General features: G+C 58.8%; 54 protein-coding genes, 1 tRNA gene, 3 pseudogenes and 1 riboswitch (1 of these 59 cut by a window edge). Of the genes and pseudogenes, 31 read left to right on the top strand and 27 right to left on the bottom strand.

What is annotated here, in order from left to right; genetic code table 11:
- From ACVW0B_RS01370 to ribB, 10 genes are all read left to right on the top strand, one after another.
- Positions 1-62, top strand: partial view of an MFS transporter gene (locus ACVW0B_RS01370; protein WP_457490761.1) — the final stretch only. Its footprint begins 1,480 nt before the window's first position; only the last 62 of its 1,542 coding nucleotides appear in the window; its start codon lies beyond the left edge, outside the window; it ends in the stop codon at positions 60-62.
- Between the two features lie 139 nt (positions 63-201).
- Positions 202-1,371 carry a glycosyltransferase family 4 protein gene (locus ACVW0B_RS01365; protein WP_457490760.1) on the top strand — a complete coding sequence of 390 codons (1,170 nt, stop codon included), beginning with the start codon at positions 202-204 and terminating at the stop codon, positions 1,369-1,371.
- Between the two features lie 80 nt (positions 1,372-1,451).
- Positions 1,452-3,149 (top strand): PP2C family protein-serine/threonine phosphatase, encoded by a 1,698-nt coding sequence (locus ACVW0B_RS01360; RefSeq protein ID WP_414342440.1) that lies wholly within the window; start codon positions 1,452-1,454, stop codon positions 3,147-3,149.
- Between the two features lie 471 nt (positions 3,150-3,620).
- Positions 3,621-3,839, top strand: a complete 219-nt coding sequence (locus tag ACVW0B_RS01355; protein ID WP_414329334.1) for a hypothetical protein — start codon at positions 3,621-3,623, stop codon at positions 3,837-3,839.
- A gap of 153 nt (positions 3,840-3,992) precedes the next feature.
- On the top strand, positions 3,993-5,426 hold the full coding sequence (gene argH / locus ACVW0B_RS01350) for an argininosuccinate lyase (RefSeq protein WP_457473707.1): 1,434 nt from the start codon (positions 3,993-3,995) through the stop codon (positions 5,424-5,426).
- Between the two features lie 119 nt (positions 5,427-5,545).
- On the top strand, positions 5,546-5,842 hold the full coding sequence (locus ACVW0B_RS01345; protein ID WP_414329336.1) for a DUF6464 family protein: 297 nt from the start codon (positions 5,546-5,548) through the stop codon (positions 5,840-5,842).
- Positions 5,843-6,003: 161 nt separating this feature from the next.
- On the top strand, positions 6,004-6,492 hold the full coding sequence (locus tag ACVW0B_RS01340; RefSeq protein WP_414522375.1) for a M67 family metallopeptidase: 489 nt from the start codon (positions 6,004-6,006) through the stop codon (positions 6,490-6,492).
- A gap of 246 nt (positions 6,493-6,738) precedes the next feature.
- Entirely contained in the window at positions 6,739-7,020 is a 282-nt protein-coding gene (locus tag ACVW0B_RS01335; RefSeq protein ID WP_011433658.1) for a MoaD/ThiS family protein, read from the top strand.
- A gap of 2 nt (positions 7,021-7,022) precedes the next feature.
- Positions 7,023-8,192: a molybdopterin-synthase adenylyltransferase MoeB gene (gene moeB, locus ACVW0B_RS01330; RefSeq protein WP_011433659.1), complete on the top strand. Its 1,170-nt coding sequence runs from the start codon at positions 7,023-7,025 to the stop codon at positions 8,190-8,192.
- A gap of 440 nt (positions 8,193-8,632) precedes the next feature.
- Positions 8,633-9,886: a 3,4-dihydroxy-2-butanone-4-phosphate synthase gene (ribB, locus tag ACVW0B_RS01325; protein WP_457490759.1), complete on the top strand. Its 1,254-nt coding sequence runs from the start codon at positions 8,633-8,635 to the stop codon at positions 9,884-9,886.
- Here the strand turns inward: ribB and ACVW0B_RS01320 are convergent.
- From ACVW0B_RS01320 to ACVW0B_RS01310, 3 genes are all read right to left on the bottom strand, one after another.
- The gene (locus tag ACVW0B_RS01320) at positions 9,875-10,357 is read right to left on the bottom strand and encodes a hypothetical protein (protein ID WP_457490758.1); all 483 of its coding nucleotides are present in this window, start codon (positions 10,355-10,357) and stop codon (positions 9,875-9,877) included. The genes ribB and ACVW0B_RS01320 overlap by 12 nt on opposite strands.
- 114 nt (positions 10,358-10,471) lie before the next feature.
- Positions 10,472-11,515: a GntR family transcriptional regulator gene (locus ACVW0B_RS01315; RefSeq protein ID WP_457490796.1), complete on the bottom strand. Its 1,044-nt coding sequence runs from the start codon at positions 11,513-11,515 to the stop codon at positions 10,472-10,474.
- Positions 11,516-11,670: 155 nt separating this feature from the next.
- Positions 11,671-12,789: an ABC transporter ATP-binding protein gene (locus ACVW0B_RS01310; RefSeq protein ID WP_011433663.1), complete on the bottom strand. Its 1,119-nt coding sequence runs from the start codon at positions 12,787-12,789 to the stop codon at positions 11,671-11,673.
- A 298-nt stretch (positions 12,790-13,087) separates the two neighbouring features.
- On the opposite strand from ACVW0B_RS01310, the gene ACVW0B_RS01305 reads away from it, so the two are divergent.
- Positions 13,088-13,666: a DoxX family protein gene (locus ACVW0B_RS01305; RefSeq protein WP_049749590.1), complete on the top strand. Its 579-nt coding sequence runs from the start codon at positions 13,088-13,090 to the stop codon at positions 13,664-13,666.
- An 80-nt stretch (positions 13,667-13,746) separates the two neighbouring features.
- On the opposite strand, the gene ppk1 is transcribed toward ACVW0B_RS01305, so the two are convergent.
- Genes ppk1 through ACVW0B_RS01290 form a run of 3 tightly spaced genes read right to left on the bottom strand, consistent with a single transcriptional unit; the run spans position 13,747 to position 17,808 of the window.
- Positions 13,747-15,921: a polyphosphate kinase 1 gene (gene ppk1 / locus ACVW0B_RS01300; RefSeq protein ID WP_457490795.1), complete on the bottom strand. Its 2,175-nt coding sequence runs from the start codon at positions 15,919-15,921 to the stop codon at positions 13,747-13,749.
- A gap of 58 nt (positions 15,922-15,979) precedes the next feature.
- Positions 15,980-16,939 (bottom strand): branched-chain amino acid ABC transporter permease, encoded by a 960-nt coding sequence (locus ACVW0B_RS01295; protein WP_457490757.1) that lies wholly within the window; start codon positions 16,937-16,939, stop codon positions 15,980-15,982.
- Positions 16,939-17,808 carry a branched-chain amino acid ABC transporter permease gene (locus ACVW0B_RS01290; protein ID WP_457490756.1) on the bottom strand — a complete coding sequence of 290 codons (870 nt, stop codon included), beginning with the start codon at positions 17,806-17,808 and terminating at the stop codon, positions 16,939-16,941. Before ACVW0B_RS01290 ends, ACVW0B_RS01295 begins: the two co-directional genes overlap by 1 nt.
- A gap of 155 nt (positions 17,809-17,963) precedes the next feature.
- Between ACVW0B_RS01290 and lptC the strand changes: the two genes are divergently transcribed.
- Both lptC and ACVW0B_RS01280 read left to right on the top strand, forming a co-directional pair.
- Positions 17,964-18,938, top strand: a complete 975-nt coding sequence (gene lptC, locus ACVW0B_RS01285) for an LPS export ABC transporter periplasmic protein LptC (RefSeq protein ID WP_457490755.1) — start codon at positions 17,964-17,966, stop codon at positions 18,936-18,938.
- Between the two features lie 81 nt (positions 18,939-19,019).
- Complete coding sequence (locus ACVW0B_RS01280) at positions 19,020-20,783, top strand: sulfatase (RefSeq protein ID WP_457490754.1); 1,764 nt, start codon at positions 19,020-19,022, stop codon at positions 20,781-20,783.
- A 12-nt stretch (positions 20,784-20,795) separates the two neighbouring features.
- Here the strand turns inward: ACVW0B_RS01280 and ACVW0B_RS01275 are convergent, their stop codons facing one another.
- Together ACVW0B_RS01275 and ACVW0B_RS01270 are read right to left on the bottom strand one after the other, a co-directional pair.
- The gene (locus ACVW0B_RS01275) at positions 20,796-21,290 is read right to left on the bottom strand and encodes a DUF3531 family protein (protein ID WP_414331319.1); all 495 of its coding nucleotides are present in this window, start codon (positions 21,288-21,290) and stop codon (positions 20,796-20,798) included.
- 51 nt (positions 21,291-21,341) lie between these two features.
- Positions 21,342-21,525: pseudogene (locus ACVW0B_RS01270) on the bottom strand (hypothetical protein); the annotation flags it as partial.
- A 334-nt stretch (positions 21,526-21,859) separates the two neighbouring features.
- Between ACVW0B_RS01270 and fabG the strand changes: the two are divergent.
- Complete coding sequence (gene fabG / locus ACVW0B_RS01265; RefSeq protein WP_414374638.1) at positions 21,860-22,621, top strand: 3-oxoacyl-[acyl-carrier-protein] reductase; 762 nt, start codon at positions 21,860-21,862, stop codon at positions 22,619-22,621.
- A 5-nt stretch (positions 22,622-22,626) separates the two neighbouring features.
- On the opposite strand, the gene ACVW0B_RS01260 is transcribed toward fabG, so the two are convergent.
- The 6 genes from ACVW0B_RS01260 to ssuE form a co-directional block, all read right to left on the bottom strand.
- Positions 22,627-24,270: a gamma-glutamyltransferase family protein gene (locus ACVW0B_RS01260; protein ID WP_457490753.1), complete on the bottom strand. Its 1,644-nt coding sequence runs from the start codon at positions 24,268-24,270 to the stop codon at positions 22,627-22,629.
- A 37-nt stretch (positions 24,271-24,307) separates the two neighbouring features.
- Positions 24,308-25,042, bottom strand: coding sequence for an HAD family hydrolase (locus tag ACVW0B_RS01255; RefSeq protein WP_238376756.1), 735 nt, complete (start codon positions 25,040-25,042; stop codon positions 24,308-24,310).
- Positions 25,043-25,109: 67 nt separating this feature from the next.
- Positions 25,110-25,763, bottom strand: a complete 654-nt coding sequence (locus ACVW0B_RS01250; RefSeq protein WP_414343667.1) for a YqiA/YcfP family alpha/beta fold hydrolase — start codon at positions 25,761-25,763, stop codon at positions 25,110-25,112.
- 12 nt (positions 25,764-25,775) lie between these two features.
- Positions 25,776-26,015 (bottom strand): preprotein translocase subunit SecG, encoded by a 240-nt coding sequence (gene secG / locus ACVW0B_RS01245; protein WP_011433676.1) that lies wholly within the window; start codon positions 26,013-26,015, stop codon positions 25,776-25,778.
- A gap of 292 nt (positions 26,016-26,307) precedes the next feature.
- Positions 26,308-26,481: a DUF4278 domain-containing protein gene (locus ACVW0B_RS01240; protein ID WP_457490752.1), complete on the bottom strand. Its 174-nt coding sequence runs from the start codon at positions 26,479-26,481 to the stop codon at positions 26,308-26,310.
- Between the two features lie 79 nt (positions 26,482-26,560).
- A riboswitch (Glutamine riboswitch) is annotated at positions 26,561-26,642 on the bottom strand.
- Positions 26,643-26,874: 232 nt separating this feature from the next.
- A complete protein-coding gene (gene ssuE / locus ACVW0B_RS01235; RefSeq protein ID WP_414331394.1) occupies positions 26,875-27,402 on the bottom strand; it encodes an NADPH-dependent FMN reductase in 528 nt (175 codons plus the stop codon).
- A gap of 233 nt (positions 27,403-27,635) precedes the next feature.
- Between ssuE and ACVW0B_RS01230 the strand changes: the two genes are divergently transcribed.
- A tRNA-Gly gene (locus tag ACVW0B_RS01230) sits at positions 27,636-27,707 on the top strand.
- Positions 27,708-27,796: 89 nt separating this feature from the next.
- Positions 27,797-28,240 (top strand): DUF29 domain-containing protein, encoded by a 444-nt coding sequence (locus tag ACVW0B_RS01225; RefSeq protein ID WP_414331397.1) that lies wholly within the window; start codon positions 27,797-27,799, stop codon positions 28,238-28,240.
- 5 nt (positions 28,241-28,245) lie between these two features.
- On the opposite strand, the gene nusB is transcribed toward ACVW0B_RS01225, so the two are convergent.
- The 3 genes from nusB to ACVW0B_RS01210 all read right to left on the bottom strand — a co-directional run bounded on the left by nusB (position 28,246) and on the right by ACVW0B_RS01210 (position 32,272).
- Positions 28,246-29,121: a transcription antitermination factor NusB gene (gene nusB / locus ACVW0B_RS01220; protein WP_414331399.1), complete on the bottom strand. Its 876-nt coding sequence runs from the start codon at positions 29,119-29,121 to the stop codon at positions 28,246-28,248.
- 119 nt (positions 29,122-29,240) lie between these two features.
- Positions 29,241-31,400: an ATP-dependent helicase gene (locus ACVW0B_RS01215; protein ID WP_457490751.1), complete on the bottom strand. Its 2,160-nt coding sequence runs from the start codon at positions 31,398-31,400 to the stop codon at positions 29,241-29,243.
- An 11-nt stretch (positions 31,401-31,411) separates the two neighbouring features.
- Positions 31,412-32,272 (bottom strand): Cof-type HAD-IIB family hydrolase, encoded by an 861-nt coding sequence (locus ACVW0B_RS01210; protein WP_457490750.1) that lies wholly within the window; start codon positions 32,270-32,272, stop codon positions 31,412-31,414.
- A gap of 218 nt (positions 32,273-32,490) precedes the next feature.
- On the opposite strand from ACVW0B_RS01210, the gene ACVW0B_RS01205 reads away from it, so the two are divergent.
- The 4 genes from ACVW0B_RS01205 to ACVW0B_RS01190 all read left to right on the top strand — a co-directional run bounded on the left by ACVW0B_RS01205 (position 32,491) and on the right by ACVW0B_RS01190 (position 35,940).
- On the top strand, positions 32,491-33,423 hold the full coding sequence (locus tag ACVW0B_RS01205; RefSeq protein ID WP_457490749.1) for a DUF1517 domain-containing protein: 933 nt from the start codon (positions 32,491-32,493) through the stop codon (positions 33,421-33,423).
- Between the two features lie 82 nt (positions 33,424-33,505).
- Complete coding sequence (locus ACVW0B_RS01200) at positions 33,506-34,261, top strand: hypothetical protein (protein ID WP_457490748.1); 756 nt, start codon at positions 33,506-33,508, stop codon at positions 34,259-34,261.
- 76 nt (positions 34,262-34,337) lie between these two features.
- The gene (locus ACVW0B_RS01195; RefSeq protein WP_457490747.1) at positions 34,338-35,108 is read left to right on the top strand and encodes a peptidylprolyl isomerase; all 771 of its coding nucleotides are present in this window, start codon (positions 34,338-34,340) and stop codon (positions 35,106-35,108) included.
- 106 nt (positions 35,109-35,214) lie between these two features.
- The gene (locus ACVW0B_RS01190; RefSeq protein WP_414418200.1) at positions 35,215-35,940 is read left to right on the top strand and encodes a HEAT repeat domain-containing protein; all 726 of its coding nucleotides are present in this window, start codon (positions 35,215-35,217) and stop codon (positions 35,938-35,940) included.
- 422 nt (positions 35,941-36,362) lie between these two features.
- Here the strand turns inward: ACVW0B_RS01190 and bchM are convergent, their stop codons facing one another.
- Positions 36,363-37,028 (bottom strand): magnesium protoporphyrin IX methyltransferase, encoded by a 666-nt coding sequence (gene bchM, locus ACVW0B_RS01185; RefSeq protein WP_414343655.1) that lies wholly within the window; start codon positions 37,026-37,028, stop codon positions 36,363-36,365.
- Between the two features lie 155 nt (positions 37,029-37,183).
- Here bchM and ACVW0B_RS01180 point away from each other — a divergent pair, with 155 nt between their 5' ends.
- Positions 37,184-37,681 (top strand): hypothetical protein, encoded by a 498-nt coding sequence (locus ACVW0B_RS01180; protein WP_457490746.1) that lies wholly within the window; start codon positions 37,184-37,186, stop codon positions 37,679-37,681.
- Positions 37,682-37,723: 42 nt separating this feature from the next.
- Here the strand turns inward: ACVW0B_RS01180 and ACVW0B_RS01175 are convergent, their stop codons facing one another.
- The 4 genes from ACVW0B_RS01175 to wecB form a co-directional block, all read right to left on the bottom strand.
- Positions 37,724-38,701 carry a D-alanine--D-alanine ligase family protein gene (locus ACVW0B_RS01175; RefSeq protein ID WP_414407460.1) on the bottom strand — a complete coding sequence of 326 codons (978 nt, stop codon included), beginning with the start codon at positions 38,699-38,701 and terminating at the stop codon, positions 37,724-37,726.
- A 69-nt stretch (positions 38,702-38,770) separates the two neighbouring features.
- On the bottom strand, positions 38,771-39,892 hold the full coding sequence (ftsZ, locus tag ACVW0B_RS01170; protein WP_414350014.1) for a cell division protein FtsZ: 1,122 nt from the start codon (positions 39,890-39,892) through the stop codon (positions 38,771-38,773).
- Between the two features lie 794 nt (positions 39,893-40,686).
- Positions 40,687-41,262: an ureidoglycolate lyase gene (locus ACVW0B_RS01165; protein WP_041437468.1), complete on the bottom strand. Its 576-nt coding sequence runs from the start codon at positions 41,260-41,262 to the stop codon at positions 40,687-40,689.
- Between the two features lie 178 nt (positions 41,263-41,440).
- The gene (gene wecB / locus ACVW0B_RS01160; RefSeq protein WP_414343264.1) at positions 41,441-42,577 is read right to left on the bottom strand and encodes a non-hydrolyzing UDP-N-acetylglucosamine 2-epimerase; all 1,137 of its coding nucleotides are present in this window, start codon (positions 42,575-42,577) and stop codon (positions 41,441-41,443) included.
- A 923-nt stretch (positions 42,578-43,500) separates the two neighbouring features.
- On the opposite strand from wecB, the gene mgtE reads away from it, so the two are divergent.
- The 3 genes from mgtE to ACVW0B_RS01145 all read left to right on the top strand — a co-directional run bounded on the left by mgtE (position 43,501) and on the right by ACVW0B_RS01145 (position 46,005).
- Positions 43,501-44,880, top strand: coding sequence for a magnesium transporter (gene mgtE, locus ACVW0B_RS01155; protein WP_457440688.1), 1,380 nt, complete (start codon positions 43,501-43,503; stop codon positions 44,878-44,880).
- Positions 44,881-45,072: 192 nt separating this feature from the next.
- Positions 45,073-45,276, top strand: a complete 204-nt coding sequence (locus ACVW0B_RS01150; protein WP_238376758.1) for a DUF7219 family protein — start codon at positions 45,073-45,075, stop codon at positions 45,274-45,276.
- A gap of 27 nt (positions 45,277-45,303) precedes the next feature.
- The gene (locus ACVW0B_RS01145; RefSeq protein WP_457490745.1) at positions 45,304-46,005 is read left to right on the top strand and encodes an MgtC/SapB family protein; all 702 of its coding nucleotides are present in this window, start codon (positions 45,304-45,306) and stop codon (positions 46,003-46,005) included.
- A gap of 18 nt (positions 46,006-46,023) precedes the next feature.
- On the opposite strand, the gene ACVW0B_RS01140 is transcribed toward ACVW0B_RS01145, so the two are convergent.
- Positions 46,024-47,217, bottom strand: a complete 1,194-nt coding sequence (locus ACVW0B_RS01140; protein ID WP_457490744.1) for an RNA-guided endonuclease InsQ/TnpB family protein — start codon at positions 47,215-47,217, stop codon at positions 46,024-46,026.
- Positions 47,218-47,293: 76 nt separating this feature from the next.
- On the bottom strand, positions 47,294-47,929 hold the full coding sequence (locus ACVW0B_RS01135) for a TMEM165/GDT1 family protein (protein WP_414375085.1): 636 nt from the start codon (positions 47,927-47,929) through the stop codon (positions 47,294-47,296).
- 411 nt (positions 47,930-48,340) lie between these two features.
- Here ACVW0B_RS01135 and ACVW0B_RS01130 point away from each other — a divergent pair, with 411 nt between their 5' ends.
- From ACVW0B_RS01130 to ACVW0B_RS01120, 3 genes are all read left to right on the top strand, one after another.
- Positions 48,341-48,463, top strand: coding sequence for a hypothetical protein (locus ACVW0B_RS01130; protein WP_011429573.1), 123 nt, complete (start codon positions 48,341-48,343; stop codon positions 48,461-48,463).
- Between the two features lie 23 nt (positions 48,464-48,486).
- Positions 48,487-48,888, top strand: a complete 402-nt coding sequence (locus tag ACVW0B_RS01125; RefSeq protein ID WP_011433700.1) for a YraN family protein — start codon at positions 48,487-48,489, stop codon at positions 48,886-48,888.
- Between the two features lie 299 nt (positions 48,889-49,187).
- Positions 49,188-49,415 carry a hypothetical protein gene (locus ACVW0B_RS01120; RefSeq protein ID WP_414352028.1) on the top strand — a complete coding sequence of 76 codons (228 nt, stop codon included), beginning with the start codon at positions 49,188-49,190 and terminating at the stop codon, positions 49,413-49,415.
- On the opposite strand, the gene ACVW0B_RS01115 is transcribed toward ACVW0B_RS01120, so the two are convergent.
- The 3 genes from ACVW0B_RS01115 to ACVW0B_RS01105 form a co-directional block, all read right to left on the bottom strand.
- Positions 49,412-49,954, bottom strand: coding sequence for an NYN domain-containing protein (locus ACVW0B_RS01115; protein ID WP_011429576.1), 543 nt, complete (start codon positions 49,952-49,954; stop codon positions 49,412-49,414). The two genes, ACVW0B_RS01120 and ACVW0B_RS01115, sit on opposite strands and share 4 nt — an antisense overlap.
- 134 nt (positions 49,955-50,088) lie before the next feature.
- Positions 50,089-50,799 carry a class I SAM-dependent methyltransferase gene (locus ACVW0B_RS01110; protein ID WP_414383573.1) on the bottom strand — a complete coding sequence of 237 codons (711 nt, stop codon included), beginning with the start codon at positions 50,797-50,799 and terminating at the stop codon, positions 50,089-50,091.
- A gap of 49 nt (positions 50,800-50,848) precedes the next feature.
- The gene (locus tag ACVW0B_RS01105; RefSeq protein WP_457388961.1) at positions 50,849-51,796 is read right to left on the bottom strand and encodes a sugar phosphate nucleotidyltransferase; all 948 of its coding nucleotides are present in this window, start codon (positions 51,794-51,796) and stop codon (positions 50,849-50,851) included.
- A gap of 428 nt (positions 51,797-52,224) precedes the next feature.
- On the opposite strand from ACVW0B_RS01105, the gene ACVW0B_RS01100 reads away from it, so the two are divergent.
- The 4 genes and pseudogenes from ACVW0B_RS01100 to ACVW0B_RS01085 all read left to right on the top strand — a co-directional run.
- Positions 52,225-53,088 (top strand): ABC transporter substrate-binding protein, encoded by an 864-nt coding sequence (locus ACVW0B_RS01100; protein ID WP_457490743.1) that lies wholly within the window; start codon positions 52,225-52,227, stop codon positions 53,086-53,088.
- Positions 53,085-53,906 carry an amino acid ABC transporter permease gene (locus tag ACVW0B_RS01095; RefSeq protein WP_414375079.1) on the top strand — a complete coding sequence of 274 codons (822 nt, stop codon included), beginning with the start codon at positions 53,085-53,087 and terminating at the stop codon, positions 53,904-53,906. The genes ACVW0B_RS01100 and ACVW0B_RS01095 overlap by 4 nt, the downstream gene beginning before the upstream one ends.
- Before the next feature lie 94 nt (positions 53,907-54,000).
- Positions 54,001-54,166, top strand: a pseudogene (locus ACVW0B_RS01090) (RNA-guided endonuclease InsQ/TnpB family protein); the annotation flags it as partial.
- 277 nt (positions 54,167-54,443) lie between these two features.
- A pseudogene (locus ACVW0B_RS01085) lies at positions 54,444-54,589 on the top strand (RNA-guided endonuclease TnpB family protein); the annotation flags it as partial.

The following is a 54,589-nucleotide window of genomic DNA, read 5'->3' as shown; positions in this document are numbered from 1 at the left end:
CTGTTCTGGCGGGGCTGGCGGGGCTGTACACCTGGAGCTTATTGGGCAGAGAGGTCTCGTAAATCCTGCCGCAGCGCGAGGTTGGATATCCTCTTCCGAGGGGACGGGCCAAGGCAGGAGCTAACTCTGCTACTCTTGTAGAGGTTTAAGAATCGAGACTCCCTTTGCAGCTCAGCGTTTCAGCTCCGCGGGGATCCGCCCATGCATATCGCCTGGATAGGCAAAAAAACACCTTTCTGTGGCAACGTCACCTACAGCCGCGAGGTGACCAACGGCCTTTTGGAGCGGGGCCATCAAGTCAGCTTTTTTCACTTCACCAACGACGGCCAACCGCCCGCCCTGGATCCTGGAGGTGAAGGCTGGAGGGCGGAGCCGGATCGCCGTGACGTTTCCCTCCCCTGTCTGTACAAATCGCAGATTTACACGATCCCGGCCCCCAACGCCAAGCGGTTGCTCACCCAGGCCCTCAAGGAATTGCAGCCGGATCTGGTGCATGCCTCCTTGACCATTTCTCCCATCGACTTTGTGCTGCCGGAGATCTGTGCTGAGCTCAACCAGCCGCTGGTGGCCACCTTCCACCCGGCCTTCGACCGGCGGCGGCGCAACATCGCCTCTCGCACCCAATACTTGGCCTACCAGCTCTACGCCCCGTGTTTGGCCAACTATCACCGCACCATTGTCTTCTCGGAAACGCAACGGGAGATCTTGGTCAAACTGGGGGTGAGCCCCCAGCAGGTGGTGGTCATTCCCAATGGTGTGGATGTGGACAAGTATGCGCCTGGGCCCTCCACCCTCAAACAGCGGTTGGGACTGGAGCGGATCTTCGTCTATCAGGGGCGGGTTTCGCCGGAGAAAAACCTGGAGGCCCTGCTCAAGGCTTGGAAACACTCCCAAATGGGGGAGAAGTGTGGTCTGCTGATCGTGGGGGATGGGCCGCTGCTCAACACCCTCAAGCCCTTCTACACCCTTCAACATGGGATCCACTGGCTGGGCTATATTGCCGACGAGCAGCAACGCATCGAGATCTTGCGAGGAGCCGATGTGTTTATTTTGCCCTCTTTAATCGAGGGGCTCTCTTTGTCCCTGTTGGAGGCGATGGCCTGTGGGCTGGCAGCAGTGGCCACCGATGTGGGTGCCGATGGCGAGGTTTTGGCCGATGGAGCCGGGATCCTGCTGGATCCGACACGGGTGACAGCAGAGCTGCAAACGCTGCTGCCTTTGCTGCGGGATCAACGGGAGTTTACCCAACTGCTGGGGATGAAGGCCCGCCAGCGGGTGCTGGAGCGCTATACCCTCAGCCACAACCTCAGCCAGGTGGAACAGCTCTACCGAGAGCTGTGCCAGGGATCCCGTCAGCCTCGCTGGGTGTGAGGGATGAGTGTGATGAAGCTTGTGATATTTTTGCTAAGCTGTTTCGTTACGTTTCCAAGGGATTAACGCCAGTCTTCCCGATGGATGATCACAGCCCCCAAAAGGCCGTTTTAGGGCAGCCCCCTGCCGGGCTGTCAGATTCTTTGTGGTCAGAGTCCTTGCTGGCCCAGGATTCGGGCAAAAATCCCCTCCCCCCCAATGCTCCGTCGCTGTCGCCCACGGACAATTCGGGGGACTTGCGCTCAGCTCAGACCGGCCAGGATGAGGATCCCACCTCTTCAGGTGCCGTTGCGTCCGATGATAGAGAGCTGCCGGAGGTCAAGCCGGCCATTGTGCCTGCCCCTGCAATGCCGGATCGGGTGGCAGAACTGGAGAGAGAACACCATCGGATGCAGTATCTGCTGGCGTGGCTGGCTTTTGCTCTGCGCTCTTTTAACAACTTGAACCAGATCCTGGAGCTGACGGCTTTTGTGGCCAGCCAACTGACCGATGCCGAAGGCGGAGCCCTGGTTTTGTTCAATCCCAACGGCACCATCCAGTTGGATCAACTGCATTGCTCTGATCTCAATCACCGCGAGCAGATTCGGGCTGAGATGGAGCAAATTACCCAGACCCTCTCGGCTCAAGAGCCCATTCTCAAAACGGAGGGATCCCTGTCTGTTAAGATCCCTGCCCTTGAACACCTCTTGGACGAACGGTTCCGCCAGAGCTTGGGGCCGGATGTACGCCTTTTCGGCACGCCGCTGCTGATTCGCAACTCTGTCCAGGGTCGCTTGTACGTCTTCAGCCGTCAGCCTGGCTACCACTGGGATGAACGTCGCCAACAACTGTTGCGCTTGGTCGCCGATCAGGCAGGGGTGGCCATCGAAAATGACCGCTTGACGGCAGCCTTGCGCCGCAAGATGGCCCTGGAAAAAGAAATGGAGATTGGCTCTTACATCCAGACCCAACTGCTACCTCGGGAGTGCCCTCAAGTCAAAGGCATTCGCCTGGCAGCCCGTTGCCGGGTGGCCAGCAAAGTGGGGGGTGACTACTACGACTTCATCAAGATTCCCGGCGAACGCCTGGAAACATCCGACTCACCTGAAGAAACGGCAGGCTTTCGCTTGGCCATCGTCATTGGGGATGTGATGGGCAAAGGGGTGCCCGCCGGCCTGTTGATGACCATGACCCGCGCCATGGTGCGGGCGGAGGCCCTCAACCGCCATTCGCCGGCCCGTGTTCTGCAACATCTGAACCGGGCCATGTACAGTGACCTGGAAAACTCCAATCGCTTCATCAGCCTGTTTTATTCGGAGTACGATCCCCGCTCCCATCGCCTCTGCTTCAGCAACGCGGCCCACAACCCCACCCTGTGGTGGCAGGCCCGCACCCGAGAAATTCAACCCCTGGACACAGAGGGGGCGCTGATCGGCTTGGAAGAAAACAGCCACTACTCGGAAAGCTGCGTGCAACTGCAACCCGGGGATGTGGTGGTGTACTACACCGATGGCTACACGGAGACAGCCAACACCCGCGGCGAGCGCTTGGAAACCTCTGGGCTGATGGACGCCATCCAGTACGCTGCCCGTCGCTACGACTCCCCCGAAGACATTTTGGAGAGCTTGTTTGAGCAGATGGATGCCTTCCGAGGCCGTCGGGGATCCCATCCTCTTCCCCTATGGCTGCCCGAGGATCCAGAGCTCCTGTTGCAGGACGAGATTTCCCTGCGGCCTGAGCCCGTGGACGACACAACGCTGGTGGTGTTGAAGGTGTTGCCCGACTCCGAGCCAGCCTAGTTAAAAAAGTTCAAACTCAGGGTTAATGACAGCAGGCCGCAACGCTCACAATAGCTCAAGCAAGCTACTCAACGCTACTGGGCTGGGCAGCAACGGTGGGTTGGTTGACGTGGTTTTGCCGGACTACTAGGCTAGTTGGTTAGTTCTGGCATGCGTTCTGCATGGGCTAAAGCCTGCTCCAGCTTTAGTCTGTGTGGCTCTCTCAGAGAGCAAGGAGCGGCTACCTGCAGCTTGCGGGGAAGTCACGCCTGTGGAGATCCCTCTGGCGGGGCAGTGGGGGTGATCTCTGCTGCCAGCCATAGTTCGTTAAGGCAGGAAGAAAGCAGAAGCGCGGCAGACGCTGAGCACTCCGCGCCGCCGGTGCGAGTGGAAGTGTTTGTTGGCGTTTCGTAGGTCTTTCAGAGCGGTACGCTCTAGCTGGTGGAGCTACCAGGTTGGCTGCACTGTGTTATCTACACCTGAGGTACAACCATGAACTTCTCTCCTTCTGGGTCTGAAACCGCCTCGGTTTACTTGCCGGCCCCCGCGGCTTTCCAGACGGAAATGATTGTCGGGCAGGTGTTCCGACAGGATGTGCTGGGCGATATCCGCAAGGGTTGGAATGGCTTTGTGGAATCGGGCCAAATTTGGGCGCTTTTGATAGGGATCGTGGCGGGCTACATGCTCAAGAGCATCACCAGCTCCCACTAGAGCCTTGTCGCCATTGCTCTAGCTGGATCCATTGGGCCTGGGCCGGCGGGGTTTTGGCCGTCGGCGGTCGGTTTCTGTGTTTTTTCTCCACAACTGCAGTGGGGTCTTCCTACGGTGGTCAATCCTTCTCCCCATTCTTCCGGTTCCCAGCCGATGTCTGAGCCGACGGTAACTTCCACCCCTCGCCCCTGGAGCCAACGCTTCGAGGGATCCCTGCATCCTGCCATCGCCCGCTTCAACGCCAGTATCGGCTTCGACATCCGCCTGCTGCCCTACGATGTGGCCGGATCCCTGGCTCATGTGCAGATGTTGGCCGCTTGTGGCATCCTGACCCAGCAAGAGGCCGACCAGATCCGGTGGGGATTGGAGCAGATCCAACAGGAGGCGGCTGCCGGCACCTTCCGGCCCGATCCAGAGGCAGAGGATGTCCACTATGCCGTCGAGCGTCGTTTGGTGGCTTTGGTGGGGGAAGTGGGAAAAAAACTGCATACCGGGCGCTCCCGCAACGACCAAGTGGCCACCGATCTGCGCCTCTATCTGCGGGATCAGATCGATCACCTTCGTCAAGCCCTCTGGGAGCTGCGCGGAGTTTTGTTGGACTTGGCCGAGCGGCATCTGGAGACAATCCTGCCCGGCTACACCCATCTGCAACGGGCTCAGCCGATTAGCTTAGCCCACCACCTCTTGGCCTATGAAGAAATGTTCTGGCGAGACTGGCAACGGCTGGGGCGGGTGCGGGAAGAGGTGAATGTCTGCCCCCTCGGATCCGGAGCTTTGGCCGGCACTTCTCTGCCCATCGATCGGCAGCTCACCGCCCATCTGCTGGGATTTGAGCGGATCAGCGCCAACAGCTTGGATGCCGTCAGCGACCGGGACTACCTGGTGGAGTTCCACGCTGCCGCCAGCTTGATTTTGGTGCATCTCAGCCGCCTCTCGGAAGAGATGATCCTCTGGGCTTCCCAGGAGTTCGGCTTTGTCACCCTCACCGATGCCTGTGCCACCGGCTCCAGCCTCATGCCCCAGAAGAAAAATCCCGATGTGCCGGAGTTGGTGCGCGGCAAGGCGGGGCGGGTGTTTGGCCATCTCCAGGCTTTGTTGGTCACCTTGAAGGGGCTGCCGCTGGCCTACAACAAAGATCTCCAAGAAGACAAAGAGGGACTATTCGACACGGTCGATACCCTGAAAGCCTGCCTAGAGGCGATGACCCTTCTGCTGCGGGAAGGGATCCAATTTCAACCTGAGCGCATGGCGGCTGCTGTGCAGGAAGATTTCTCCAACGCCACCGATGTGGCCGACTACTTGGTGCGCAAAGGGATCCCCTTTCGCACAGCCCATGATTTGGTGGGGCAGATTGTGCGCATTTGTTTGGCAGAGGGGATCCTGCTGCGGGATCTGCCCTTGGAGCGCTGGAAAACCTTCCACCCGGCCTTTGAGGCGGACATTTTGACGGCCATCGATCCCCGCCAGGTGGTGGCCGCGCGGCTCAGCGCCGGGGGAACGGGCTTTGCTGTGGTGCGAGAAGCCCTGCAACGGGCCCAGGCCCGCCACCAGCAGCCAGAGCCATCGGAAGAAACTCCACAAACTTAAACTGAACTCAAGGAGAGTTTGCAATTCTTGGGTTCTTCTCGCCAGTGTGTGCCATCCTGAGGTTCTCAGCCATCCAACGCAACTCCCAGCCTGTTGGCCTCTTCCCTGGGTATCGTTCCATGTTGGATAACCTCACCGCCCACGTCCTCGAAAATGCGGCCAAGCGTCGCTGGCGGGAACGCGCCTACAGCCGATTTTTGCAAGATTGGCGACGGCAAGTGGTGCTGCTGCGCCGTCAACGGGCCGGCGAATTTGGCCCACCCCTGGGGGATCCCTCTTGTGTTTTCAGTGCCCACTCGGCTTGGTTGCGCTGTGCCGTCCATCCCCAAGGGCCGTGCCAGGGTTGCCCCCACTATGCCCCCGTCACCCCTCCAAAGCCAGAGCCACCTCTGGGTTCACTCGATGGACGGGTCTGACCGCGCCACACTGGTGGCCGAACATTTTCAGCAGCGGCGGCCTCTGCGGAACGGCCTGCCCGTTGCGCCCCAATGGCATCCGCTGTAGCTAAGTTGAGGGATCCCCGGCCAACTTGTGCCAGAATAAAAGAACGGTAACTCCATCGGCAAAGGCGAGATTCATGGCCCTCTACCTCTCGGCAGACCACCTTCACAGCATCCGCCAGCACGGCGAACAAGCCTTTCCCCACGAGAGCTGCGGCATTTTAATTGGGGAAATCCGGGGATCCGACAAGATCATCCACGAGCTTTGGGCAGTAGCCAACACCTGGGATCAAGCGGAAAACCCTCTGGCAGACGGGGAATCCAGCCGCCGCCGCTTTTTGATCGATCCGGCGGATTTCAAGCGGGCCAACGACCATGCGGTGCGCAAAGGGCTGGGGATCCTGGGCACCTATCATTCCCATCCCAACCATGCGGCCATTCCCTCCGAGTTTGATCGGCAGCATGCTTTTCCTTGGGGCTTTTCCTGTGTGATCGTCAGTGTGCGCGAGGGCAAGGCAGAAGAGGTGGTGAGCTGGGTTTTGGATGAGCAGGAGCAGCCCCAACGGGAGCCGATGCAGATGCTGGAAGACATTCGCATCCCCCCGCTCCCGGCTTTGGCAAGCTAGAGTCGTTTGGGCTTTGCCGCTGTTTGAGGCTGAAGTTCACGGCTAAGTTCAGTTGGGATCCTTGAAAGCTGGGATGGGCGCCACCGGAAAAAGCGGTAGTCTAGTGCTGAACCTTATCTGTAACATAGCTGAATCCTCAAAGTCAGTGGACAGCCCCAACAAGATCGACAAACGGATAGGTCAGCCCAGATCCTCTGGATCCTCAAAAGTCTCCAGTAGATATCCAAGATCTCTCCCCGAACTCCCATGGCAACCAAAGTTCTGATCCCCTCTCCCCTGCGCCCCTACACCGACAACCTGGAAGCTGTCGAGATCGAGGGCAGCAATGTTGGCGAAGTGATGGGCAACCTCATCGCCCGCTATGGCGAGCTGAAGCGCCACCTCTACACCGAGGATGGGAAGCTGCGCAATTTTGTCAATGTCTACCTCAACGACGAGGATGTGCGCACGTTGCCCCAAGGCAACAACACCCCCGTGGGAGAACAAGCCGTCATCAGCATCGTTCCTGCTATTGCCGGAGGGTTGTGAGCATGTTGAACCTGGACACCAGCCAAGTCAGCCTCTCCCGCGAGGAGATGGAGCGGTTTTCTCGGCATTTGATCCTGCCCGAGGTGGGCCTAGAAGGACAGAAGCGGCTGAAAGCGGGCAAAGTGCTGTGCATCGGCACAGGCGGCCTTGGCTCGCCCCTGTTGCTGTACTTGGCGGCAGCCGGCGTGGGGCGGATCGGCATTGTCGATTTTGATGTGGTGGATGTGTCCAACCTGCAGCGGCAGGTGATCCACGGCACCTCCTGGGTGGGCAAGCCGAAGGTGGAATCGGCCAAGAACCGCATCCTGGAGATCAACCCCCACTGTCAAGTGGATGTTTACAACACCGCCCTGAAGGCCCACAACGCACTGGAGCTGTTTGCCAACTATGACGTGATTGTGGATGGCACCGATAACTTCCCCACCCGTTACCTGGTGAACGATGCCTGTGTGTTGACGGGCAAGCCCAATGTCTACGGCTCGATCTTCCGCTTCGAGGGACAAGCGACGGTCTTCAACTACGAAGATGGGCCCAACTACCGGGATCTCTACCCCGAGCCGCCCCCACCAGGACTGGTGCCCTCCTGCGCCGAAGGGGGAGTGTTGGGGATCCTCCCCGGCATCATCGGTGTTATTCAAGCTACCGAAACCGTGAAGATCCTGCTGGGCGTGGGCACAACCCTAAGTGGGCGGCTGCTGCTTTACGATGCCCTGAACATGAGCTTCCGGGAGCTGAAGCTGCGCAAAAACCCCGCCACTCCTCCCATCACCCAGCTTATCGACTATGAGCAGTTCTGCGGGATCCCGCCAGCCCAAGCCACAGAACAAGCTGGCCAGACAGAGATCCCCGAGATCACTGTGGCCGAGCTGAAAGCGCGGATGGATGCTCACCAAGACTTTGTGTTGGTCGATGTGCGCAACCCGAACGAGTGGGAGATAGGCCGGATCCCTGGTGCTCACCTGATCCCCCTGCCCCAAATTGAAAACGGCGACGGGGTGGAGCAGGTGCGTCGCCTCCTTAACGGCTCAGAGCTGATCGTCCACTGCAAGAGTGGGGCACGCTCGGCCAAAGCCCTGAAGATCCTACAAGCTGCTGGGATCCAAGGAAAAAACCTGCGCGGGGGGATCCTCGCCTGGGCAGAGGCTTACGATCCCTCGATTCCCAAGTACTGACCCTGTCTCAGGATCCCTAGCTGTTGCCCAGTTTGCTTTAGCTAGACCGCCGGGAAGCCCCGCCCTCTATTAGTGGATAGTGGTTAGTAGCTAGTGACTAGCCGGGGTGAGGGTCGGTAGGAGAGGCGGGAGCATGGTGTTTTGTCCTCATTGGTGCTGTAATCAAGGTGGCAGGGTTTTATGCACTGCCGCTATAAACATCAAGTACAGAGCGGTGGGGCATCCCGTCCTTTTCGCGCCAGCGGGACGGAGTCCTTAAGCTCAGGAAATGTCCTTAACTGGAGTCACTGTTCGCGTCAGCGGGACGGAGTCCTTGAAGCCCGCACCCTCTCGCTTTAGCGGCACGGATTGCTTCGCGTAGCATGAGTGCGGGAGTATGTCACCATAGATCCGGTAGATCCGGTGCGCAGGGCCGGTTGCGCCAGATTCTCCCTTTTTCCATGAGTGCCATCCCGCAGGCCGAGACAGAAACGATCTTCCACTCCATCCCCGAAGCCCTCGAAGACCTCAAGTGTGGTCGCATGGTCATCGTGGTCGATGACGAAAACCGAGAAAACGAAGGGGATCTGGTCTGTGCTGCCCAGTTTGCCACGCCCCAAGCTATCAACTTCATGGCCACCTACGGGCGGGGCCTTATCTGCCTGGCCATGCAGGGATCCCGCCTCGATGAGCTGAAGATCCCGCTGATGGTGGGGCAGAACACCGACAGCAACCAAACTGCCTTCACCGTCAGCATTGATGCTGGGCCAGAGGCTGGAGTTTCCACCGGCATTTCCGCTGCCGATCGCTCTCGCACCATTCAGGCGGCCATTCACCCGCACACGCGACCGGAAGATCTGCGCCGGCCTGGGCATGTCTTTCCGCTGCGGGCACGGGAGGGCGGAGTACTCAAACGGGCTGGCCATACGGAAGCAGCGGTGGATCTGGCGATGTTGGCCGGGCTGTATCCGGCAGGGGTGATTTGCGAGATCCAAAACCCGGATGGCTCCATGGCCCGCCTGCCCCAGTTGATCGAATATGCCCGTCAGCACGATTTGAAGATCATCACCATCGCCCACCTCATCGAGTACCGCCTGCGCACCGAACAACTGGTTCACCGAGAGGCTGCCGCCACCCTGCCGACGGAGTTCGGCCAGTTTCGGGTTTACGGCTACCGCGATAGCCTCAACCAAGTCGAGCACCTGGCTCTGGTGAAAGGGGATCCGGACCAATTTGCCTCTGAGCCCGTCTTGGTGCGCGTCCATGTGGAGTGTCCCCTAGGGGATGCGCTGGGATCCCTGCGCTGCGATTGTCGCCGCCAATTGACAGCGGCCCTGAAGATGATCGACCACCAAGGCAAGGGGGTACTGGTGTACCTGCGCCGGCAAGAGCAGGAGCTGAGTCTCATCGAGCAAATCAAGTCCTACGCCCGGCAAGATCTGGGACTTTCTGAAACCGCGCCACCGGTGGCGATGGACTTGCGCGATTACGGCATCGGCGCCCAGATCCTACGGGATGTAGGGGTGCGCAAAATGCGCCTGATCAGCAACACCTCTCGCCACATCAGCGGCTTGAAAGGATTTGGCCTGGAAGTGGCCGAGCGCGTGCCCCTGCTGGTGGAAGAGCCGGATCTCAATTTGCACGTGGAGCCGTCCTGTTCCCTGAAACTGTTGCTGCACGACGCTGGCGCAACCGATTCCGGCTCAAGCCTGTAGCGCGTTGTAGGGCCGAGGGCTATGGTGGAACAAAGACTGGGGTGCAGCCGGCTCGCCATCCACCACATAAGCCTTGGATCCCCAGCCCCAGAAAGACCAGAAAGGACGTTCGGGCCCCGATGGAGCCGTCATTGCTATGCGACGCTTCCGCGCTGGTGACAGGGGTGCGGAGCACTGGCGCGCTGGCGAGACGGAGTCCCTGGCTGTGGGGCTCAAGAGTTGCTTCGGCAAGACGGGAATGTCGGATCCCACCTGCGACCACACCTCATAGCTCCGAGGGCGCACCACCACGAGGCTGATCAGGGATCCGTGATCCATGTCGTAGCGGCAACTGGCGATGGCCTCTTGCAGCTGAGAAAAGCCCCGGTTGAAGACGTAAAAATGGTCTTGGAAGCGGATGGCCTCCCAGAAACCTTCCCGTGTAACTGCCACATGGTCATGATCGGCGGAGGCGTAGTCGAGGATCACCATACGTGTAAAGACTGATCAGCGATGAATCAAAATGAGAGAGCTTTTACCGTATTTCCACTTAAACACGATATCGGGCAGCCTGTCATCCGCAAAATGGCTCACCTGCAACAAGGCTTAATGGGTTTCTTTGCCTTGCAAACTGCTACTGCTTGCGTCCCCATCTCCTCCGGCTCCAGGGATCCCACCCAGTTCCCGTCGCAGCTCGGCCATGGCTGCTTCTCCGATGTGGGGGGTGGCGCAGACTAGGTTGGGTGTGCGGATTAGATCGGCTCGGGCTTGGCGCACCAAGACCCGCAGGGTGGGGTAGCTGGCCTCATCGCAAATCAGCGTATGGGCGCGGCGGATTAGGGATCCCACCCGTTCAGCATCGAAAATCACTGCCGTCAGCACCAGCAGGTCTCCCCGCAAACTGTGGACGATCACCTCGGCAACCTCCAGCAGGGCAGTGCTGATGCTCACCAGCCCCAGACAGGCGTAGGAAGGCAATTGGCGGATCAGGGCAATTTCGCGGGCGTAGTCGGACACCTCCACTGTCAGAACACGGGCCCCCCGGGGTTGGGCAATGGCCTCGACGGCGCTGAGAAAATAGTGCAGCGTCACCACAGTGCCGGAATGGATCTGATCCAGAACGGTGGCCAGCTCCTCCAGGGGCACCAACTGGACCCGGATGCCCAAAGTCTGCTGGATTTGCTGGGCCATCAGTTGTCCTGTACCCAAATCCCGGTTGGGCACACACACCAGCACTTGGGCACTGCAGCGCAATCGCCAATCGATCTCCGCCAGCAGCAGATCCCGTACCTGCTCCAAAGAAAACCCCTGCTGCAGCAGCTGGTCGATGCCCTGGCGCACCTGCTCCAGGACCTGTCGGGATCGATCCAGGTTTTCCCCCAGGCCGCGAGAGTAGTTAACCACCTGGCGGGCGGAGCGGCTCACGTAAATGCCAGATCCAGCGCGGGTTTCCACCAGGCCCATAGCCTCGAGTTGGTGGTAAACCTTGTGGATGGTATTGCGGTGCAGGCCTGTTTGCATAGCCAATTGACGGGTGCTGGGCAGGCGGTAGCCGGGAGGAAATTGCCCGCAGGCGATGGCAAAGCAGAGCAAATTAAAAAGCTGTACGGAGCCAGGGATCCCGCTCCCCGGCTGGATGGAAATGCGCATCATGGCCCGTTTTTCTCCCTTTGACAACGCCGTTGCGAGCCCGTTTCTGGGCTACGTAAGAATCCCTCGACTTCAGTCGGCGGGAGTGTCAACTGCCTGCAAGATAGCGCCGACGCCGGATAGACAAGCTCCAGAGGAGATCGGGATTGAGAGCCCTATTCGGGGATGCGGTGCATCCGGCTGGGATCCCAACTTAAAGTCACCTCCGTCCCTTCCGGCAACTGCTGCAAATTCAGGCCGGGGTTGGGTTGCACAGCCAAAAGTTTCACCTCACAGCCCGACACCCATACCTGATAGCGAATGAAAGCCCCTAGATAAGCAGTGTCGCAAATCCGTCCCCGCAAGCGGCAGTGGCCATCGGGGATCCCTTCTTCAGATAAGTCAATCCGAATGTGCTCCGGGCGCAAAGCAAACAGGGCCGCTTCTCCCACGCATCGTTCCGCCAGGGATCCCTCGATCAAGTTGGTTTGGCCGATAAAACCGGCTACAAACCGGGTGGCAGGTCGCTCGTAGAGCTCTGCCGGGGATCCCACCTGTTCGATGCGCCCGCGATTGAACACGGCAATACGATCGCTCATGGTCAGGGCCTCTTCTTGGTCGTGGGTGACGTACAAAAAGGTGAGACCAAGGCGGTGTTGTAGGGCCTTGAGTTCAAACTGCATCTGTTGGCGCAACTTCAAATCCAGCGCCCCCAAAGGTTCATCCAGCAAGAGCACCTGCGGTCGGCCAACCAAAGCCCGCGCCAAGGCCACCCGTTGCCGTTGCCCCCCTGAAAGTTGGCTGGGTTTACGGGATCCCAGATCGGGCAGTTGTACCAGCTCCAGCGCCTCTTGCACTCGCTTTTGGCGCTCCTTCGGCGGTATGCCGCGGATCATCAAGCTGTAGCCAACGTTCTCCGCCACCGTCATGTGGGGGAAGAGAGCATAGTCCTGAAACACCGTGTTCACAGGCCGTCGGTAGGGCGGCAGACCCAAAACATTCTGGCCGTTCAATTCGATCTGCCCCTCATCCGGACGCTCAAAGCCCGCGATCATCCGCAAACAGGTGGTTTTGCCCGAACCCGACGGCCCCAACAACGTAAAAAACTCCCCCTGCTGCACCTCCAAATCCACCCCGTCCACCGCTTGGATCCCGGAAAAGTTGCGGCTGACCCTCCGCAAACGAATGGCAGGCGGGGATCCCTCCTCTCTCCCGGCTTGGGCTTTGGCGGAGCTGACATCAGAGGCGAGGACAGATTCGGCAACCATATCGACACAGGCAGCAAATGAACCCATTATGAGGGATCCATTTACAGAGGTTGACAGGTCTCAGCAAGGCAGGAAAGGTTCCAGGCCAAGAGCAGAGGTGGTGTGCGAGGGTGAAAGCTCGCCGGAAACCCACCCGACCGGTCGCGAAAGCGGGCCGGAGGCCTTTCGCGGAAGCGGACCGGAGGCCTTGTTTTTGCATGGGATCCCTGTTTTTGCATGGGATCCCTTGACCACTGGGGATCTGAACCCCATCTTGTTACAGAAATTTAGAATCGTTACAATAAGTTAGAATCTTTGCTCATCTTTGCATCGCAGGTTTTATCCTATGGCACCCTCTCAGCAGTTTCCCGTGCTACTCGCCTCAGCTTTGCGTCACGACAGCGTAACTCCGCGCTGGTCTCAAGTGGCGTGGACCGTTTTGCGGGTGGTGGCAGGGCTATTCATGATTCACAACGGCCTTGACAAACTGGCAGATATCGAAGGATTTGCGACGGCTTATGTAGAAGTGATCGGGTTGCCCTTCCCGATCTTCTTCGCTTATGTGGCTGCCTATACCGAGCTGATCGCAGCTCCGATGGTGGCGTTGGGTTTGTTGACCCGAGGGGCAGCACTGGGCTTGTTCGCCACGATGGCGGTGGCCATGTTCCATCACATTAAGGTGGCCGGCTTCAGCGTTCCCTACTTGGAGCTATCCGCCATCTACGCAGCGATCTTCCTGGCCTTTGCGGTGAATGGGGGGGGCTGGTTCTCTGTGGATCAGCTCTTGGTGAATGCAATCGAGTCGTGGCTGAACCGCGCCAGCCGGGAAAAGTTGGAGAGCTTGCAGTCTTCGTTGCAGGCCACGGAACGGGTAATTGCGCTGGGCGAGGAAGAGGCCGAGGCCGCCAAGACCACCGGATCCTGAGCTTTGGTGGCCATTCCCGATAGCGGCGAGGCTGCTCCTCTCTCCCTCTGAGAGAGAGGTTAGCAGTGAGAGTCATCCTGCTAAATGCGGCTGGCGGCCCGCTCCATCAGGCGTTGGTGGGTGGAGCGCACAGGCTCTCCTGGCTTGGGTTGCCGCTGCACGTAGGTGCCATCAGGGCGCAATTCCCAGGCCTGCCGGTTGTCCGTCAGGCAGATGTCCAAGATTGCCTTTAGCTCCTGCTGCAACACGGGATCTTCTACGGGGGTGACCACCTCAACCCGTCGATCCAGGTTGCGGGTCATGTAGTCGGCGCTGCCAATGAAGTATTCTTCCTGGCTGTTGTTATAGAAGTAAAAGATGCGCGAGTGTTCGAGAAAGCGGCCAATGATGCTGATGACGCGGATGCGATCGCTCAGGCCTGGGATCCCGGGCTTGAGGCAGCACATGCCGCGCACAATGAGGTCGATCTCCACCCCGGCTTGGCTGGCCTCGTAGAGCAGCCGGATCATTTCCGGGTCGGTGAGAGAGTTGATCTTGACGATGATACGCCCCTGGCCCCCCGCTTGGGCATGGCGCATCTCGCGGCGGATCAGGGCTTCCATGCCTTGGCGTAGGGTTCTGGGGGCCACCAAGAGCTTGCGGAATTGCCGTTGCCGTGAGTAGCCCGTCAGTAGGTTGAACAATTCCGTAACATCGTTGCAGAGGGTCTCATCGCAAGTGAACAGCCCTAGGTCGGTATAGATACGGGCGGTTTTGGGGTTGTAGTTGCCGGTACCGATGTGGACGTAGCGCCGCAGGGATCCCCCCTCTTCCCGCACCACCAAAGCCAGCTTGCAGTGGATCTTCAGCCCCGGCAGGCCATAGGCCACGTGTACCCCGGCCTTCTCCAGCTTTTTGGCCCAGAGGATGTTGTTTTCTTCGTCGAAACGGGCTTTGAGCTCCACCAGAGCGGCCACCTGCTTGCCGTTTTCGGCGGCCTGAATGAGGGATTTCACCACCGTCGAGTCGCCGGAGGTGCGGTAGAGGGTTTGCTTAATGGTGAGCACTTGGGGGTCGTTGGCGGCCTCCTCCAGAAACCGCTCCACGCTGGCGGCGAAGGAATCGTAGGGGTGATGCACCAACAGATCCCCTTCCCGGATGACGGAGAACATGTCCACCGGCTCATCGCTCACCGAAGCGGTACGCAGGCGAGGGGGAGTAACCGGCCCCCAAGGGGGATCCTTCAAATCGGGCCGATCCAGGCTGAGAAACGCCATCACCCCCCCCATGCTCAAGAGGCCATCCACTTCGTACACCGAGTCACTGTTGAGGCGCATCTCTTCGCTGAGCCGTTGTCGGATGGCTGCCGGAGTTTGGCTGGCAATTTCCATGCGCACCACTGAGCCGAAGCGGCGCTTGCGCAGCTCTTCTTGAATGGCAGCCAGCAGATCGTCGGCCTCGTCCTCTTGGATTTCCAGATCGGCATCCCGGGTGATGCGGAAGGGGTAGTACTCCAGCACCTGCATGCCGACAAACAGCGCTTCCAGATGGTGGGCAATCACCTGATCCAGCGGCACAAAGCTCACCCCATCCCGCAGCGGCACAAAGCGGGGCAAGGTGTTGGGCACCTTCACGCGAGCAAAATGCTCCTTGCCAGTCTCTGGATCCCGCACCACCACCGCCAAGCTGAGGCTGAGGTTGGAGATGTAGGGAAAAGGATGGCCTGGATCCACCGCCAAGGGGGTGAGCACTGGAAACAAACGCCTCTCAAAGTAGTCCCGCAGCTCCTGCCGTTCCGACTCGGCCAGCTCGGAAAAATCGCGGATGTGAATGCCCTGTTCCGCCAGCTTGGGCACCAGTTCCTGCCGGAAGCAAGTGTGCAATTTTCGAATCAGGGGGCGCAGGTGGCTCGAGATCTGCTGCAACTGCTGCTGCGGTGTAAGGCCATCCGGGGTTAGCACCAACACGCCCGTTTCCAACTGACGACGGATCACCGCCACCCGCACCATGAAAAACTCGTCCAGGTTGCTCTCAAAGATGGCCAGAAACTTCAGCCGCTCCAGCAGAGGTGTGCGCTCATCCAGGGCCTCGTGCAAAACCCGGGCATTGAATTCAATCCAGCTCAGCTCCCGGTTGAAATACTGCTCCGGCAGAGCATAGCCCTCTTGGATGGGTGTAGTCCGGATCCCTGGTTGTCCGGCATCTGGGGGGCAGCCCGTCGTGTCAGGGTTGCAAGGTGGCCAGGAAGGGTCAGTTTCCTTGGGACGCGGAGTCATGACGACAGAGGGCTGGGTTGTCTCAAACACGTCAACAACAGCTGGAGCCGACCCAATCCTATCCTGCTGGGTTCTGCTGAGGCGAAGGGGAAGGGCCCAAAACGGGCTTGGGCGGACGTTCAGGCAGCAATCCTTGAGAGCGCGTCAGAAGAATCACCTGGAGCAGGATCCCGATCAACAAAATGCGCAAAGGGCCGGCTCGGGTGGCCCATTGGGGCGGCAAACGGTTGGTGAGCCACTCGCTGCCCGACCACACCCCCCAAATCACCAGCGCTCCCAGCAAGGCGCCGCGATTGTTGCCACTGCCCCCTGCGATCAACATCACCCAAACGATGAAGGTGGCAAACTCCGGTTGAAAGGCTTCTGGGCTGATGAAATTGACAAAATGGGCGTAGAGGGCCCCCGCCAACCCCATCAGCATGGATCCCAGCACAAACGCCTGCAGGCGAAACTGGAGCACATCTTTGCCGGCGGCCATGGTTGCCGGTTCATCCTCGCGAATGGCCCGCAGCACCCGCCCCCAGGGGGAGCGATAGGCCCGCTCCGCAGCCCAATAGACCACCGCCAAAATGACCAGCACCAAGCCCAAGTAGAGAAGGGTATCCTGACCTGGGATCCAGCCGCGAAAGGGTCGTGGAATGCGGGTAATTCCCCGCACACCGTTGGTGAGCCAGCCCTCATTCCTCAGGATTTGGCTGATGATCTCGGCAATGCCGATGGTAGCGATGGCCAGGTAGTCGGAACGCAGCTTCAGGGTAATCAACCCGATCAAAAAGGCAATCGCTCCGGCGACGGCCACAGCTATGGCAAAACCCACCCAAAAGGGCAGATTGAAGCCGCCCAAATGCTCGGCGCTTGGGGGTGTGGTGACAATGGCGCTGGCATAGGCTCCCACGGCAAAAAAAGCCCCCACCCCGATGTTGAACATGCCGGCGTAGCCCCACTGGATATTGAGGCCCAGCACCAGCACGCCGTAGATCCCCACCAAAATCAAAAAGAAAATGCCGTAGCTCAACATCAGACATCCCCCCCACCCGGGGATCCCAGCAATCCTGTGGGTCGGAAGATCAGCAGCAATACCAATATGGCGAAGGCCACCCCGGTTTTATAGGCCGGGTTGATCACCAAGGTCGAGAATTCTTCCGCCAGGCCGATCACCAGCCCTCCGGCAATGGCCCCGTAAGGGCGACCAATGCCGCCGAGAATGGCCGCTGCAAAAATGGGCAATAATAGCCGCCAGCCCATGGTGGGGTGCAGACGGGTATCCATGCCCAGGAACACACCTGCTGCACAGGCCAAGGCTGCGCCAATGGCCCAAGTCCAGAGGACGATCCGCTCTGTATCAATGCCGGTAATCTTGGCCAGCTCAAAATTGTCGGCCATGGCCCGCATCGCTTTGCCCACCCGCGTGCGTTGTAAGAAGAGATGCAGGGCCACCACCAACAGGGCTGTTCCCACCAGGATCACTGCCCAATCGGGCTTGATGCGCAGCTCCCCAAGCCGCCACGGCAACTGGATCCCGCTGCGGTACACCTGATTGTTGGGCCCCCAGATGATCTGCACCAGGCTGCGCAGAATCAGGGCGGTGCCAAAAGAAGAAATGAGCAAGATCACTGGTGCCTCCCGGCGCAGGCGGCGATAAATGAGTTGGTCGATCCCAACTGCACAAAGTACCGTGGCCAAGGCTGCCGGGATCAGGCTGACCCCAATTGGCCAACCCAGCCCGACCAACGTCAGGCCGAAGTAGGCCCCCAGCGTCATCAGATCCCCGTGGGCAAAGTTGGCAAAGCGCAAAATGCCAAACGTGAGGGATACCCCAATTGCCCCCAGAGCATAGATGCTGCCCAAGACGAGGCCGTAAATGAAAAGTTGCAACAGTTGGGTCACGCTTGCCCCCGAAAACCCCTTGCCCTGATAATGCCACGGGTTTGCCGAGAGCGGGATCCGGCTCAGCGCAGCGGAAGGATACGGCTGATCGCGCCAGCGGGACGGAGTCCTAAGAAAGCTAGGGTAGGGGAGAGCGCCCACAAGGAAGAAGATCCATGCAGTCCAGGTCTTTGTCCATCCTCAGCTCCCTGGCAGCTTTGGCCCTGTTGAGCCTTGCCTGCGGAGCGCTGGAGCCATCCCCAGACAGGGATCCCACACCTGCGGATCCCATTCCCACCCCCCAGTTGATCTACGAAGACATCACCCTCACCCAAGCCAGGCCCGACGGCGGCATTCTTTGGCGCTTACAGGCTCGCCTGGCCGAATACGAGCCCCCCTCCGAAGGCAGCGCCACTCCTGTGCAGTTGGGATCCGCCCATTTGCAGGCCGTTCAGGGGGAATTCTTCGACGAAGACAACCGCGCCATCCGCACCCGCGCCGAGCAAGGCTCTGCCTACCCCGGCGAACGACGTCTGGAATTGAGGGGTCAAGTCGAGGTGGAATCGGAGCGAGACAACCTGCGTCTGGAGGCCCAGCGGGTGGAATGGCTGCCGGAACAGCGCCTCCTCCAAGCTGAGGGCCAGGTGAAAGTGGAGCTGTTGGAGGGCCAGGGATCCCTGCAGGGGGAGCGGCTGCTCGTCGACTTTGGCCAAGCCCAGATGCAGCTGGAGAACTGGGATCCCACTCAGCCTGTGCGGGCAGAGTACCGGGATCCGGATCTGGAGCTGGCTGCCAGCCGTTTTCTGTGGCAATTTGGCGTCGGGGAAGTGCAGGCAGTAGGGTCTGTAGAGGTTTACGCTCCCTTACAAGCTTTGCGCCTCAGGGGCGAGCAGTTGCGGGCTCCCCTGCCTCTAACCGAGTTGCGCATATTGGGCAACGGGCAAGCCAAAGCCGAGCAAACCGGTCAAGAGCTGCAGGCCCAGGAGATCCGCTGGCGCATCGGCTCCACCCAGCTGCAGGCCCAGGGCAACGTGCGCTACCGCCAGCCCGGCCAGGCTTTGACTGTCAGAGGCAACCAAGGGATCCTGGATTGGCAGGCCAACACTGCTCGGATCCAAGGCAACAGCCAAACCCAGCTCACTTTGCCCTGAGGAGGCGGTGGGGGAAGCAGAAAGCTGGCCGAGAGCATGGCAGGATAGGGATACTTTAAGAAACGTATCAGGTGGGTTGTGGTGAGTTTTAAGGACTCCGTCTCGCTGACGCAAACAGGACATTCCCCCGCAAGGGCCGGCGCTGCTGCCGTAGAACGCCCCAACATCCTGCTGATCGTGCTGGATACCCAGCGGGCGGATCGTCTCTCCTGCTACTGGTCGGAAGCGGAGCGTGCCTGCCAAGTGCCCACCAGCCCCAACCTGGATCGGCTGGCTGCCGAATCCACCCTCTTCGAGCGGGCCATCGCCCCTGCCCAATGGACCATCCCCTCCCACGCTTCCCTCTTTACGGGGGAATATCCCAGCACCCACCAGACTGTCCAAGCAGATCTGGAGCTGAGCCCCGCCTTGCCCACCCTGGCAGAGCTGTTGCAGCTGAGCGGCTATACCACTGTGGGCTTTTGCAACAACCCTCTGGTGGGGATCCTGAAAAACGGCTTGCGGCGCGGCTTTGAAACCTTTTACAACTACGGTGGCGCTCTGCCCACCCGCCCCCCCGAAGGCACCCCCTTGCCCGCCCCCTTGAACCGCTGGCTGGCCGCCTACACCCAATTTTGGCGGCGGCTCTCCTATCCGGTGCAAAACGCCTTTGCCCGCTCCGACGCCCTCTTCCAGCTGGCGCTGCACCCCTGGTTTGCCTCCCTCTGGACCCGCCTGCTCAACTTCAAAGGCAACACCGCCGCCTCGATTGCCGACCTCAACCGCTACCTGCAGCAGATGGCCCGCCGCCGGTCGGATCCTAGAGCACGGCCCTTCTTTTGCTTTGTCAACCTGATGGAGCCCCATCTGCCCTACTGGCCGCCGGAGCCCTTTGTGCAGAAATACGCCCCCTATTTCAAAAGCAACCGCGAGGCCCGCGACTTTTTGCGCCAATACAACGCCCAGCCCTACCGCTGGATGGCGCCCCTGCCGGAACCCCTCTCCCCGCTGCAAGCTCAGGTGCTTCGGGATATCTACGATGCAGAGGTGGCCTACCAAGATCACCTACTGGGATCCGTCTTCGACACCCTGCGCCACACCGGCCTGGAGCAGAACACGCTGGTGGCCATCGTCGCCGATCACGGCGAAGGCCTGGGAGAACACGACTTCGTCGGCCACGCCTTTGTGGTCTACGAAGAGCTGATCCGCGTGCCCCTCATCCTGCGCTATCCCGGCCACTTCCCGGCAGGAAAACGCATTGCCACCCCCGTTTCCACCCGCCGCCTCTTCCATACCCTCCTGGAAGCTGCCGGCTTTAGCCCCAACCTTTCCCCCAACGGTGCCCCCTGTGTCAGCCTCAAGCTCCGCCGCGAGGTCGCCCGCCTCAGCTTGGCCCGCACCTTGGCAGGGGAAGATCCCGAGCAGGGAACAGTGCTCAGCGAAGCCTTCCCGCCCCACCTCCTCATTCGGGCTATGGAAAGCCGTAACGACAGCCTGCTGCGGGCGCGTGCCTGTTACGACATCCGCCGTGCCCTCTATGAGGGGATGACCAAGCTCATCCAAACGGGGGATCGTCCCAGCCTCTACAACTTGGAGCAGGATCCGGCGGAGCTGCGGGATCTGCTCTGTGTCGGCGACGGGGATCCTGTCTCCTCTCTCCCTGATGCTGATCCGCAACGCTGTCACGACGGGTCGGCGGTGGAGACCGGCTGGCCCCAGGCTTGGCTGGCTCGCCTGCAGCAGGGGCTGAGAACGTGGGTGAGCTGGGCAGAGTCCCGGCGGCCTAGCACGGCTCCTCGCAAGGTGAATGTGGAAAGCGATGCCGACTTGGTGCGGCAGATGCAAGAGCTGGGCTACTTGGAGTAGGCAGGGATCCCGCTATTCCAGCCCTCCTTCCTCCTCCCTGTGATCCCGCACATAGCCGTTTAGATCGTAGTCATCCATGTCATCCATCTCCTCCGGATCCGCCGTTGGCCAATCCTCATTTTGCCCGCCGATAATCACGCGGCTGAGGCCGATGTATTCCAGGCTGAGGGTGCGCAGGGCGTTGATCAACACATCCAGCGCCATCGCATCGGCGGTGCCCAGATCAAACCAGCAGCGGGCCCAGTTGTCCTTCTCTTCCAGGGATCCCATGTTGTGCATTAGGGAAGGCAAGGGCTCCGATTCGTTGGGATACTCCAGATAGCTCAGATCCACCTCGGCCTCTTGGGCCACCAGACGCTCGGCGTTAAATCCGCCCAGCTTGCCCAACACGTACCACGACTCCAGCACCTCGTTGAGGTACTCCAGCTCAGCTTCGACCGGCGGCTCGGCAAACTCAAACCAGATCCACAGATTTCCCGGATCGCACTCGCGAAACTCCACTTGCATGGACAGTTCCTGATACATTTACGCTGAACACTGCTGAACATCACTGTTCAACTATGCAGCGATAGCATTCTGTTTGTTTCCAACCAGAATGGCGGTATCCCGCAAAGCTTTGAGTAGAATACCCAAAGCGCAGTTTCCGTGTCGTCTTACTACCAATTTTCTGCTTTGCTTTGGCTACCATGTTGGCAGACTCGAAAGTAAACAGAAAGATCAACTGGTAGTAATCCGTACTGAACATATTATACATTATTTTCAGTATAGTTGAGCTTATTATTGACTAGAGTCATGCTCTGCTGCAGCCTAGCCTTTGATCATAGTCCGGCTCTGCTCGCCCGTTGGTCTGGGAATCCGTCCGTCAACACATCTTGCGGGCAGGGTGACTGCACAGAGCCGTGGGATCCCTCCTGCCTATGCCGAAGGACTCCATCCAAGTAGCGCGAACGGCGGTTATGAGGGACGCAGCGCAAGCGATCGCAGGGAAGTCCGTGGCAGCCAGACGGCCCCAAAGCATCCTATACTGTTGCGGCTGTCCTAATCACGCTGTCCGAATCACGAGGAACCTGCCGCTTATGTCTGAGCTTCTCCCTTTGCCTTCCCTCCAAGACCGGGTGGCTGTGGTCACCGGAGCCAGCCGGGGCATTGGCCGGGCGATTGCCCTGCACCTGGGGGCCATTGGAGCAAAAGTGGCGATCAACTACGCCCGCTCCGCTGCCGAAGCCGAGTCCCTGGTGGAGGAGATCGCGGCCCTGGGGGGAGAAGGGATCCCTGTGGCCGCCGATGTGTCTTGCCCAGAGGCGGTGGAGAGCCTGTTTGCCCAGGTGATGGAGCGGTGGGGTCGGGTGGATGTGCTGGTGAACAATGCCGGCATGGCCCGCGACACCCTGCTGCTGCGCATGAAGCCAGAAGATTGGCAGGCGGTGCTGGATCTCAACCTGACGGGGGTCTTTCTCTGCCTAAAGGCAGCCGCCAAGATCATGGTGAAGCAGCGCCAGGGGCGCATCATCAACATCACCTCGGTGGTGGGCTTGGTGGGCAATACCGGCCAGGCCAACTACAGCGCCGCCAAAGCAGGGGTGGTGGGCCTCACCAAGACAGCAGCTCGCGAGCTGGCCAGCCGCAACATCACCGTCAACGCCGTGGCACCGGGGTTCATCACCACCCAAATGACCGAAAAACTGGATCCCGGCCCGATTTTGGCGCAGATCCCCCTGGGGCGGCTGGGATCCCCGGCAGAAGTGGCGGGGCTGGTGCGTTTTTTGGCGGCAGATCCGGCGGCGGCCTACATCACAGGACAGGTTTTCGCCATCGATGGCGGCATGGTGATGAGTTGAGCCTTCTACCACGCCAGGGCTAGGCCATCGGCACGAGGTTCGGAAGCTGCAATGAAGTGATCCCCATCCCGCAAGAGGATCTGTCCCCGGCCAAAAAGGCCGTAATCCTCTTCTGCCTCCACCACCTGCACCGCATGGCCGCGGGCAGAGAGTTCGCGCACCACCTGGGGCGGCACCGTGCTCTCCAGGGCCACTTGCGGGATCCCCTGATCCCACAGCACTCGCCAGCGGGGCGCATCCAGAGCCGCCTGGGGGTTCAGGCCGTAATCCACCAAATTCACCACCACCTGCACATGGCCTTGGGGCTGCATTGCCCCCCCCATGACACCAAAAGGGCCGAGGGGGATCCCTTCTCTGGATAGAAAAGCGGGGATGATCGTGTGGTAGGGGCGCTTGCGGGGGCCCACCTGGTTGGGATGGCCGGGCTCCAGGGTGAAACCGGTGCCGCGATTGTGCAGGGCAATGCCCGTGCCCGGAACCAGCAGGCCGCTGCCGAAGCCATCGAAATTCGACTGAATCAAAGACACCATCAACTCCCTATCGGCTGCAGCCAGGTAAACCGTTCCCCCCTCCGGCAGCCCTGGCTGGGCCAGGGGGATCGCCTCCCTCCCGATCAACTGCCGCCGCCGCTGTGCATAAGCCTTATCCAGCATCTGGGCAGGACTGACCCGCACATACTCCGGATCCGCCACCTGTCGGCTCACATCGGCAAAGGCCAGCTTCATTGCCTCAATCTGCAGGTGATAGCGCTCGCCGGCATCGTAGGAGATCCGACCCAGCTCAAAACCCTCCAAAAGGTTGAGCGCCATCAAAGCGGCAATGCCCTGCCCGTTGGGGGGGATCTCCCAGACGGTGTAGCCGCGGTAATCTGTATGGATGGGTTCCACCCAATCGGCCTGGTGCTGGGCCAAGTCGGCGGGGGACAGGAAGCCGCCCGTGGCCTCCGAGAAAGCCAGCAACTTCTCCGCCAGCTCCCCCCGGTAAAAACTCTCCCCACCGCTACGGGCAATCTCTTCTAGGGTTTGGGCATGCAGGGGGCTGCTCCAGCGCTCCCCAGCCCGTGGGGCACGCCCTTGGGGAAAGAAAACGGCCTTGAAGGCCTCGTGGCGGGGATCTGGCAGGGGCAAATAGATGGACTCCGCCGCCTGCCACAGTTGGGCCACCCGGGGAGAGACCGGAAATCCCTCTTGCGCCAGACGAAGGGCAGGCACAAACAGACGCTCGAACGGCAGCTTTCCCCAGCGCCGGTGCAAGGTCTGCCAAGCGGAAACTGCCCCCGGCACCGTCACCGCTAACCAATCGTAGGGGGGGATCCGCCCATGGTCCCGGTACCGCTCCGGCGTCAGGGCGGCTGGGCTGCGACCGGAAGCATTCAACCCGTACAGCTGACCCTCCTCCCCCCCCTCCCACACCAGAGCAAAGGCATCGCCGCCAATGCCATTGGAGGTTGGCTCCACCACCGTCAAAGCCACCGCCATTGCCACGGCTGCATCCACAGCATTGCCGCCCGCCCAGAACATCTCCATGCCCGCCATTGCCGCCAAAGGTTGGCTGGTGGCCACGGATCCCTGTCTGCCCATCACCACCCGTCGCCGCGAAGCAAACGGATAGCGATCCAGGGCCTGCCGCAAAAAAGTGGGTGCTGGCATATCGCTACGAGACGCTCTCGCGAATGGGCTGGGCTCCCTACACAGGCAGGTTATCGCTACGCGACGCTCTCGCGAACAGGAGTGTGGCCAACTCCGCAAAGCTGTCCACCACCACATCTGCCCCGGCGTGGCGCAGTTCCTCGGCGGTGAAAGCCGTGGTGAGGCCCACCGCAAAACAGCCAGCCCCCTTAGCGGCGCGGATCCCATGGGTAGAATCTTCAATCACCCAACACAACGCCGGATCCAACCCCACAGCGGCAGCCGTTTTCAGGTAAGGCTCTGGGTCGGGCTTGGCCCGCTGAATGTCTTCGGCGGTAATCACCGCGTCAAACCAGCGGTGCAGGTCGAAGCGCTGGAAAATCTGCGCTTGATCCCGGCGGATGGCCGAAGTGGTGACGGCCAGGGCAGAAAAGCGCTGGCGGCTGGCCGCCAAAAACTCCAGCACCCCCGGCACCAGGGGTACCTCTGCCAGCAGCTCGCCAAAAGCCTTGGCCTTTTCCTCGATCAAGCGCTGCACCAGCAGGGGCCGTTCTGCAGGTGGGGTGTCCGTCTGGTGTTGGACAAGGTACTCGAACATGTCGCGGTCGGTGCGCCCCTTGAACTGCAGGGAGATGGGGGCCAAATCCAGGGATAGGTGGCAGCGTTGCAGGGCAATGGCCCCGGCGCGGGCATGGATTGGTTCCGAATCCACAATCACCCCGTCCATATCGAAGAGCAAGCCGGCAGTCACGTCAGCCTTCCCCTGTTGTAGGCACAGCACTTTGGATTGCATAGACATTATCGCTACGCGACGCTTTCGCGAATGGGCAAGCACGGGACAGGGATCCCCTTTAACAACCCTACTGCCCCGTCTCCATCCCCCACCCGCAGAAGCGGCTGGTGATCTGCCAAATGGGATCCAACACATCCGTCAGGGCGTGGTCGCTCTCCACCGCCACCAGTTGGGCCCAGGGGCGACGGGCCACATAGTCTCGACTGGCTTGAATGGGGATGGTGTCGTCTTGGATCCCGTGCACAATTAGGGTGGGCACAGGCCGTCGTAACCCCCCATCCGGGTAGCGCTGGGCATCGGCAACAAAGCCGTACTCCAAAGGGAGAGGGCGGCCTTCTCCGTAGTGAAACACCATGAGTTGTCCGGTTCGCTGCCAAGTCTCCACCGCCTCTGCCCCCAGCCGCGGCAGCCAATGGCCTAAAAAGCCAAAAGCCGGCGCCAAGAGCACCAAGCGCTGCACGCAAGGTTGTCGTTCGGCAACCCAAGCAGCCACCAGGCCCCCCAAGCTAGAGCCGATGAGGGTGACAGGGGGGTAGTTCATCTCGGCAAGCTGGCTGGAAACCTGCTGGATCTGGCGGGTCAAGGTGAGCTGGGCAAAATTGTCCTGGTTCAGATCGGGCACCTGAACAGGGATCCCCACCTGCTGCAGCCGCTGCCGAAAGAAAGTTGCCTTGGCCGACTGCGGCCCAGAGCCGAATCCATGCAGGTAAATCGCCAACACGGAAAGGGATCCCTATGGCCCTGTGGCTGCCGAGAGCCAGCCCGCCCCCAACACCACGCTGATGGAGAGGAAAAGGGTCGCTACCGTCCAGGTGATGCGGTTGAGGTTTTGCTCAGCACTCTTGGAGCTGGAGAACAGCTGGGCCTGCCCGCCAATGCCCGCCAACCCATCCCCCTTAGGGCTGTGCAGCAGCACCAAGATCACCAGCAAGATGGCCGAAGCCGACCAGAGAAACTCGAAAAACGCTTCCATCGCAGCGGATCCCTGTAGGGCAAGTTGCTAAGGCCATTATCGCTTGGAACCGCATCTTAGCGCACCCTGTCTCGGCATCGCTCCCATTTCAAACTCAACTCGTTCAAACTCAACTCGGCAGGCCCAGACCCATCTACTTGCTTCTCAGGTGGAACGGGTGCTGCTCCTTCTGGGGGTGTTGCTTTGCCTCAAAAAACGACCCCAAACGGGGCCGCTCGGTCTTTTCCGAATCTCTATGGAGATCTCCAGTGGATCCCCAGCTCACCTAGAACAAGGGTGAAAAGCATCCACCTCAGTAGCTTACGCCCCGGTAAGTCAGGGGCTGATGAGGGTGAGACATCGCTTTCTTGCTGGTGTGGTGCACACAGAAGGTTTGACCGCGATACTGAGCTTGCAACTCCTCATCACTGAGCTGAGTATGCGCGGGAACGTAGTCAAAGGTGTTGCCACGGAAAGAGAGTTTCATATATCGCCTCCATCAACGAAGGGTTGAGTTTGTTGTCGTTGGGCCCTACGCCACGGAAAGAGTGGCGCGATTCAGTTGAGGCGCGTTCCTTCGGGAAGACCCCTACTTCCGTCTCTGCACAGCTCCAGGCCACTGGTGAGCCAACTGCAGAGATGAACGATTTATCCTATGTCTGTATCATAACTTACGGTTTTGCAGGTTTTTTGGGGGATTTATAGAAATTTAATCCGGCCATACCCGCAAAAGGGATCCCTTGCCGTCGGCTCTTCCGCGGCTTCTCGGGCCTGACTGGGCAATCACCTATGCACTTTTCGGAATAGATTGCCGCAACCGGTTCCGGGCCCAGGGCACCAATCCCGTATTCGGCCAGTCTCCGCAAAATTCTGATTTCTTCTATTTCACCGCCTGCGCAAGTGCCTGCAGCCCTGCTCGCAGACGTTCCTCGATGTCGGCCTCTAGCTGTAGTGTTCCGGCAGCGTCCAACTGAATTTGAGAACTCAGGATATAAACCCCTCTCAGGATGTGGGTTGCCCCCATCACCGCCAGCACAGGTTTCATCGCAAAGTCGATGGACAGCAGATGGGCCAGGGTTCCCCCGGTGGCAATGGGGAGAATCACTTTACCGGTAAAGGCGTCTTGATCCAGCAAATCCAGCAGTGCCTTCAACACACCTGGATAGGAGGCTTTGTAAACGGGAGCAGAGATGACGATCCCGGTAGCTTGGGCCACCTTTTGCTGAATTGCCTTGAGTTGAGGGCTATCGAACTTGGCCAGTGCCAGATCCTCTGGGGGCAAATCCCGCACCGAAACAAACTGAGTGGTCAATCCCAGATCGGACAGGATCCCGGCAGCGTGATGTAAAACGGCTTCTGAGCGAGAAGGAGTGCTGGGACTACCGGAGAGCAGGAGGATGCTGGACATAGGCCGCAGACAGAATACTGCCTCAGTTGTACCAGGGATCCCACGTGAAAGATGATTAACCCACTCTCGCCCTGCCCCAGCATGCACGATAGCTTTGTCTCTCGACGTCATTCCCTGCTGGTCAAATTGCGGGCAAAATATGCCCCCCGACTCCCCACCTACTCAAGGGGTCGGGAACGTGATAGGTTAGATTCAGCAAGGGTTTCAGCTTGCTAAACTTGAGATTGATTTACGCGGGCGTAGTTCAGTGGTAGAACGCTAGCTTCCCAAGCTGGATGTCGTGAGTTCGAGTCTCATCGCCCGCTTTCCCCAACCAACCGGCAAAACCCGCTTTCCGCAAGCATTCCCGGATTTGGCCTAGTCCGGGAAATCGATGGGCTCAGGGTAAGGAAGCATGCAACTTTACGAGTACGACTTCTATGCCTGGACGCAAAAGCAAGCCGCACTGCTGAAATCGGGGCAGTGGGATCAACTGGATATCGCCAACTTGGTGGAGGAAATCGAGGCTTTGGGCAGGCAAGAACGCCGGGAATTGCTGCACCGGCTGGGGATCCTGGTAGGGCATTTGCTGAAGTGGCAATTGCAACCCCACCTGCGAGGCAAAAGTTGGCGGGCAACGATTACTGAACAACGCCGCCAGATCCAGCGATTGCTCAAAGACAGTCCCAGCCTCAAGCCCGATCTTTCGGCAGCCCTGCAAGAGGCTCACCAGGACGGGATCCTGTTGGTGGTGAGAGAAACGCCATTGTCTGAAGCAGATCTGCCTGCCCAGTGTCCCTACACATTTGAGCAGGTGATGGATCCCGACTTTTATCCTGGCAAGGAAGATCCCCAGTGATCTGCTCAGCCCCCGGAACCAGAACCAGGGAGGGAGGGATCCCGACCCCGGTGGGTCTCCATCTGGCTGTCCACTACCCGTCGCAGCACTCCGTTGACGAAAGCGGCGGCCTCAGGATCCCCGTATTTTTTGGCCAATTCTACAGCTTCGTTGATGGCAACCTTCACGGGGCTGCTGGCCAGTATTTCCATCTCCACCACCGCCAGGCGCAGGATATCTCGTTCGATCCGACCAACCCGCTGCAATTGCCAACCCACCAAAGCCTTTTGCAAACGAGCATCAATCGCCTCCTTGTGGGTTCGCAGGGCAGTTAACAGTTGCAAAGCGTAGGCGCGCACTTCTTGGGATTGGGCAATGTACAACAGTTCCGGCATGGACAGGGCAACGCCCACCCGGTTGACTGCTCTTTGGGACAACTGGACAACCTCATCCAAGATGTGGCGGACGCTGTGCAGCCGCTGTTCCAGGTGTTCTAAGGCTTGGCCGGCGTTGCCGAGGGCCACTTGCACCTGCTGGATTAGCTCCAGCAATTCCCCCCGTAAGGCATTGGGGTCAGGAACGTCCGCCTCCTTCAGAGTGATTTCCAGGCGCTGCAGGTGTCGTTGGGCCTGCTGAAGGCGGAGGGTGACGGAGCGGGATCCACCCTCTTCTTTGGGATCCGAATCGGCCAACAATAGAGGATCGCTCTCGTGCAACAAACGGTCGCTGCGCTGGATTTCCGCCGCCGCTGTGGAGAGGGTTTCATGGGTCTCTTCACTCAGGGCGCGGATGGCTGCCAGCAGCAAGTCCTCCAGTTGTTTTTCGCTCAGTTTGGCCGCCGTGGCTGGCAGTTGATTGACCCCCAGCAGGGCCAGTTCGCGGGCAATACGCCGAGGTTGCATTGCAGAATATCCATAGCTTCTGAAAGACTGCCCCATTGCCGCAAGGCGGCGCGCAAGCGCTATCGGGTTTAGCCATGCTAGCAGGTTGCCAATCCATGAAGAACGAGAGACTCACTCGGTCAACCGGCCCTAAAACTGCGACTTAACACCCGAAACACCAAAGATGAACTCTGCTCTGTGCCAAAGCGAGATTGGCTGGATACCGAGAGGGTGAGCCGTCGTTTGCTGCGGGTGATGCCCACATACAGCAGCCGCAGCCGCTCCGCTGCCAAGTCCAAAAAGGCTTGCTTGGTGGCCGAGTCGGCCTGCAGATCCCAGCCGCCTTTGGGGCTGAGCTGTCGCAACTGAGCCAGGGCCTCTGCCTGCATATCCACTTCATCCAAAAACCTCAGCCCCAGGGGCCGCTCCCCGTACTGGGTGGGAAACTCGTAGGCCGACACCTGGGGGATGAACACCTGATCCCATTCCAGCCCCTTGGCCCGATGCAGAGTCGTGACAGTGATGCTGCCCGGCTCGGGGTCGAAGGCGAAGATCTCCGAAGGCAAGTTGTTGAGGCGGTGATCCAGAATCACTTGAAATTCTTGGGCGATCTCCTGCCAATCGATCTCGGGCAGGGATCCCAGCACCTGCTCCAGCTGATCGATTACATAGCGACCCACAAACAGCTCTTCCGGCTTGCGGTAGAGGCTTTGAACGATCACATTCAGCACCTCCGGCCAAGGGGAGCGCCCGGCCCGGAGCCAACCGGCAAGGGTGCGCAGCAGCCTGCCCAAGTTCTGCCAAGGCGGGCCATCGGGCAGAGCGGGAGCCTCGCCGAAGTTGGGAAATAGCAGCCGCTCCGGCAGAGAGGCGCGGATCCAGCTCAACATCGGTCCCAGTTCAGCACGTGGGATCCCCGCCCAATCCGCCAAGCAATCCACAGCAGCAGCCAAGCGAGTGGGGGCAGTGGGCTGGGCAAACCAGTCGATGATTCCCTTGAGCTGCAACAACACCCGCCGCTGACTGGGACTGCCCCGCAACAGATCGATCACCCGCTCCGCTCCCATTTCCTGGAGATAGCTGAGGGCCTTGCCCCCCAGCTCGTTGGTGGTGACCAGAATGGCCACCGTTTGGCCGGGAAAAGCTTGGGCGGCTGCAATGGCCTGCCGCGCCACCTGTTGCAGCTCCTCTTCCGGGGATCCGATGACCCGCAGAAAGTCCACACCACCCTCGCTGGCCGGGGGGTTTTGGCCACCGGAGGTGGCCAGTTGAATGGGCTGGGGGGCCAGAGCGGTGCGCAAAGCCGGGATGGGGTGCTGCTGATTCACCCACTCCACCAGGCGGTTGGCCAAAGCGATGATCTGGGGGGCACTGCGGCTGGATTCATCCAAAAGCACCACCTGAGGACTGGCCTGGCAAAAGGCGCGAAACAGCCGCGGCTCGGCGCTGGTAAAGGTGCCCATGATGCTCTGGTTGGGATCCCCCACCCGCACCAGGTTGCCGGTGCGTTGGCTGAGCAGCCGCAGCAGCTCTTCCTGCAGGGGGGAACTGTCTTGGGCCTCATCCTCGAACAGGTAGTCGTACCAGTTCTGCACCTGCTCCCGCAGCTCTGGACTGCCCTCGATCAAATCCACTGCTTGCCAGCCCAGGTCGTCGTAGTCTAACTTGCCCAGGCGACGCAATTCCGCTTGATAACCGGCGTAGATGGGAGCAGCCCAGCCCAGATAGCCCTCGCTGGGGATCACTTCTGGCCCCAGGCGCAGATTCTTGGCCCTGCTGATGACCACCTGCACCATCTGCTGGAAACTGCGCCGGAACTGGGCTCGGTTTTGGGCGATCTTTTGCGGGTTGTTGTCGCCGGGGATCAGCGGCTCCCAGAGCTGAGTATGGCGGACGAGCCAAGCGCGGCACAGGCGGCCGAGCAACCGCTCCTGTTCGTATCCCTCCAAAATAGACAGCTCCTCCCAACGGCTGGGGGCCTCCCGCAACACCCGCAACGACAAAGAATGCAGGGTAAAGGCCTGGGTAAAGCGATCCGGATACCCCGCCCGTTGCAAACGTTGATTGATGCGGCTGATCAAGTTGCCCCGCGCCGAACGCATGTAGGTGAACACCCCGATGCGCTCCGGTGGGATCCCCCGATTGAGAATTAAATCGGCGATCAACAGCTCCAGAATAAAGGTCTTGCCGCTCCCCGGAACGGCGGCGATCCCCAGCGGCCCCGATTGGTAGGCCAACGCCTGTTGCTGCGCCGGACGCAGGGTGAGCTCAGGAAAGGGAGAAGAAGCCAGACCCAGCATGGGATCCCTGCCTAGCCCAGGATAAAGGTCTCGATGGCTGCCGCCACCCCGTCTTCTGCCACAGGAGGGGCGATCCAATCGGCATGGGGCAAGAGAGCTGGCGAGGCATTTCCCATCGCCACCCCGATCCCCGCATACCGCAGCATCTCAATGTCGTTGTCGCCATCGCCAATGGCCATCACCTGCTCCGCCGACAACCCCAGCATTTCCTCCGCCAAAAAACGAACGGCATTGCCCTTGTTCACCGCCGGATGGGTAGCCTCGAGAAAAATCGGCTCTGAACGGGTGAGGTAGAGCTGGTCAGGGGAATACCGCCGCCGCAGGGATCCCTGCAATTCCTGCAGGAACTCGGTATCCTCAGAAACAGCCAGGATCTTGGTGGGGCTTCGTCCGTATTGGGCGGAAGAGAACATCTGGAACGGCACCTGAGAGCGCTCAGCATAGGCCTGACTGAGAGGGCTCAGCTCCCGCAAATAGAGCTGGTCATCGATGTAGAGGTGAACCCCCACCGGCTGATCCTGCAACGCTTGCAACAACTCCTCGGCCAGCGGCCAGTCCAGGCTCCAGTGCTTTAGGGTCTTTTGGCTATCGGGATCCCGAATTAAAGCCCCCTGGTAGCTGCATAGGGGCATATCGGCCCCAATCGCGTAGTGGAACCGCTCGGCAGAACGATGCATGCGACCCGTAGCGATGGCTACTCGCACCCCTGCTGCTTTGGCCTTCTGAATGGCCTCCCGAACCGGCTCTGAAACCTGGTTGGAAGGCCCGGCAATCGTGCCATCGATATCCACCACCAACAGCCGAATCTGGGCACGGGGTGGAGAAGATGCCCGCTCTCTTTCCTCGGCTTGGACGTTAGCCTGAGTTTGCATTGCTGTTGTTTGCCCTCCTCCTGGCAACCTTCCAGACCGTAGCATGGCTCTGCCTCGATTGGTTGACGGTCATTGGCCGGCTCAGTACACAAAGAATCAACACAGAAGAATTGAACAAGTGAGATGGCCGGGTGGGGGATCGGTTTCCGCCCCTATTCCCGCCAACGAGAAAGCGTAGAATAAAGACTAGCCCCGTGATGGACGAAAACATTGTGATCATGCTGAAACGAATCGGTCGCGTCTGCCGGCCTCTGCTGGCCATTGCCCTGGCCTTGACCTTGGCCCTGTCTCCCATAGGCGCTGTTTGGGCACGCAGTGGCGGTCGCATTGGCGGCGGATCTTTCCGGTCTCCGACGTTCTCTGCCCCCCGCTCGATTGGCCCGCACTACTCAGCTCCTGTCTACCCCAGCTATGGAGGCGGCTTTGGTTTTCCGCTGCTGGTGCCCTTTTTCTGGGGAGGGGGGGGTGGCGGCCTGCTGACGCTGCTGCTCTTGGTTGGGGCAGGTAGCTTTTTGGTGCAGACGCTGCGCTCGGGGATCAGATCCGAAGAAGGGGACGATAGCATTGGGGTTCGCGATCCCCAGGTAACTGTTGCGCAGGTAAAAGTGGGACTGCTGGCCAGCGCCCGGCAACTGCAAAAAGACATGAACGCTCTGGCTCTGGAGGCGGATACTCAGTCGCCAGAAGGGCTGAGCCAACTGTTGCAAGAGGTCACCCTTGGCTTGATGCGCTACAGCGACTACTGGGCCTATGGCCATGCCCAAGCGGAGAAGCTGCCCCTCTCCCGCGCCGAATCCCTGTTCTATCAAGCCTCTTTACAAGAACGGAGCAAGTTCAGCGTCGAAAGCCTCAGCAACCGCAACAACCAGATCCAACAAGTCTCCCAAGCGGCGCTGCAGCGATCTGCTGCTGGGATCCCAGATGTTGGCGAGTACCTGCTGGTAACTCTACTGGTTGCGTATCGTGGTAACTTGGGTACACTACCTGTAGTTAACTCCATGGCGGATCTGCGGCAGTGCCTGTTGCAGCTGGCTTCGATTCCGGCAGATCGGATTGTGGCCATCGAAGTGCTGTGGACGCCGCAGTTGGAGGGAGACACCCTGTCGGCAGAGGCGCTGTTGACCGAGTACCCGGAAATGCGGCTCCTTTGAGAGCCTTTGGGCGATAGACGGCAACTGTTGGCTGAGTGTCTCAACTCCTCGGGATCCCCGCCGCTCAGGCTAGGGAGGTTGTATGTCCGGGTTAGATGCTTCAGCGGGCAGAGGCCGTCGTTCCCCTTGGGCATGGTCTGGCCAAGTCAAGCAGGCAGATTCTCTGTTGGATGAGCTGTTCGAGGATTTGGAGAACAGCTTGGAAGAGGGGCTCTCAGAAGCCGGCGAATATCCTTACCTCGGCACACGGCCCCCACTGCCTTCCCGGCGCTTCTCTGCTGCCGGAGGATTACTGCTGGGTATGGCTTTGGCCGCTACCTTGGTGGCAGGGCTGGCCTTTTGGATAACCCTGCGCCCGCGGGCGGTGGTTTTTTCGCAGGCCACTCGGGATCCCTTGGCTGAGGCACCCAATTCTTCCCATTCCGATGCTCACCAGGAGCCCTTGCTTCCCACTGCTGCTGATGTGGATGAAAACCCCAAAGCTCCACCTGAGGATTCTGCAAAGGCTGTCTTGGTCGAACCGGCAAAACCGCCGACTGTTGCCGCTCCTCTTGCTTCAAGAGGGGCTGGTCTTCCCTCTCCCCCCAGGGTACCTGCGCCTCCGGTGCCAGCGCGGATCCCACCCCAGCCTCTGCCGCAGATGAAGCTGGTGGGATTGATCCACGATCCAGGTGCCCCCAAGGCTCTGATCTTGATCGACAACGTAGTACGTCAGGTGGCTGTTGGCCATGCGGTAAAAGCAGAGTGGCGGGTTACCTCCATCAGCCCCTACGGTGTGAGGGTGAGCAATGGCGCTCAAAGCGTTACCTTGCAGTTGGGGCTGTCGCAGCGGATCTGAATCACCTGGATAGGGATCCCTGCTGGGTTGAGCAGCGCCTGGAGGGTGGGAGATTGGATTGAAGGAGAAGGGGCAGATGAAATTCGCCAAGCTGGGGCGAATGAGCCGCTGCAGAGTGGGAGTGGGCTTAGTTCTGGGATACCTCTGTCTCGGGCTGTTGGCTTGTCGCAGTACACCCCCCTTGTCAGAATCCACATCGGGGATCCCGGCGGCCTATGCTAGCCGCCCGCAACTGCAAGGGAAGGCAGTGGTGGAGATGGAGGTGCAAACTGCTGAGGGGGTAGGCAAGGTGATCTTGGCGATCCACGGGGAAGCGGCACCCCTGACCGGCGGCCAGTTCGTGGATTTGGTTCAGCGGGGCTTTTACAATGGCCTCACCTTCCATCGGGTGGAAAAGGATCCGCAGCCTTTTGTGGTGCAGGGTGGGGATCCCCGTGGTGACGGTACAGGGGGTGCAACAGAGCCGGGGAGCAACCGCCTGCGCACCATCCCCCTGGAAATTCAGCTGCGTGGGGAACCCCACCCCCGCTACAACACCTTGATCCAGGATCCCGCTGCTCTGAGTAAGTTGCTCTTGCCCCATCGTTTGGGGGCGGTGGCCATGGCCCGTTCTAGCCCACTTGACTCAGCCTCTTCCCAGTTTTACATCACCCTCTCTGCTCTGCCGATTTTGGACGGGCGCTATGCCGTGTTCGGCTACGTCACCGAGGGGATGGAGTGGGTGGAGCGCATCCAGGTGGGAGATGTGATCCGCTCGGCGCGGGTGTTGGAAGGAGCGGACTTGCTTAGGGTGCCGGGATCCCAACCGGAAAGAGCAGATCAGATGGAGGATCCCGGCAGTTTATGATGGGCAGCAACTCTGCTGCTGGTTTGGTTGTTGTGGCTCTGGCTTTTGCCTTGGGGAAGGGCAAGTTTTGCCCCCGTCCCCTCCGCCAACACCTGGGCACCCTTTCATGCAAGAAGACGCTTTTTCCCCCCTTGAGCCCCTAGACGAGCTGCCACCTCACTCACCGCCGGAGGTGGATGTGGAGCTGATGCTGCAGCAGTTGCAGGATCCGGATCCCTATTTGCGGATGCAGGCGGCCCGCGCCTTCTGTGAGATCGAAGAACCCCGCGCCGTTAAACCCCTGCTGGCCCTAGTCCGGGATCCCTGCCCGTTGGTGCGGGTGGGAGCAGCCTATGCCCTAGGTCGGAATCCGGATCCCGCTGAGGTGGAGGTGCTGATCGAGGGCTTGCGCTGGGATTGGAACGGCTATGTGCGCAAAGGCTTGGTGTGGGCGTTGGGCAATGCCAAGGATCCGCGGGCGTACCCGGTGTTGCTGGAAGTGTTGGCCGGGGATATCGCGGCAGTGCGATTGTGGGCTGCCAGTGCCCTCGGACAACTGGCCCAGGCGCAGGCGTTGCCTGGCCCGGCATTGGATGAGGTGGTCGCAGCTCTCTGCCGGGGCTTGGCTCAAGATCCAATCGCAGCGGTACGCGGCAACTGTGCCTGGAGCTTAGGGATCCTGGGGCAACAGGTGAAACTGGCTCTCGAGGATCCCATTGTTTACACGATGCTAACAAGGCAGTTGCTGACCAGCGCCAGTCGCGATCCCGATTGGGGGGTGCGGGATGACGCGCGGCTTGCCCTACAAAAGTTGGCGGATCCCGATTTGCTGGAGCATGACTCTAGTCAATAATAAGCTCAACTATACTGAAAATAATGTATAATATGTTCAGTACGGATTACTACCAGTTGATCTTTCTGTTTACTTTCGAGTCTGCCAACATGGTAGCCAAAGCAAAGCAGAAAATTGGTAGTAAGACGACACGGAAACTGCGCTTTGGGTATTCTACTCAAAGCTTTGCGGGATACCGCCATTCTGTTTGGAAACAAACAGAATGCTATCGCTGCATAGTTGAACAGTGATGTTCAGCAGTGTTCAGCGTAAATGTATCAGCAACTGGATAACCTCAGCTGATCGTTATAGTCATTTTTAAACTAGATTGAGACACTCCCCAAGCATTCCACGCTGCTGCCCCTACTCCCAGCCTCGCTGCCAGAGGGAGAGGGGAGCTAGACGAAAATGTTTCATTCCCGTTTAACGAACCAGATCGAGTGTCACCGAACCAGATCGAGGAGCCAAGCAAAGTAGAAGCGGCTGCGAATGGTTTGTCGCTGCTGCACTTTCCAGCCCCATTCGGTTAATTGGCTCACCAAGGTCGCCTCTCGGTGTTGATAGGCGCGGGTGGTTTTGCTGGGGCCGGGGAAGAACTCTCCCACTTTCTTCAGCAGCGTCAGCCAGGGGGTTTTGGGGGCAAAACTGAAGATCAGGCGGGACCGAGCCAGGCGGGTCAGGTGTTTTAGCATGCGCAGGGCCTCGGCTTCAGGGTAGTGGATCATCACATCGAGGCAGATGACGACATCGTATTCCCCCGTCAATTCCTCCAGATCCGAGACCCAAAAGTGTGGGTTGTCTGTGGATCCCAACTCCATTTGCTGGCGGCGGCGTGCTTCGTTCACCATTTGTTCCGAGATGTCGCTGGCGAACACCTGTGCCCCTCTGGTGGCCAAGGGCAAACTGAGGCTGCCCACCCCGCATCCGGCATCACAAATGCGTAAACCCGAGGGATCCCCCAACCACTGCAACACCGTCTCTACTGTGCGAGCATGGCCAAGGCGGATGTCTTTTTGGACGAAATTGACTTCTTCTTCACCATAAATGCGCCGCCAGCGCTCGAAGCCAACGGAGTTGAAGTAATCGCGGACAATGGTTTTCTCTTGCATAGAACTTCCAGCTAGGGATCCGGCGAGAGAAAAAGATGAACGCTCTGCTTTTCTTCGCCAACGCGCATCCCATTCTACCCCGAGGCCCCGTAGCCCTCTGCACGGTTGCTCTAGGATTGTATTAGAATTAGCCCGCACACCTTGGATGCTGCACCATGACCGAAGCTGAGATTGCCCAAGCGTTGCAGGCTCGGTTGGCTGCCCCGGTCAAAATCGCGGTCAAACGCCGCCAAGGTCATCTGCATGTTCTTCTGAATCGATCCTCCTCGGCCCGAGTGGACTACCCCCATCTCACGGAACGGGTGCGGGTGGAGCTCAGGGCGTTGGGCTTGCCCGGCTTAGAGCAGGTCACGGTGTACGGGCGTGAGTCGGGACATTCTGAATACGAGTGGGAGCAAACGGCCCCCTTGTTGAACCCGCTGCTGGCCTCAGAAGAAACCACAGTTCTGTTGGAAAAAAAAGGCGATCGCCTACTGCAGGATCTGACAGTTGTTGCCCCGGATTCGGTCAACTCAAAGCCTGAACCTGCGCCGGAGAATCCTGTCAGGAAAACCGACATAGGCAGCAGGTCCCGCATCTCCTGGGTGTGGCTGGGGGGAGCTGTACTGATTGTTGGAATTGGGGTGATTCTTTTGCTGGTTGCCCTTCTCTGAAAGAGCTGGGTAAAGGTTCTTGTTCTTGTCTTGGGAAAAGCCTCAGGGAGCGTTGCCGAGAGTCGCCGATGAACTTTGAGGATGCCGGGATCCGGTCAATTGGGCTTTTTGCAAGGCATCCTGCAGCATCCGCTCCACCAACTCGGTGAACGTCCACCCCAGAGCTGCCGCCGCATCGGGACAGAGGGAAGTGGGGGTCATGCCGGGCAGTGTATTCACCTCCAACACCCAAGGATTTTCCTCGGGATCCACCCGCAGATCCACCCGCGCCAAGCCTTCGCACCCCAACGCCTGGTAGGCCTTCAGACCTGCCGCCTCACAGCGGGCCAACCCTGCCGGGCTGAGGGAACAGGGGATCAAATGCCGCGAGCCACCGGGTGCGTACTTGGCTTCGTAGTCGTAGAAGTCGCCTTGGGCGGGGATGATCTCAATGGCCGGAAGAACTTGGCCGGACAAGATCGAGAGGGTGATCTCCTTTCCGGGAACATAGCGCTCCAGAAAAATCCGCGACGAGACTGAGCGGGCCAACTCCAGCCCCTGAGCAAATGACCTCTCATCCCGGACAATGCTGATGCCCACCGTCGAGCCGTTGTTGCTGGGCTTAATCACCAGTGGGGATCCCAACTCTGCCGCACAGTCAGCCCAAGTGAGGGGGCTTTGGTCGTCCCAAACCTGCCAATCGGGGGTAGGGATCCCCGCGGCGCGAAAGATCTGCTTGGAGACCAGCTTATCCATGGCCAGAGCACTGGCCAGCGGCCCGGATCCCTGGTAGGGCAGGCCCAGCCAGTCCAGCATTCCCTGTACCACCCCATCCTCGCCACCGGGGCCATGCAAGGCAATCCAAACGAAGTCGCAGCCGGCTTGCCGTTCCTGCCAAAGGCGCAGAGGCAGATCCTCATCTGGGTCGATTACCTTGACCCGATGGCCCAGGTCCTCCAAAGCCCGTTTGCAGGCTTTACCCGTTACCCAAGAGACTTGACGTTCTGCCGAACGCCCCCCCGCCAAGACAACAATGTTCATGGCCTAACCCCAAAGCACTCCCCACCCTCAACAACCGGCACCAAGATACCAGCATACCTTCACCCTACCCTACGAAGGGGGCCGTCGGCGGCGCAAGAACTCGGGAATATCTAAGCCTCCAGACATCGGCGGCTCAGGCTCCGGAGGCTGTCGAGGCGGCAGCCCAGAGCCCGTGGGAGTGGGCTTAGGAACCCCCGACTTGTTGGAGGCAGAAACTTTGGTTGCAGCAGGGATGGCGGCTGGACGGGCTTTCTCTTGGAAACCGGTGGCGATGACCGTGATGCGCACTTCCCCCTGCATGCGCTCGTCTTGGACGGTGCCGAAGATGATGTTGGCCTCGGGATCCACTGCCTCGGCGATGATCTCGGCAGCCACCGTGACCTCATGCAAGGACAAATCCGGCCCACCGGTAATGTTGAAGAGGACACCTTTAGCCCCTTCGATGGAGGTTTCCAAAAGCGGCGAAGATACAGCGGTAATGGCGGCTTCGCGGGCGCGGGACTTGCCGGATCCCATGCCAATTCCCATCAAGGCAGAGCCGGCATCGGCCATCACGCTGCGCACATCGGCAAAATCCACATTGATCATGCCGGGAATGAGAATGATATCCGAGATGCCCTGCACCCCCTGCCGCAGCACATCATCAGCAACGCGAAAAGCCTCTTGGACAGGGGTTTGCTCGGAGATCACCGAAAGCAACTTGTCATTGGGAATTACAATCAGGGTATCAACTGCCTCCCGCAGCGCTTGGATCCCTTCCTCGGCCTGCTTGCTGCGGCGTTTGCCCTCAAAGGAAAAAGGCCGTGTCACCACTCCCACCGTCAGGGCACCACTGGCTTTGGCAATTTGGGCGATGACGGGTGCTCCACCCGTGCCCGTGCCTCCCCCCATGCCGGCGGCAATGAAGACCAGATCTGCCCCTTTGATGGCTGCCGATATTTCTTCGCTGGATTCTTCTGCCGCTTTCTGGCCAATGGCCGGGTTACCACCTGCACCCAAGCCTCGAGTCAGCTTCTGCCCAATTTGCAAGCGGTTCACTGCCGAGGACTGGGCAAGGGCCTGCGCATCGGTGTTGACGCTCCAAAACTCGACGCCCACAAGGTTGCTGGCCGCCATCCGACTGACCGCGTTGCCACCCCCACCCCCCACGCCTACTACCTTAATCTTTGCGTTTGCGGTCTTGCTCGGCATGAAGTCCTCTGGACAATCCGCCGCTCTGGTCTGAGATCCGTTCCTCTCATACTCGGCATGAGAGCCTTCTCCCCTGTGGCGCTCATTCCAATGGGAAGGCGCAGACTGGGCTGAACCCAACCCTTGCCCAGGATTGAGAGGATGGATGTCTGACCAATTGGATGGCATGTCAGCTCTCACAATAACTTAAATTCTGGCAAATATCGAATATGCTAGCTGATTTAATATAGAGCAACTCCCTCCAGATGCCAACGCTGCCGACGTTTGTGAATCTTCCCGCTGAATACGGCACTCCTAAAGACGCCTGTCGGCAGAATCTCAGGTAGCCTTTCTTGCCTAGAGGCATTTCTCTCTGAACTTGTCTCGAAGCTTTTGTGTGTAAGAATAGGTGTTCTCGAATACTTAGACCCTTGCAGGGGAAGAAGGGTCCAAAGGGAGGTTTCGGTACAAGAGTCTGGCCCTAGTTAAGGCCCAGTTAAGGCGAAGAGTCCCCTATCCAGCCAAAGGCTGATAGAGCGCCACTTTGTAGAACTGAGGCTTTGGCATCCTGTAGAGATTCAGGGATCCGGACTTGCATTCAGCTAGAAATTGCAGGAGCCCCGCACTGTACCCGTAGGGTCGATGTCGGGAGGAATGCTATAATAATGCTGCGGACACCAGAAATGGTTGTTTAAGGCACTGGTAACGGTCGATTGGGGGTGCTGTAAACCACCCCAGAGGCTCGTGGTTGGCTTGCCAACTGCAGGGCTACTAAAAGCCCGCTCCGTACCGCCTAGCGGTTGATGTCGGGTAGTTTACACCAGCTCTAGGTGGATCTCCGCTTTTAGCCGTTGGGGGAGGGAAATTTTGAATACATCTCCCTGATTCATTTCGTGGGCATCTTCCATGCTGGCCAGGGCTTCCACCACTTCTTCGGAGTTGGCGGTTAGCACCACAACGGGGCGCTCGCAGGCAATGGGGAAATCGTGCCACGTGCCGAGGTGCAGCAGCAGCCCATGCCCGGCAGGGAATCGCAGGGCTTGTACTTTGTCGAGATCGGGAGCTGCTTTGGGATGGTTGGGAGGAGCCATCACCATGATGAACGGCTCTTGCCCCAGGCCGACAAACAACTGGGTCATACGCATGTGGCGCTCCAGCCAGAGCACAGGTGGATATCCGGGCAGGATCTTAGCCGTACGGATAACGGCTCTGCCGGTGTATTGAAAGTCGATGTTTTGTCCTTCCAGGACACGCCCCTGATAAAAGGGGATCCCCAGCCCAGGATTGGCCACATCGTCCCCTATAAGTTGGCCGAAGGGTTGCACATTTTCTGGGGTGGCATCCACAATCGGCACCCGGACAACGGTGGTGGCAGTTGCAGTCGTGCTCATGGTTTGCATCCTCGCTCTTGATTGGACTGGGGTCAATTGGATTGGAGTCAGGCTTTCTATCTTAATTAATTGTCTTATTGAGATTAATTGTCTTATTGAGAGCAATAGGTAAAGAAACGGTTTTCCCAGTAACGGTCTATACATCTTTGATTCTTATTTAATTCTTAACTTTTAATTCTTAACTTTGTTCTTCTCGAGGGCTTTGCGGGTTAAACCACCGCTCGATGATGTGGCGAATTTGCCGGGCGGCAGTGCCATCGCCAAAGGGGTTTTGGGCTTGGGCCATGCGGGCATAGGCTTGTGGGTCTGTGAGCAATTCTCGGGCTGCCTTCAGGATCTTTTCGGGGTGTGTGCCTACCAGGCGGGCGGTGCCGGCAGCAATCGCTTCAGGACGTTCGGTGGTCTGCCGCAGCACCAGCACCGGTTTGCCCAGGGCAGGGGCCTCTTCTTGAATGCCGCCGGAGTCGCTGAGGATGAGGGTACAGCGCTGCATGGCGCTCACCCAGAGGGGATAGTCCAGAGGCTCAGTGAGAAAAGCCCGCTCATGGGATCCCAACAGGGCTTGCAGGGGATCCCGCACCAAGGGGTTGGGATGGAGGGGCAAAAGAAGGGCGGTATCGGGAAACTCGGCCAAGATCTGCAGCAGAGCCTTGCCGATGGCGGTTAGGGGATCCCCCCAATTTTCCCGCCGGTGCACGGTAACCAACAGGACACGGTAGCGCTGCCAGTCCAGCCCGGGAATGGGGCAGGGGATCCCTTGGGAGGCCACTTGCAGTAGGGCGTCGATGACGGTGTTGCCGGTGCAATGGATGGATCCCACCACGTGGCTTCGCTTCAGGTTGTCAACGGCTTGGGGGGTAGGGGCAAAGTGCAGGCTGGCCAACTGGGAGATCAGGCGGCGATTGGCCTCTTCGGGGAAAGGATTGTAGAGATCATCGGTGCGCAGTCCGGCTTCCACATGCCCGACCGGGATCCGGTGGTAAAAAGCTGCCAAGGCAGCCGCAAAGGCGGTGGTGGTATCTCCCTGCACCAAAACCAGTTGAGGATGTTGCTCTTGAAAGTAGAGTTCTAGGCCCCGCAAGGTGGCTTCGGTGATGTCTGTCAAGCTTTGGCGGGGGCGCATGATCGCCAGATCCCGATCCGCTTGCAGACCGAATAGCCGCATCACCTGATCCACCATTTCCCGGTGTTGTCCGGTCAAGATCAGCTCGGTGCGCAGATGGGGACTGGCACGCAGAGCTTGGATCACCGGGGCCAGCTTAATGGCTTCGGGCCGTGTGCCCAAGATCACGGCAACGAGGGGAAGAGAGGCCATAAGCTCAAGGACATCGGCACCTGTAGGAGATGGGAAGCGCAGCTCATTGAAGCAAGGCCACCAACAAACCACTAACAAAAACCACTAACAAAACAGAGGCGGCGAAGGGCGTGGGTTGCTCAAGGTCGCAAGCCACCGAGATGTAGACTCTGCTGAGTCAGGCTGAGGGCAATGTCGAGACGAGAGGAACCACAAGGGGGCTATTGCTGCTCACCCCGATCTTACCCCTCCAGCTGCCCCGCCGATTGTTCACCGGATGAGCTGGAGAAAAAGGGTTGACGGGATCCCACTCCTGCAACTAGCCTAAAGGGAGCTGAAGAGATCCTCTTCTGGCTGTCCGGGTTGTTTCGGTTAACCTTTTTGGAGGAAAACGTTCAACAGCATGGACGCTTCCGGTAGTTGTAGCGCCAGCCACCAGTGGATGGTCTTCGAGGAGCACGTTCTTGAAGATTGGGCTCTTACTGGTGTCTTCTTTTTCCCCGCTGACAGCTTCTGTCGTCGCTTGAGAGGATCCCGTTTCGCCAACGCGAAGGGGTGGGAGAGTTTTCCCGGCTAGCTTTTGACTTGGGTGGCTCTCTCAGTCGGCGACGAACAGATGAGCTGAGCAGAGCCTTACCTGAGCAATGGGTTTGTGCAGCCCTGTTCAGAAAAGGGGAGATCAGGAGTAATTCCGAGGGGATTCCCCTTGACTTTCCCGTTGTGGGTTTTGGGGTTTCCGCAGGCCTGGGGATCCCTTGGAGTCCCTTTTATCGGCTTGGGCGCTTGCGATCCAAGCTGGGCTTGGAGGCCTGGCGCTAGACCTACGGCTTGCTGCGCGGCCATCCAAGGGTTTCAGGGCTTCCCTGTGAGCCTCGGAGCACCGGTTGGCTGTTGACCTCCTGGTTCTCTTCATCCCGGCTGACCCCAACGTTCGGAGGTTTATCATGCGGCACAACATTCTTCGCGATCTCCTAACCCCTGCTTCCTTGGAAGCCGCCAAGCGAGAGGCCAACCGCGCTCCCATTGCCGAGCTGGTGCAGCAGTTGATGGAGATTTCACCTCGGCAGCGGGTTTTGGCTTTCCGCTTGCTGGAAAAAGACAAAGCCATTGCAGTGTTTGAGTATCTACGGCCCGAAGAGCAGGCCGATCTCATTCGCAGCATGGAAAGCCCAGAAGTGATCCGGCTGGTAGAAGCCTTACCTCCGGATGAGCGGGTACGTCTGTTTGAGGAGTTGCCGGCCAAAGTAACCAAGCGCCTCATTGCCAACCTCAGCCCAGAAGCTCGGGAAGCAGTGAATATCTTGCTGGGTTATCCAGAGCGCAGTGCCGGTCGGCTGATGAACCTGCGCTACTTGTCGGTACGAGATACCCTCACCGTCGGGGCTGCTCTGGCCAGCGTGCGGGACTCTCAACTGGGAGACGATGAGCTGGATGTGATTTTTGTGGTGGACGATCAGCGGTTCTACAAGGGTCTCATCCGCACTGTGCGGCTGGTGAAGGCGGATCCCGACCTACCGATTCGGGAGCTGATTGAAGGGGTTGATACTGTGGCGCGGGTTACCGACCGGGATCTCCAGGCAGCTCGTTTGCTCAAGGATTCGGGCTTGCCGGCTATTCCGGTGGTCGACAGTGAAGGACGCTTGGTGGGTGACATCACTTTTGAAGATGTGATCAATTTGGTGGAAGAAGAGGCTACGGATGCTGCTCTGGCCCAAGCAGGGGTGGGCAGCTTGCTCAGCCGAGACAAGGTTTGGAGCGAGCGCCTGGTTAAAGGCTCCCGTTGGTATGCCGTCCGCCTGCGCATCACGTTTTTAATCATCACCTTGATTGGCGGCATGGTGGTGGGGGGAGTGATCCAAACCTTTGAGGAGGTGTTGGAGGCGGTGACGGCAGCGGCTATTTTCATCCCCTTGGTCATGGATATGGGCGGTAATGTCGGTACCCAATCTACGACCATCTTTGCCCGTGGCTTGGCTTGGGGCCACATCAACGTGCGGCAGTTTCTCCCCTATTTGCTGCGGGAAGCCAGCATTGGTGGCATTATCGGTGTGATCCTGGGGGCCACGGCTGGGGTGATTGCCTACTTCTGGCAGGGGGCACCCAATGGGATCCCACAATTGGGTCTAGCGGTGGGCTTGGCTCTGGCCACTGTCCTCACTTTGGGGGCTATCTTGGGCGCCATTTTGCCCTGGGTGATGTTAAAGCTGGGCTTTGACCACGCTCCGGGAGCGGATCCTTTTATCACCACCATTAAAGACTTCACCGGCCTCTGGGTGTATTTCACCCTGGTGGCTTGGCTAGTCGGGGTTGAAGTGGAGCTCTAGGGCTGCGCCGGCGCTGGATCCAGGGGGCACCTCACCGGCAAAGCGCGTTCCAGGAACGAATAATCCAGCCCTTCTTGAGAAATCAGCCTTTCAGAGTCTCGCCACAAGGCCATCGCGACGGCGGCGCAGAGCACTTTTACGAGGTGTCCTTTGACCAACGAAGGGTTACAGCAAACATTTAGGAGGTGTGCCATGACCTTGAAAGTTCTATCTCCCTTGGCTGCTGCTCAATTTCGGTCACGGCTGCAGCAGTATGCCTATCGGGTGGGCATAACCTGTGCTTTAGAAACAGGTGGTAAGCTGGCCCCAGAATCCGCCTTTGCTCAACTGGAAGCCCTCTGGCAAACCTTGCAACAGGAAGCCACTGCCCTTGGGATCCCAGATGAGGATGGCTAAACTTTATCCTTTCACGAGAACCGGAGCATGACCTGGATTGACTTCACCTTGCGTTTGGCCGTTGCCTTTGTCCTGGGATCCGTGATCGGGCTGGAGCGACAGTGGCGGCAGCGTATGGCCGGCTTGCGCACCAACACCTTGGTGGCCACGGGTGCAGCTTTGTTTGTCATGCTCTCGGTTCTCACCCCTGATGAAAGCAGCCCGACCCGTATTGCGGCCCAAGTGGTATCGGGGATTGGCTTTTTGGCCGGTGGCGTGATCCTCAAGGAAGGAGCCAGCGTCCGTGGCCTGAACACCGCCGCCACCATCTGGTGTGCAGCCGCGGTGGGAGCCTTTGCCGGATCGGGGTACATTCCCCAAGCTGCCATTGGGGCCGGAGCTGTGTTGATCTCCAACGTTGTGCTGCGTCCACTGGGCTACCGCATCAACCAGCAGCCTTTGAAAGGCACAGAACTGGAACTGGTCTATGAGTGTTCGTTCATCTGCAAAAGCCAAGCAGAGGCCCACATCCGCGCCTTGCTCTTGCAAGGCATAGCTCCCACCCATCTCAAACTGCGCGCCCTCTACAGCGAAGACCTGGAGGACAAGCCCGATCTGGTCAAAGTCGAAGCAGAGCTGGTCACCCAAACCCGCGACGACCAAGCCCTGGAACTTGTCGTCAGCCGCCTCAGCCTAGAGCCAGGTGTGATCACTGCCCGATGGCGGATCATCGAACAGGAATTTGGGTAAACTACCCGACTCCGACCGCTAAGCGGTACGGAGCGGGCTTTCAGTAGCCCTGAGCCTGCTCTGCCCTACCAGAGAACAAAACAGGCCCGAACCTCTAGGCTGGTTTACAGCAGCCCCCAAAAGCGCAATCACATTCGCACCATTCAAATCCGCATCCCCTTCCCATCCACAGTGCCCACACTTGAACGACTTGCCACTGCGGTAGGATTGCGCAGGATCGGGATGAATGTGCAAACACCGGTGGCAGGTCTGCGACGTGTAGGCAGGCGGAACAAGAATCAGAGCAACCCCCGCACGCAGAGCCTTGTACTCCAAAAATTGACGGAGTTGATAAAACGCCCAACTGTTGGTCCTACGCCGCTCGGCTTTGCTGCGTGGCTGTTGATTGACCCTTTCCCGGATCCCTGTCAGGTCTTCCAGAGCAATAGCGCTATTTGTCGCCTTTGCCCTAGAGACAATAGCTTTGGAGATGCGATGATTGACCCACGCCTGAAAGCGTCTCTCCTTGCCAGACAGCCGTTGCAACAGTTGACGGCATCTGCGCCGCGAACTGCGGGTGCCCTTACTGGCTTTGCGTTGGAGTGCCGCCCTCAGCTTGGAGTAGTGGTCTCGGATTCGGTTCAACTGCTGTCCATTCCAGTTGTCCCCCTCTGACGTATGGGCGATATCCGTCCTGCCCAAGTCCACCCCGATCACCCTGTCGGTATCTTGTTGCTTGGGCGGGTTTTTCTCTACGCAAATCTGGATGTAGTAGGAGCCGTCTTTCCGCTTGACCAGGGTGGCAGATTTTGGGTTGGAACCAGCCAGCATCCCACGCTGGTAGTTGCCAATGGCTAGTTCAAAGCGCTCTCGCCCTTCCACCGTGGTCAGCGACACCGTCCAGTCTTTCTCGCGAAATGAGAAGATACGTGCATCGTAGGTAACGAACCTACGCTTGAACTCTTTAACCGGACGGTTGCGCTGTCTCGCCACTTTGCGAGCGCCCGCCACCCGTCTGCACACCTGTTGAGCCAAGTTACTGGACAAGCCGAACCGGGCTCGAATCTCGTAGTAGCAAAGGGATTGCAGTTTGACCGCGTTGACGATCTTCTCCGGCGTGTTCTGGTTGACCCAGTTCAATGCCTGCACAAAGACATCCATCGTCGCGTCCAATTTGGCGGCTTGTGACGGGAACGCCTTGAGCTTACAGGATATGGTCAGGACTTGGCTCATAAGTTCATTGTACTTCATCAAAGCGCATTCCTCCCGGCACTGACCCTACGGGTACAGTGCGGGGCTCCTGCGATTTCTAGCTGATCCCGGATCCCAGCAACTCCCAACCGGTCAGCAACGCAAACACCAGAAATAAGCCGCCCCCCACCCAATGCACGGCGCGTTCAGAGATGTGAGCTGCTAAAAAACGACCTCCCACCACCGCCAGCCCTACCATCAGACCATGACCCAGGGTTGCCCCCGCCCAGACACTGAATCCCGGATGGGTGGCGGCTAGGGAAACGGTAGCAATCTGGGTTTTATCCCCGAACTCGGCTAGGGCGATCAAACTAAAGGCTTCCCAGACGATGGCCCTAACCCCCCCGCGGCCAACTCCTTTTGCTTCTGCCTGCATCACTTGTCTGAGGGCTTCCTCTTCTTCTGGTAATGCCTGTTGAGGTGGCATTCTGCACGCTTGCCAGAGCATTCTCAAGCCAAAAACGGCGAAAACCCCAGCCGATAGCACCCGCACGCCCAAGGGTGGCAGTAGCTTAAAAAGCACTTGCCCGGTTCCTACCGCTAGCAGGTTCATCATCGCTAAAGCCAGCCATGTCCCCAGAAAAACCCAGCGGCGTGGGTGGCGCATCGCCAAAATCAAGGGGGTAAAAAAGGTTTTGTCCCCAAATTCCGCTACCGTCACCAGCAGCAAACTCGATAAAAAACCGGCCCACATTTTCTAGCCTCCAACCTCTCTTGTGTGTGGAATCGGTTCACACCTAGAGGTGAAGGCTGGGAAAGTCAGACGGACTCACCAAGCTCACCTCCGCGTGAACTCAGTGAAAGTCTCGTCACCAAAGCAGCCTGCCGGGCTTGCTTTGTCTCTTGCACCGGGCTGTTTTTAGCCAGTATGTCGATGCAGAGGGCGGTAAGCCGCCTGACTACTCCCTTTCCGTCTGAATGGTAGCATGCTGAGCTCCCAGTGGGAGTCATTCATTCAAGCATTCAAGAAAAGCTCTCCAATGAGATCCCCCAAGACTTGCTGTGCCTTGGCCGATATCAGTGCCGCGCATCGCTTACCAGAGGATTGTGAAGGAGCGGCAGGCTATTATGATCACGGTTGAGGAGAAAATCAGGGGAAAACCACGTGGATGCAAAGTTAGTCTTGGTGGGGGTTGCTCTTGTCCTCTCTCTGGCAAGTTTCTACTTCGGCACCCGCAACGGCTTTTACGACACCGACAAGTATCACGGCAATGGATCTGCTCATTAGAGCCGGGCGCTGGTGATTTTTTTATGGATCCCTTGCCCAGAAGGGCTTCCCTCCAGAATACAGGCAACGTCGGCGAGGGCTGGGTGCGGCAATATCTCTGTCAGCAGGGCTGGCAGATCCTGGCCCAGCGGTGGCGCTGCCCTTGGGGCGAGCTGGATCTGGTTGCCCACAAAGCTGATGTGCTGATTTTCGTAGAGGTGAAAACCCGTAGCCCCGGTAGCTGGGATCGAGGCGGGCTTTTGGCGGTTGGGATCCCCAAGCAGCGACGCTTGATCCGGGCTGCCCAGGCCTTCTTGAGCCAGCATCCCCACCTCTCCGAGTTGTCCTGCCGTTTTGATGTCGCGTTGATAGAACGTCGGGCCTCCAGGGAAGGGGTAAGCTATGCTTTGGTTGATTACCTGCCAGCGGCTTTTGAGATTTGTTGAGGCAAGCTTATCCGAGATGCTGTGGGAGTTTATGGCCGTTTCAGGTTAGGTGAGATGCCTGGGCTGCTGAGACAAGCCCTCTAGCCCCGCGCATTATTGCTCCGCAACGCTATTGCTCCACAACCCTGACGCAGTGTCCTAGAGTGTCCTAGTTTGAATCAAAATAACTATAAAGCTGGGCCAGCCTCTCCGACTCATCTGAATACAAAGAACAGATGGAGCTTTCTGGGGTCATTCATCATCCTCACTAAGATCCGGCCTGGGGATCCCTTCATTGGCTCATGATTTTGGGAAACAGCATGAAAGCGCATGAGTTCTGGGCTCGTACCGACAGCCAAGGTCAACTGATCTTGCCCATGAAGGCGCAGGAACAATTGCCCAAAAATCGAGTTGTGCGGGTGCTGGTGTTGGTGGATGAGCGGGAGCTGGCTCCGGCGGATCCTTCACAGGAGCAGTTGCCCACTGCCTCGCCAGATGAAGAGCATCTTTGGTATGGAGCTCCCACCGTTCCCTACGATGGCATTTAGCGCATGGGATCTTGGCCGGACAGCCGCCAGCGGTTTAGGCGCGAGAGAGTATCTGCATCCAAGTAGGCATCAATGCCCCGCTTGCTCGATAGCCGTTTTGGTTGGACGCGCCGGATCTGCTGCTGGGCCTGCTGCACTTCATCCCACAGTTGTTCTGCCGAGACCCATTCGGCGTTGTAGCCGCCAATCACCAACTGCTGGACACGATCGGAGGTAGCCACCCGTACCCGACACCCATCCCTCTGCAACTGGGCACACAGCCGTTCAATACAACTGTCGGCGGTCTCGCCATAGGAGGTATACAGGATCTCGATACCCGAAGGGGAGCGCTCTTGCCGGGCTGGAGTGGGTTGGGCGTAGGCATCGTACACCACGGTCGCCTGGTAGCCCCGGAAGGCCACATAGTTGGCCAAAGATTCCACCAAGCGCAGACGGGCCAATTCCATCAGGGAGCGACGCGCCAACTGGCTCAGGGTGGGCCAAGCTCCGATGATGTTGTAGCCATCAACCAAGAGGAAGGTGGGAGAGGAGGCTTGCATGGATGGCGGTGGATCCCTTGTCCGGGATCACACTTCTTAATCTTAATCTTTATCTTATTTTTAATCTTAGTACCCAGCCTTAAAGGTTACCCCACTACTCCGAATGCTCCGATACTTTCCCGGTTGTGAGCAGATCACGGTCTGCGCTGAATCCAATAGGTGGTGAACAGTTCGCCACTGGCCTGTTTCTGAATTTTGCCCCCCAAGGCTGCGATGCGCCGCTCCCACTCCGTTAGGGGGGTGAAAATCGGTTCGGTGCCTTTGAATAGCTCGATGAGGCCCCATTGTTCCGCCCACACCGAGTCGGGATTGACCACTTCAATAATCACAGGTGCAGCCGGTCGCAACACTCGCATCAACTCTGCCCAAACCGCGTCGAAGTACTCAATCGGGTAGTAGTACAAAAATCCGGTGGCAATGGCCAGATCAAATTGCTCCGACTCGTAGTTTTCCAAATGGTGGGCGGATCCCTGTTGCATTGACTTGAACAGCTTGGAGTTAAGCTGGGGTGCCCGCGAGCGAATAAAGCGCACAATCTCACCGCTCAGCTCATGGCCGTAAAAGTAGGCTTGCCAATCGTTCCAGGGATAGGTCAGGAAGCTTACCCCACAGCCCAAATCCAAACAGGCTTCCCGTTTTTTGGGGGCACGCAGTTGCCAAAAGGGGATCCCGAGGCGCTCTTGCAGGTGATCCCGCTGCTGGGCTTGCCAAAAAGGCAGTTGCTCCAGGTCTGGGGGAAGTTGCCAACCTGGCCGACCCAGTTGAATTTCCAGCTCCCGATTAAAGCGAGCAGCCACAGAGGCAAGGTAGGGATCCCAGCGTTCCCCAGTTTGTGGTAACTCCATCTGTTGATGGCTTTGTCCTGGATGGTCGTGAACTTAACTTGCACTTAACCTACACTACCAGGACTCTCGGCCCGTAGGCTCCCGGCTGCAGGGATCCATTTACCCAGCTGTGGCTGCCGAGGATGGTGCCTGCTGGAATCTGAGCTTGGGATCCCAGCCGGGTGTGGGCGCCAATGTAGCAGGGGGCGTGCAGTTGAGCGCTGGGATGGATCTCAGCCGTTTTGTGCACCCATATCCCCGGCGCCTGTTGCTGCACATTTTCTAAGGGAAAATCCGTCATTCGACCCAGGAGAATGTCCAGTTGGCCGTGGTAGTAGCTGGCCGGCGTGCCCAGATCCCGCCAGTAGCCTGCGTGGAGATAAGCTTGCAGCCGGTGCCCTTGCCTGAGCAGATCGGGGAAGACACGCCGCTCAAAGCTGAGGGGATCCCCACTGGGGTAGTCTTTAAAAATGGCCGGATCCAAGACATAGGTGCCGGCGTTGATCGTGTCGGTGGTGAGGGTGAGGGCTTCTGCAGGGGTGGGTTTTTCCCGAAAAGATTGGATCTGGCCCCCTTCCCCAACTTCCACCAGGCCATAGGCGGTGATATCTTCCACGCGGGCGAGGGTGAGGGTGGCAATGGCCTTGCTCTGCACATGACATTGCATCAACGCCTGCAAATCCAGATCCGTGAGGATGTCTGCATTGAAAACCACCAAGGGATCCCCGGTGAAATAGGGCTGAGCCAGCACCAAGGCTCCCGCCGTATCCAAAGGCGTCTCTTCAGGAATGTAGCGGAGCTTCACCCCCAAAGCAGAGCCATCTCCCAGAGCAGCCTCAATTTGTTGGCCCAGATAACCCACGCTGAGCAAAATATCTGTCAGGCCGGCTCGGCGGCAGCGCCCGATCAGCCACTCCAAAAAGGGCACATCCAAAAGGGGCAACAAAGGCTTAGGCTGCAAAAAGGTAAAGGGCCGTAAACGAGTTCCTTTCCCACCCGCCAAGATCACCGCTTGCATAACCACCCTCAACCCCGTTCTCTTCCAAAGATATTGACATCCTCTCCGCCCAATTGCTAACGGGGATCCATTGGGTCGAGCCAAATGTTTTCTGCTACCCAGAACGTCGATTCTCCGTTGCCCACAGAGGGATACGGATTGCCCCCCCGGGCAACACAGCACGAGTCTTGATCGCAAGTCTCAGGGGATGCCTTTCTGGAGGAGATATTTCAATCTCAATTGGGATTCATAAGCTCAATCCTGAGACAGTTGATTTGCCTTTTTTAGAGCATGTTTGGAGAATTGCGACCCGCTCGCCCCAGTCGGGAATAGCCACCCAAAGCGGCAGTGTCAGGTGATACTACCTTGCAACGGGAATTGTGACAGCCTTGGATAGCTTGGATGGATTCCAATGGGTTTGCCCTTCACCTTCATCTGAGGTTTTGCCGATGTCTGTTTCTCGACGCCGATCCCTACAAGCCCTTTGCTTGACCCTGGCCGGATGCTGGGCTCTAGGCACACACCAGGGATCCCTGCTGGCCCAAGGTAGCGATTTGTTGGCTCAAGTTCAAGAGCGGGGGGTGCTCCGGATTTCCACCGACTCCAATTACCGGCCTCAGAGCTACCTCAATCCCGACGGCAGTTGGGAAGGATTTGACGTGGATGTGGCGCGCGAGATCGCCAAGCGCTTGGGGGTAGAGGCTGAGTTTCTGGATATCAACTTCGATGTCATCACCGCCGGATCTTGGAATGGCCGCTGGGATGTCAATGTCGGGTCGATGACCGTGACTGCCGAGCGCCAGAAAGCTCTGCTGTTTACCATTCCCTACTACTACACCCCCGCCAGCTTCGTGGTCCACCAAGCCTCGACCCTGACCGATATCGCCGCCTTGGAAGGAAAGCGAGTTGGGGTGGGCACCGCCACCACCTACCAAGCTTACCTGGAGGGCAACCTCACTCTGGAAGGAGAGACCATCCAAGTTCCGGCCCCGCGGGTGGACATTCGCATCTACGACACCGATAGCCTGGCTCTGCAGGATTTGGCACTGGGGGATGGCACCCGCCTGGATGCAGTCTTGACAGCTTTGCCGACGGCTGAAAACGCCATTCGGGAAGGACTGCCCCTGAAAACTCTGGGGGATCCGGTCTACTATGAAGCCTTGGCTGTGGCCTTGGATCGCTCCAGCCCTGCCCCTTCCGAGAGCTTGCAAGCCAAAATCAACGAAATCTTAGAATCCATGCATGCGGACGGCACGCTGACGGCTCTCTCAAAGCGGTATTACGGCGTTGATCTGACGAAAAAAGCTGAGTGAGCAAAGACTCTATCCCACTGGAGCAGCCCATTTACCCACCGCCCCGGATTCGAAAAGGGATCCCGTTCCCGGTGGCCCAGGGGTTGTGGTTGGTTTTATGGCTGCTGTTGTTGGTGTTCACCTTCAGCGGGGTACAGTTGGAGTTGGCCGGGATCCCCATCCGTACCTTGCGTCTCAACGGCAACTTTGTGCGCGAGTGGTGGTGGTTCATCTCGCAAGGGGTGGGCACTACTTTTCAACTGTCCTTGGTCTCCATCCTCTGCGCTACCACCTTGGCCTTTTTGTCGGCACTGGCGGGCCTCTCCCAGATTGCCCCTCTGAGCAGCCTCTCCGCTCTCTATGTCTCGTTGATGCGAGGCACACCTCTATTTCTGCAGTTTTTGTTCATCTACCAGGCTTTGCCGCAACTGGGCCTGGTGTTCGGCTCGTTCACTTCGGCAGTGCTGGCCTTGAGCCTGAACTATGGCGCCTACATGAGCGAGATCTTCCGGGCCGGGATCCAAGCCATTCCCGTCGGGCAGCGGGAAGCCGCCTATGCCCTAGGGCTTAAGCCTTGGCAAACCCTATGGTGCATTGTTCTGCCGCAAGCTTTTCGAATTGTCTTACCGGACATTGGCAACCAATTCATCGCCATGCAGAAAGACACTGCCCTGGCCAGCGCCATTGCTTTGCAGGAGTTGATGGGCCGGGCTCGACAGGCAGGTTTGCCGCGCCAACATTTTTTTGAGGCTTTGGTGGTGGCAGCGCTGTGGTACTGGCTGCTGACGTTAATCTTGTCATTTTTCCAGGGACGCTTGGAACGGTACCTGGCCCGCTAGAGGAGCCTGACTCTAATCCGGCCATTACTTTGGTGTCTGCTTGCATACGTTTGTGGTTGCCCACAAAGACCGGCTGTGCCGTTCGCGATAGCAGGGGGCTCCAAAAACAGCCAGAAAGCTGGGGGACATCATCCTGCACTGACCTGCCGCAGTGGGTGAAAGAGGATCCCTGCCACCTCAAGCGGAACGCCATTCAAGAGGCAGGGTTGGCCTTTCGAGAGAGCAAAGACCCGAAGTTTCGCAGCGTCAGAGATCAGAGCTTTGCGGGATACTGCCATTCTGTTTGGCAACGAGCAGGATGCAATCGCTGCAGCCCTGGGCAACAGTGTATGGCTTCGCCATGCAAGCCATAGCCATTCCAAACTGGATTGGGACACTCCCCAAGCGTTCCGCGCTGCTTCCGCGACCACTCCCAGGGGAAGAGGGAAGTTAGGAAGCGATGCAACTTAAAGCTGTTCGTCAGCTAGAAATCGCAGGAGCCCCGCACTGTACCCGTAGGGTCAGTGTCGGGAGGAATGCGGAAGTTATGATAGAACCATGACCCAAGCCCTGACTGTAGCTTGCAAACTCAAGGTGTCCCAGTCCCAGGCCGCAAAGTTGGATGCGACAATGGATGCCTTTGTGCAGGCGTTGAACTGGGTCAACCAAAACACACCAGAAAAAGTAGTCAACGCAGTCAAACT

The organism is Thermostichus sp. MS-CIW-23 (genome assembly GCF_054059455.1).
This window is presented reverse-complemented; position numbering and strand designations above follow the sequence as displayed.

Bases quoted from the DNA above. Each gene is read 5' to 3' on its own strand.
- ACVW0B_RS01195 (WP_457490747.1), top strand. From the start codon at position 34,338: ATGAAATTCGCCAAGCTGGGGCGAATGAGCCGCTGCAGAGTGGGAGTG.
- ACVW0B_RS01365 (WP_457490760.1), top strand. From the start codon at position 202: ATGCATATCGCCTGGATAGGCAAAAAAACACCTTTCTGTGGCAACGTC.
- argH (WP_457473707.1), top strand. From the start codon at position 3,993: ATGTCTGAGCCGACGGTAACTTCCACCCCTCGCCCCTGGAGCCAACGC.
- ACVW0B_RS01180 (WP_457490746.1), top strand. From the start codon at position 37,184: ATGACCGAAGCTGAGATTGCCCAAGCGTTGCAGGCTCGGTTGGCTGCC.
- ACVW0B_RS01150 (WP_238376758.1), top strand. From the start codon at position 45,073: ATGACCTTGAAAGTTCTATCTCCCTTGGCTGCTGCTCAATTTCGGTCA.
- ACVW0B_RS01125 (WP_011433700.1), top strand. From the start codon at position 48,487: ATGGATCCCTTGCCCAGAAGGGCTTCCCTCCAGAATACAGGCAACGTC.
- ftsZ (WP_414350014.1), bottom strand. From the start codon at position 39,892: ATGCCGAGCAAGACCGCAAACGCAAAGATTAAGGTAGTAGGCGTGGGG.
- moeB (WP_011433659.1), top strand. From the start codon at position 7,023: ATGTTGAACCTGGACACCAGCCAAGTCAGCCTCTCCCGCGAGGAGATG.
- ACVW0B_RS01100 (WP_457490743.1), top strand. From the start codon at position 52,225: ATGTCTGTTTCTCGACGCCGATCCCTACAAGCCCTTTGCTTGACCCTG.
- ACVW0B_RS01120 (WP_414352028.1), top strand. From the start codon at position 49,188: ATGAAAGCGCATGAGTTCTGGGCTCGTACCGACAGCCAAGGTCAACTG.
- ACVW0B_RS01255 (WP_238376756.1), bottom strand. From the start codon at position 25,042: ATGCAATCCAAAGTGCTGTGCCTACAACAGGGGAAGGCTGACGTGACT.
- ACVW0B_RS01240 (WP_457490752.1), bottom strand. From the start codon at position 26,481: ATGAAACTCTCTTTCCGTGGCAACACCTTTGACTACGTTCCCGCGCAT.
- ACVW0B_RS01105 (WP_457388961.1), bottom strand. From the start codon at position 51,796: ATGCAAGCGGTGATCTTGGCGGGTGGGAAAGGAACTCGTTTACGGCCC.
- ACVW0B_RS01205 (WP_457490749.1), top strand. From the start codon at position 32,491: ATGCTGAAACGAATCGGTCGCGTCTGCCGGCCTCTGCTGGCCATTGCC.
- ACVW0B_RS01320 (WP_457490758.1), bottom strand. From the start codon at position 10,357: ATGGTGATCCTCGACTACGCCTCCGCCGATCATGACCATGTGGCAGTT.
- secG (WP_011433676.1), bottom strand. From the start codon at position 26,015: ATGGAAGCGTTTTTCGAGTTTCTCTGGTCGGCTTCGGCCATCTTGCTG.
- ACVW0B_RS01275 (WP_414331319.1), bottom strand. From the start codon at position 21,290: ATGCAAGTGGAGTTTCGCGAGTGCGATCCGGGAAATCTGTGGATCTGG.
- ACVW0B_RS01345 (WP_414329336.1), top strand. From the start codon at position 5,546: ATGTTGGATAACCTCACCGCCCACGTCCTCGAAAATGCGGCCAAGCGT.
- ACVW0B_RS01110 (WP_414383573.1), bottom strand. From the start codon at position 50,799: ATGGAGTTACCACAAACTGGGGAACGCTGGGATCCCTACCTTGCCTCT.
- ACVW0B_RS01200 (WP_457490748.1), top strand. From the start codon at position 33,506: ATGTCCGGGTTAGATGCTTCAGCGGGCAGAGGCCGTCGTTCCCCTTGG.
- fabG (WP_414374638.1), top strand. From the start codon at position 21,860: ATGTCTGAGCTTCTCCCTTTGCCTTCCCTCCAAGACCGGGTGGCTGTG.
- ribB (WP_457490759.1), top strand. From the start codon at position 8,633: ATGAGTGCCATCCCGCAGGCCGAGACAGAAACGATCTTCCACTCCATC.
- ACVW0B_RS01340 (WP_414522375.1), top strand. From the start codon at position 6,004: ATGGCCCTCTACCTCTCGGCAGACCACCTTCACAGCATCCGCCAGCAC.
- ACVW0B_RS01360 (WP_414342440.1), top strand. From the start codon at position 1,452: ATGGATGATCACAGCCCCCAAAAGGCCGTTTTAGGGCAGCCCCCTGCC.
- wecB (WP_414343264.1), bottom strand. From the start codon at position 42,577: ATGGCCTCTCTTCCCCTCGTTGCCGTGATCTTGGGCACACGGCCCGAA.
- ppk1 (WP_457490795.1), bottom strand. From the start codon at position 15,921: ATGACTCCGCGTCCCAAGGAAACTGACCCTTCCTGGCCACCTTGCAAC.
- ACVW0B_RS01210 (WP_457490750.1), bottom strand. From the start codon at position 32,272: ATGCAAACTCAGGCTAACGTCCAAGCCGAGGAAAGAGAGCGGGCATCT.
- ACVW0B_RS01295 (WP_457490757.1), bottom strand. From the start codon at position 16,939: ATGTTGAGCTACGGCATTTTCTTTTTGATTTTGGTGGGGATCTACGGC.
- ACVW0B_RS01145 (WP_457490745.1), top strand. From the start codon at position 45,304: ATGACCTGGATTGACTTCACCTTGCGTTTGGCCGTTGCCTTTGTCCTG.
- ACVW0B_RS01175 (WP_414407460.1), bottom strand. From the start codon at position 38,701: ATGAACATTGTTGTCTTGGCGGGGGGGCGTTCGGCAGAACGTCAAGTC.
- ACVW0B_RS01335 (WP_011433658.1), top strand. From the start codon at position 6,739: ATGGCAACCAAAGTTCTGATCCCCTCTCCCCTGCGCCCCTACACCGAC.
- ACVW0B_RS01190 (WP_414418200.1), top strand. From the start codon at position 35,215: ATGCAAGAAGACGCTTTTTCCCCCCTTGAGCCCCTAGACGAGCTGCCA.
- ssuE (WP_414331394.1), bottom strand. From the start codon at position 27,402: ATGTCCAGCATCCTCCTGCTCTCCGGTAGTCCCAGCACTCCTTCTCGC.
- ACVW0B_RS01315 (WP_457490796.1), bottom strand. From the start codon at position 11,515: ATGCGCATTTCCATCCAGCCGGGGAGCGGGATCCCTGGCTCCGTACAG.
- ACVW0B_RS01140 (WP_457490744.1), bottom strand. From the start codon at position 47,217: ATGAGCCAAGTCCTGACCATATCCTGTAAGCTCAAGGCGTTCCCGTCA.
- mgtE (WP_457440688.1), top strand. From the start codon at position 43,501: ATGCGGCACAACATTCTTCGCGATCTCCTAACCCCTGCTTCCTTGGAA.
- ACVW0B_RS01225 (WP_414331397.1), top strand. From the start codon at position 27,797: ATGCAACTTTACGAGTACGACTTCTATGCCTGGACGCAAAAGCAAGCC.
- bchM (WP_414343655.1), bottom strand. From the start codon at position 37,028: ATGCAAGAGAAAACCATTGTCCGCGATTACTTCAACTCCGTTGGCTTC.
- nusB (WP_414331399.1), bottom strand. From the start codon at position 29,121: ATGCAACCTCGGCGTATTGCCCGCGAACTGGCCCTGCTGGGGGTCAAT.
- ACVW0B_RS01215 (WP_457490751.1), bottom strand. From the start codon at position 31,400: ATGCTGGGTCTGGCTTCTTCTCCCTTTCCTGAGCTCACCCTGCGTCCG.
- ACVW0B_RS01310 (WP_011433663.1), bottom strand. From the start codon at position 12,789: ATGGGTTCATTTGCTGCCTGTGTCGATATGGTTGCCGAATCTGTCCTC.
- ACVW0B_RS01260 (WP_457490753.1), bottom strand. From the start codon at position 24,270: ATGCCAGCACCCACTTTTTTGCGGCAGGCCCTGGATCGCTATCCGTTT.
- lptC (WP_457490755.1), top strand. From the start codon at position 17,964: ATGCAGTCCAGGTCTTTGTCCATCCTCAGCTCCCTGGCAGCTTTGGCC.
- ACVW0B_RS01115 (WP_011429576.1), bottom strand. From the start codon at position 49,954: ATGCAAGCCTCCTCTCCCACCTTCCTCTTGGTTGATGGCTACAACATC.
- ACVW0B_RS01305 (WP_049749590.1), top strand. From the start codon at position 13,088: ATGGCACCCTCTCAGCAGTTTCCCGTGCTACTCGCCTCAGCTTTGCGT.
- ACVW0B_RS01135 (WP_414375085.1), bottom strand. From the start codon at position 47,929: ATGTGGGCCGGTTTTTTATCGAGTTTGCTGCTGGTGACGGTAGCGGAA.
- ACVW0B_RS01165 (WP_041437468.1), bottom strand. From the start codon at position 41,262: ATGAGCACGACTGCAACTGCCACCACCGTTGTCCGGGTGCCGATTGTG.
- ACVW0B_RS01355 (WP_414329334.1), top strand. From the start codon at position 3,621: ATGAACTTCTCTCCTTCTGGGTCTGAAACCGCCTCGGTTTACTTGCCG.